General features: G+C 37.3%; 48 protein-coding genes and 2 rRNA genes (1 of these 50 cut by a window edge). 14 read left to right on the plus strand and 36 right to left on the minus strand.

Annotated features, from left to right (window positions below; translation table 11 throughout):
* The 11 genes from ACZ11_RS02860 to ACZ11_RS02910 form a co-directional block, all read right to left on the minus strand.
* Window positions 1–149, minus strand: the beginning of a protein-coding gene (locus ACZ11_RS02860; RefSeq protein WP_049663608.1) for a metallophosphoesterase. The gene continues 667 nt to the left of window position 1, outside the view; 149 of the gene's 816 nt are visible here — the first part of the coding sequence; the start codon lies at window positions 147–149; the stop codon falls past the left edge of the window.
* A gap of 671 nt (window positions 150–820) precedes the next feature.
* Complete coding sequence (locus ACZ11_RS02865) at window positions 821–1,543, minus strand: amino acid ABC transporter ATP-binding protein (RefSeq protein WP_049663610.1); 723 nt, start codon at window positions 1,541–1,543, stop codon at window positions 821–823.
* Window positions 1,536–2,195, minus strand: coding sequence for an amino acid ABC transporter permease (locus ACZ11_RS02870; RefSeq protein WP_049663611.1), 660 nt, complete (start codon window positions 2,193–2,195; stop codon window positions 1,536–1,538). Before ACZ11_RS02870 ends, ACZ11_RS02865 begins: the two co-directional genes overlap by 8 nt.
* Window positions 2,196–2,273: 78 nt before the next feature.
* On the minus strand, window positions 2,274–3,071 hold the full coding sequence (locus ACZ11_RS02875; RefSeq protein WP_049663613.1) for a transporter substrate-binding domain-containing protein: 798 nt from the start codon (window positions 3,069–3,071) through the stop codon (window positions 2,274–2,276).
* Window positions 3,072–3,438: 367 nt separating this feature from the next.
* Window positions 3,439–3,798 (minus strand): Na+/H+ antiporter subunit G, encoded by a 360-nt coding sequence (locus ACZ11_RS02880; RefSeq protein WP_049663614.1) that lies wholly within the window; start codon window positions 3,796–3,798, stop codon window positions 3,439–3,441.
* Window positions 3,776–4,060, minus strand: coding sequence for a Na(+)/H(+) antiporter subunit F1 (locus tag ACZ11_RS02885; RefSeq protein WP_049663615.1), 285 nt, complete (start codon window positions 4,058–4,060; stop codon window positions 3,776–3,778). The genes ACZ11_RS02880 and ACZ11_RS02885 overlap by 23 nt, the downstream gene beginning before the upstream one ends.
* Window positions 4,060–4,542, minus strand: a complete 483-nt coding sequence (locus tag ACZ11_RS02890; RefSeq protein WP_049663618.1) for a Na+/H+ antiporter subunit E — start codon at window positions 4,540–4,542, stop codon at window positions 4,060–4,062. The genes ACZ11_RS02885 and ACZ11_RS02890 overlap by 1 nt, the downstream gene beginning before the upstream one ends.
* On the minus strand, window positions 4,542–6,047 hold the full coding sequence (locus tag ACZ11_RS02895) for a Na+/H+ antiporter subunit D (protein ID WP_049663619.1): 1,506 nt from the start codon (window positions 6,045–6,047) through the stop codon (window positions 4,542–4,544). Before ACZ11_RS02895 ends, ACZ11_RS02890 begins: the two co-directional genes overlap by 1 nt.
* A complete protein-coding gene (locus ACZ11_RS02900) occupies window positions 6,040–6,378 on the minus strand; it encodes a Na(+)/H(+) antiporter subunit C (protein ID WP_049663620.1) in 339 nt (112 codons plus the stop codon). Before ACZ11_RS02900 ends, ACZ11_RS02895 begins: the two co-directional genes overlap by 8 nt.
* Window positions 6,379–6,381: 3 nt before the next feature.
* Window positions 6,382–6,804 carry a Na(+)/H(+) antiporter subunit B gene (locus ACZ11_RS02905; protein ID WP_049663623.1) on the minus strand — a complete coding sequence of 141 codons (423 nt, stop codon included), beginning with the start codon at window positions 6,802–6,804 and terminating at the stop codon, window positions 6,382–6,384.
* The gene (locus ACZ11_RS02910) at window positions 6,794–9,205 is read right to left on the minus strand and encodes a Na+/H+ antiporter subunit A (RefSeq protein ID WP_049663624.1); all 2,412 of its coding nucleotides are present in this window, start codon (window positions 9,203–9,205) and stop codon (window positions 6,794–6,796) included. The genes ACZ11_RS02905 and ACZ11_RS02910 overlap by 11 nt, the downstream gene beginning before the upstream one ends.
* A gap of 953 nt (window positions 9,206–10,158) precedes the next feature.
* On the opposite strand from ACZ11_RS02910, the gene ACZ11_RS02915 reads away from it, so the two are divergent.
* The gene (locus ACZ11_RS02915; RefSeq protein WP_049663626.1) at window positions 10,159–10,848 is read left to right on the plus strand and encodes an adenine nucleotide alpha hydrolase family protein; all 690 of its coding nucleotides are present in this window, start codon (window positions 10,159–10,161) and stop codon (window positions 10,846–10,848) included.
* A 38-nt stretch (window positions 10,849–10,886) separates the two neighbouring features.
* Here the strand turns inward: ACZ11_RS02915 and ACZ11_RS02920 are convergent, their stop codons facing one another.
* Window positions 10,887–12,092, minus strand: a complete 1,206-nt coding sequence (locus tag ACZ11_RS02920; protein WP_049663629.1) for an MFS transporter — start codon at window positions 12,090–12,092, stop codon at window positions 10,887–10,889.
* A 120-nt stretch (window positions 12,093–12,212) separates the two neighbouring features.
* Here ACZ11_RS02920 and ACZ11_RS02925 point away from each other — a divergent pair, with 120 nt between their 5' ends.
* The 3 genes from ACZ11_RS02925 to ACZ11_RS02935 all read left to right on the plus strand — a co-directional run bounded on the left by ACZ11_RS02925 (window position 12,213) and on the right by ACZ11_RS02935 (window position 14,773).
* Window positions 12,213–12,938 carry a DUF421 domain-containing protein gene (locus ACZ11_RS02925; protein WP_400910175.1) on the plus strand — a complete coding sequence of 242 codons (726 nt, stop codon included), beginning with the start codon at window positions 12,213–12,215 and terminating at the stop codon, window positions 12,936–12,938.
* Window positions 12,939–13,364: 426 nt separating this feature from the next.
* Window positions 13,365–14,129: a MerR family transcriptional regulator gene (locus tag ACZ11_RS02930; protein WP_049663630.1), complete on the plus strand. Its 765-nt coding sequence runs from the start codon at window positions 13,365–13,367 to the stop codon at window positions 14,127–14,129.
* Window positions 14,126–14,773 (plus strand): GAP family protein, encoded by a 648-nt coding sequence (locus tag ACZ11_RS02935; RefSeq protein ID WP_049663632.1) that lies wholly within the window; start codon window positions 14,126–14,128, stop codon window positions 14,771–14,773. The genes ACZ11_RS02930 and ACZ11_RS02935 overlap by 4 nt, the downstream gene beginning before the upstream one ends.
* Before the next feature lie 318 nt (window positions 14,774–15,091).
* Here ACZ11_RS02935 and ACZ11_RS02940 read toward each other — a convergent pair whose 3' ends face one another.
* From ACZ11_RS02940 to ACZ11_RS02960, 5 genes are all read right to left on the minus strand, one after another.
* The gene (locus ACZ11_RS02940) at window positions 15,092–15,874 is read right to left on the minus strand and encodes an ABC transporter permease (protein WP_049663633.1); all 783 of its coding nucleotides are present in this window, start codon (window positions 15,872–15,874) and stop codon (window positions 15,092–15,094) included.
* The gene (locus tag ACZ11_RS02945) at window positions 15,871–16,764 is read right to left on the minus strand and encodes an ABC transporter ATP-binding protein (protein WP_049663635.1); all 894 of its coding nucleotides are present in this window, start codon (window positions 16,762–16,764) and stop codon (window positions 15,871–15,873) included. Before ACZ11_RS02945 ends, ACZ11_RS02940 begins: the two co-directional genes overlap by 4 nt.
* Entirely contained in the window at window positions 16,761–16,964 is a 204-nt protein-coding gene (locus tag ACZ11_RS02950) for a PLDc N-terminal domain-containing protein (RefSeq protein WP_049663636.1), read from the minus strand. The genes ACZ11_RS02945 and ACZ11_RS02950 overlap by 4 nt, the downstream gene beginning before the upstream one ends.
* A gap of 238 nt (window positions 16,965–17,202) precedes the next feature.
* The gene (locus ACZ11_RS02955; RefSeq protein WP_049663638.1) at window positions 17,203–17,634 is read right to left on the minus strand and encodes a protein-tyrosine phosphatase family protein; all 432 of its coding nucleotides are present in this window, start codon (window positions 17,632–17,634) and stop codon (window positions 17,203–17,205) included.
* A gap of 20 nt (window positions 17,635–17,654) precedes the next feature.
* Window positions 17,655–18,602 carry a carbohydrate kinase family protein gene (locus tag ACZ11_RS02960; protein ID WP_049663639.1) on the minus strand — a complete coding sequence of 316 codons (948 nt, stop codon included), beginning with the start codon at window positions 18,600–18,602 and terminating at the stop codon, window positions 17,655–17,657.
* Between the two features lie 307 nt (window positions 18,603–18,909).
* On the opposite strand from ACZ11_RS02960, the gene ACZ11_RS02965 reads away from it, so the two are divergent.
* Window positions 18,910–19,473 carry a GNAT family N-acetyltransferase gene (locus ACZ11_RS02965; protein ID WP_049663642.1) on the plus strand — a complete coding sequence of 188 codons (564 nt, stop codon included), beginning with the start codon at window positions 18,910–18,912 and terminating at the stop codon, window positions 19,471–19,473.
* 17 nt (window positions 19,474–19,490) lie between these two features.
* Window positions 19,491–20,408, plus strand: a complete 918-nt coding sequence (locus ACZ11_RS02970; protein WP_049663643.1) for an EamA family transporter — start codon at window positions 19,491–19,493, stop codon at window positions 20,406–20,408.
* Window positions 20,409–20,620: 212 nt separating this feature from the next.
* Here ACZ11_RS02970 and ACZ11_RS02975 read toward each other — a convergent pair whose 3' ends face one another.
* The 4 genes from ACZ11_RS02975 to ACZ11_RS25510 form a co-directional block, all read right to left on the minus strand.
* Window positions 20,621–21,250: an ATP-binding cassette domain-containing protein gene (locus ACZ11_RS02975; RefSeq protein ID WP_049663645.1), complete on the minus strand. Its 630-nt coding sequence runs from the start codon at window positions 21,248–21,250 to the stop codon at window positions 20,621–20,623.
* A 7-nt stretch (window positions 21,251–21,257) separates the two neighbouring features.
* Window positions 21,258–23,426 (minus strand): DUF1430 domain-containing protein, encoded by a 2,169-nt coding sequence (locus tag ACZ11_RS02980; protein ID WP_049663646.1) that lies wholly within the window; start codon window positions 23,424–23,426, stop codon window positions 21,258–21,260.
* A 65-nt stretch (window positions 23,427–23,491) separates the two neighbouring features.
* A complete protein-coding gene (locus tag ACZ11_RS25505; RefSeq protein WP_134008715.1) occupies window positions 23,492–23,731 on the minus strand; it encodes a lactococcin 972 family bacteriocin in 240 nt (79 codons plus the stop codon).
* Window positions 23,706–23,894: a hypothetical protein gene (locus ACZ11_RS25510; protein WP_134008712.1), complete on the minus strand. Its 189-nt coding sequence runs from the start codon at window positions 23,892–23,894 to the stop codon at window positions 23,706–23,708. The genes ACZ11_RS25505 and ACZ11_RS25510 overlap by 26 nt, the downstream gene beginning before the upstream one ends.
* Window positions 23,895–24,518: 624 nt before the next feature.
* On the opposite strand from ACZ11_RS25510, the gene ACZ11_RS02990 reads away from it, so the two are divergent.
* From ACZ11_RS02990 to ACZ11_RS03010, 5 genes are all read left to right on the plus strand, one after another.
* Complete coding sequence (locus ACZ11_RS02990; protein ID WP_049663647.1) at window positions 24,519–25,622, plus strand: extracellular solute-binding protein; 1,104 nt, start codon at window positions 24,519–24,521, stop codon at window positions 25,620–25,622.
* A 122-nt stretch (window positions 25,623–25,744) separates the two neighbouring features.
* Entirely contained in the window at window positions 25,745–26,815 is a 1,071-nt protein-coding gene (locus tag ACZ11_RS02995) for an ABC transporter ATP-binding protein (RefSeq protein WP_049663649.1), read from the plus strand.
* 12 nt (window positions 26,816–26,827) lie between these two features.
* Window positions 26,828–28,549, plus strand: a complete 1,722-nt coding sequence (locus tag ACZ11_RS03000) for an ABC transporter permease (RefSeq protein ID WP_049663651.1) — start codon at window positions 26,828–26,830, stop codon at window positions 28,547–28,549.
* A gap of 27 nt (window positions 28,550–28,576) precedes the next feature.
* Window positions 28,577–30,091 carry an argininosuccinate lyase gene (argH, locus tag ACZ11_RS03005; RefSeq protein ID WP_049663653.1) on the plus strand — a complete coding sequence of 505 codons (1,515 nt, stop codon included), beginning with the start codon at window positions 28,577–28,579 and terminating at the stop codon, window positions 30,089–30,091.
* The gene (locus ACZ11_RS03010) at window positions 30,088–31,035 is read left to right on the plus strand and encodes an N-acetylglucosamine kinase (RefSeq protein WP_049663656.1); all 948 of its coding nucleotides are present in this window, start codon (window positions 30,088–30,090) and stop codon (window positions 31,033–31,035) included. The genes argH and ACZ11_RS03010 overlap by 4 nt, the downstream gene beginning before the upstream one ends.
* Before the next feature lie 285 nt (window positions 31,036–31,320).
* Here ACZ11_RS03010 and ACZ11_RS03015 read toward each other — a convergent pair whose 3' ends face one another.
* From ACZ11_RS03015 to ACZ11_RS03030, 4 genes are all read right to left on the minus strand, one after another.
* Window positions 31,321–32,616, minus strand: a complete 1,296-nt coding sequence (locus tag ACZ11_RS03015) for a transglutaminase domain-containing protein (protein WP_049663657.1) — start codon at window positions 32,614–32,616, stop codon at window positions 31,321–31,323.
* A gap of 114 nt (window positions 32,617–32,730) precedes the next feature.
* Window positions 32,731–33,888, minus strand: coding sequence for a transglutaminase domain-containing protein (locus ACZ11_RS03020; RefSeq protein WP_049663658.1), 1,158 nt, complete (start codon window positions 33,886–33,888; stop codon window positions 32,731–32,733).
* Window positions 33,889–34,136: 248 nt separating this feature from the next.
* Window positions 34,137–34,397: a metal-sensitive transcriptional regulator gene (locus ACZ11_RS03025; RefSeq protein WP_049663684.1), complete on the minus strand. Its 261-nt coding sequence runs from the start codon at window positions 34,395–34,397 to the stop codon at window positions 34,137–34,139.
* Window positions 34,398–34,568: 171 nt separating this feature from the next.
* Window positions 34,569–35,285, minus strand: a complete 717-nt coding sequence (locus ACZ11_RS03030; protein ID WP_236690763.1) for a glycosyltransferase family 2 protein — start codon at window positions 35,283–35,285, stop codon at window positions 34,569–34,571.
* 426 nt (window positions 35,286–35,711) lie between these two features.
* Between ACZ11_RS03030 and ACZ11_RS03035 the strand changes: the two genes are divergently transcribed.
* Window positions 35,712–37,649, plus strand: a complete 1,938-nt coding sequence (locus ACZ11_RS03035; protein WP_236690764.1) for a tetratricopeptide repeat protein — start codon at window positions 35,712–35,714, stop codon at window positions 37,647–37,649.
* A gap of 395 nt (window positions 37,650–38,044) precedes the next feature.
* Here the strand turns inward: ACZ11_RS03035 and ACZ11_RS03040 are convergent, their stop codons facing one another.
* The 6 genes from ACZ11_RS03040 to ACZ11_RS03065 all read right to left on the minus strand — a co-directional run bounded on the left by ACZ11_RS03040 (window position 38,045) and on the right by ACZ11_RS03065 (window position 43,152).
* A complete protein-coding gene (locus tag ACZ11_RS03040; RefSeq protein WP_049663660.1) occupies window positions 38,045–38,449 on the minus strand; it encodes a hypothetical protein in 405 nt (134 codons plus the stop codon).
* Between the two features lie 76 nt (window positions 38,450–38,525).
* Window positions 38,526–39,896 carry a sensor histidine kinase gene (locus ACZ11_RS03045; RefSeq protein ID WP_049663689.1) on the minus strand — a complete coding sequence of 457 codons (1,371 nt, stop codon included), beginning with the start codon at window positions 39,894–39,896 and terminating at the stop codon, window positions 38,526–38,528.
* Window positions 39,896–40,567 (minus strand): response regulator transcription factor, encoded by a 672-nt coding sequence (locus tag ACZ11_RS03050; protein ID WP_049663661.1) that lies wholly within the window; start codon window positions 40,565–40,567, stop codon window positions 39,896–39,898. Before ACZ11_RS03050 ends, ACZ11_RS03045 begins: the two co-directional genes overlap by 1 nt.
* Window positions 40,568–40,694: 127 nt before the next feature.
* Entirely contained in the window at window positions 40,695–41,792 is a 1,098-nt protein-coding gene (locus tag ACZ11_RS03055; RefSeq protein ID WP_049663663.1) for a DUF1648 domain-containing protein, read from the minus strand.
* Window positions 41,793–41,795: 3 nt separating this feature from the next.
* Entirely contained in the window at window positions 41,796–42,191 is a 396-nt protein-coding gene (locus tag ACZ11_RS03060) for a GntR family transcriptional regulator (RefSeq protein WP_049663665.1), read from the minus strand.
* Window positions 42,192–42,264: 73 nt separating this feature from the next.
* Window positions 42,265–43,152, minus strand: coding sequence for a LysR family transcriptional regulator (locus tag ACZ11_RS03065; protein ID WP_049663669.1), 888 nt, complete (start codon window positions 43,150–43,152; stop codon window positions 42,265–42,267).
* A 125-nt stretch (window positions 43,153–43,277) separates the two neighbouring features.
* Between ACZ11_RS03065 and ACZ11_RS03070 the strand changes: the two genes are divergently transcribed.
* On the plus strand, window positions 43,278–43,943 hold the full coding sequence (locus tag ACZ11_RS03070; RefSeq protein WP_049663672.1) for an O-methyltransferase: 666 nt from the start codon (window positions 43,278–43,280) through the stop codon (window positions 43,941–43,943).
* A 385-nt stretch (window positions 43,944–44,328) separates the two neighbouring features.
* Here the strand turns inward: ACZ11_RS03070 and aceB are convergent, their stop codons facing one another.
* Together aceB and aceA are read right to left on the minus strand one after the other, a co-directional pair.
* Window positions 44,329–45,927 (minus strand): malate synthase A, encoded by a 1,599-nt coding sequence (aceB, locus tag ACZ11_RS03075; protein WP_049663674.1) that lies wholly within the window; start codon window positions 45,925–45,927, stop codon window positions 44,329–44,331.
* A gap of 109 nt (window positions 45,928–46,036) precedes the next feature.
* Window positions 46,037–47,320, minus strand: a complete 1,284-nt coding sequence (gene aceA / locus ACZ11_RS03080; protein ID WP_049663677.1) for an isocitrate lyase — start codon at window positions 47,318–47,320, stop codon at window positions 46,037–46,039.
* A gap of 214 nt (window positions 47,321–47,534) precedes the next feature.
* Here aceA and ACZ11_RS03085 point away from each other — a divergent pair, with 214 nt between their 5' ends.
* Window positions 47,535–48,206, plus strand: coding sequence for a LytR/AlgR family response regulator transcription factor (locus ACZ11_RS03085; protein WP_049663678.1), 672 nt, complete (start codon window positions 47,535–47,537; stop codon window positions 48,204–48,206).
* Between the two features lie 3 nt (window positions 48,207–48,209).
* On the opposite strand, the gene ACZ11_RS25515 is transcribed toward ACZ11_RS03085, so the two are convergent.
* The 3 genes from ACZ11_RS25515 to ACZ11_RS26770 form a co-directional block, all read right to left on the minus strand.
* Window positions 48,210–48,395, minus strand: coding sequence for a hypothetical protein (locus tag ACZ11_RS25515; RefSeq protein ID WP_161804422.1), 186 nt, complete (start codon window positions 48,393–48,395; stop codon window positions 48,210–48,212).
* A gap of 103 nt (window positions 48,396–48,498) precedes the next feature.
* Window positions 48,499–48,614, minus strand: a 5S ribosomal RNA gene (rrf, locus tag ACZ11_RS03090).
* Window positions 48,615–48,800: 186 nt separating this feature from the next.
* A 23S ribosomal RNA gene (locus ACZ11_RS26770) occupies window positions 48,801–48,951 on the minus strand; the annotation flags it as partial.

Below are 48,951 nucleotides of genomic sequence, written 5' to 3' on the forward strand. Positions count from 1 at the left end.
GATATTTGTGTAATGCGTAGCCCATCAAAGCTGGCAGGCACTTTTTCTGACTCGAATTCATACTTGCTTACGACCAGCCAATGATTGTTTACGTACAAAAAAATGACTATAAAAACAAGAAAAAAAGCTACATATAATAATTTTTTCAATCGCAATCGCTCACCCTAGGCTACTTATTCATCAGATTAATTTCGCCTTGGCGTAATTGCGCCCGGATTTTGAATTGTGCCTAGGCCTGCACGAGGGCCGATACGATGTCGGTCATTTCGGTAATGCCACAGGACGTGGCGTTTTATCGATGCAGGTCAGTTAGCCGTTTTCGCAGGATGCGAAGGTTTTAGGCTAACATCCTCGTATTCATTCCTTTAAAAATCCGTGACATCCGCCGGAGGCTTTGGTGCCAACGTGATGTTGGTCACTAAGTCATTGCCACAGGACGTGGCGTTCTTAGACTGAGTTCCTCTATTTCAGTAGGTGTTGGGATACTCACTGAAAAGGAACAACATCCACATTCATCTCACCACCTTCAGAGGTGGGAGCTTCTACTGAATGAAGATAAAAAATCTGACCCTCCTATTATAAGCATAAAACAAAGTAATTGTAAGCACATACACATAAAATCATTAGACTGCTCCAAAAAGACTAACCCCAAATGTATTGTCAACTGACTGTCAAACCTTCTTGGTTTGTTGACATAAACACTGCGGGTTTCTGTAGTGGCACTCCATGTTCAACGTGTATGAATACCTCAATAAACGAACCAAAGTAAAAAAAACACATTTAGACATTCCTTTCAGAAAGTCTAAATGCGTTTTTTCGTTTATAATACTTTTTCTAAGAAATCCTTCGCGCGCTGTGTAGATGGTGATGTGAAAAACTGTTCTGGTGATGCATCCTCAATTAGCTTTCCGCCATCAAGGAATAGTATACGGTCAGCCACTTCACGTGCAAAGCCCATCTCATGCGTTACGATTAACATGGTCATCCCAGTATCAGCAAGATTTTTCATAACAGCTAATACCTCTTTTACCATTTCAGGGTCAAGAGCTGAAGTAGGCTCGTCAAATAAAATTACTTTTGGATCCATCGCAAGTGCTCGGGCAATGGCAACACGTTGCTTCTGCCCTCCCGATAGACGGTTTGGATATTCATTGCGCTTTTCAAATAGGCCTACCTTCGTTAATAAATCTTCAGCCTTTTTGATAGCAACTGCCTTGTCCATTCCTTTCACATTAATCGGTGCGTATGTTAAATTTTCAAGTACCGTTTTATGAGGGAAAAGATGAAAATGCTGAAATACCATACCGACTTCTTCACGGATCTTCATAATGTTTGTCCCTTTGTCCGTTAGAACGTCGCCAGCAATTGTAATCTTTCCGCTCGTTGGCTCTTCTAATAAATTTAAGCAGCGCAGAAATGTTGATTTACCAGATCCCGATGGTCCAATAATAGCAATTACTTCTTTTTCTTTAACTTCAGTTGAAATACCTTTTAGTACTTCATTATTTCCATATGATTTGTGTAAATCTTCAATTTTAATCACTTTTTCTCATTCCTTTCTCGATTCGTTTACCAAGGAACGTTAATACAAGCGTCATAATGTAGTAAATCACACCCGCAAATAGTAAAGGCTCAAGATAGCGATATGTTGAACCACCTACAATGTAAGCACGGCGCATAATATCAAGTGCACTAATAACTGTGACAACGGCTGTTTCTTTATTTAATGTAATAAACTCATTTACTAAAGATGGTAAAATGTTTTTTACGGCTTGTGGGATAATAATATCTTTCATCATTTTTGCATATGGAATACCTAGAGCCTGTGCCGCTTCCATCTGCCCTTTATCAACCGCATTAATACCAGCGCGAATGATTTCAGAAATATAAGCACCTGAGTTTAACCCGAATGCAATGATAGCCGTTGGAACTGGTTCAATTTGAATATCTAATAACTGTGGCACTGCATAGTAAATAATCATTAATTGTAGTACGAGCGGCGTACCACGGAAAATCGATGTATAAAAATCAGCAAACCAACGCAAAACTTTCACTTTACCAATTTTGCATAATGCTAGTAATATACCAATTATAAAACCAATGACTGATGCACCGAATGCAATTTGAAGTGTGACACCTATCCCTTTTAATATATAAGGCATAGAGGGAATGATAGCTGTAAAATCTAAATTCACAGCGCCCCCTCCTTTCTTGTTCTTTTTTAAGGAAATATAAGCGATAGCTCTATTTCGAGCTATCGCAGTTCAACTTGCTTATTTAACTTTTAGCCATTTTTCTTCTAGCTCTTGAATTTTACCTTCAGCAGCTAATTCTTTTAGAGCTTTGTTAATTTTATCTTTAAGATCGCTACCTTTTTGAACAGCGATTGCTTTAAAGTCTTCAGGTTGCTCTTTAACAGGGAACGCTTCTAGTTTATCGTTCGTATCAAGATAACCTTTTGCTACACCACTTTCTACAATCCCTGCATCTAAACGCTTAGACATCATGTCTTGAACAATTTCAGGAATTCGAGTACGCCCTTCAACGCTAGCATCTACTTCTTTTGCAATTTTATTACCTAAAGTTTCTTGGATAGAAGCATTTTGAACACCGATTTTTTTACCAGCTAAATCAGCCTCTTTTTTAATTCCACTATCCTTTTTCACGATAAACACTTGCTCTGTTTGATTATATTTATCAGAGAAATCTACAACTTGTTCACGTTCTTCATTAGGTGACATTCCAGAAATAACAACATCTACTTTACCTGCTTGTAGAGCTGGCACTAGACTATTGAAGTCGATATCTTGAACTTGCACTTCAGCCCCAATTTTTTCACCAACTAATTTAATTAAATCAATATCAAAACCAATAATATCTTCACTTTTTGCAGCATCAACATACTCAAATGGTGCATAATCAGATGAAGTACCTACTTTTAATACTTGCTTTTGTTCTGAGCCTTCGCCAGCATTTGAATTTTTATCGCTCGCCTTATCATCTTTTGCGCCACATGCTGCTAGTACACCAATTACTAGAACAAACATTAGCATGAAAAATTTATTCTTCATATTCATTGATCTCCTTTTATTTATGTTTTATTGTCTATAAAAATCTAGTTCTCGAAAAAATTAAATGGATATTTATTCACTTTAGAGAATAAAAAATCTATCTGCTAATAAGATATACTCTTTTGAAATAATAATCAAGCTAAATTGAAAATTTTTAGACAAAACAATATACACGGAATTTTCTGATAAATATATCTGTTCTAGTTTTCCTATAAAAACCTCATTACCATAACGTGAAGTACCTTTCTGTTCTGGCTGGGCGCTTCTCCTAGGGACGTACGATGAGCCGCGTCACTTGCGCTCCAGAGTCTCATCTGTGAGAGTTTTATTCAACAAAAGAGACCCCCTAAAAATGGAGGCCCTTATCTTATTTTTCATCTGCAAATAGCTTTTCCTTCAACTCGTCTTCCCCAGATCCTTCCGCTAATGGTACGCGAGAGCGATACGCTGCACGACATATTAAATGCCCTGCTACAGGAGCTGTTACAAAAACGAAGATAATTCCTAAAATTAAACGTACACTCACATATCCATCATGCACCCAAAAGTAAATAAATGCGCCTAATAGACATGTTAAGACCGACAAAGTCGAACTTTTCGTTGCAGCATGTGAGCGTGTATATACGTCAGGTAAACGAATCATCCCTAATGCACTAATAACACTTACAATGGAGCCAATCAATATAAGGATAACTGCCGCCCATTCAATCATTTGATTTACGTTCAACAATCACACCTCTTTCAATATATTTCGTAAATGCAATAGTGCCGATAAAAGCTAAAATACCCAATATTAAAATAGCTTCTAAATACGCTTTTGTTTTCAAAATAATTGAGACGATAGCGATTGCTGAAAGTAAATTAACACCTATTGTATCAAGTGCTATAGCACGGTCGGGCAACGAAGGACCTCGAATTACACGAAACAACGACAACGCAATCGATACACTAAATAACGCAAGAGCCAATAGTAAAATTTTTTCAGTCATTAACGTGTCACCTCCATGATTGCTTGTTCAAATTTCCCTATTGAACGAATGACAGCTTCTTTTGATTGTTCAATATCCATTGCATGAATATAAAACATATCTCCCTCTTCAGAAACTTCCATCACTACTGAACCCGGAGTAAGCGTGAGCAACAACGCCAGTGCTGTTATTTCCCAATCTCCTCTAAGCGCTGTTTTATACGTAAATATACCAGGCGTAATATTGAGCTTCGGCGTAGTAATTTGCCTTAATACGCTGTAACTCGATAATAATAGCTCCCAATTAAAGAGCCATAATAATTTAATGATTGAAAATACACGTCGTAAATAAAATTGCGTGCCATAAAAGCGATGCATAGCATATAAAATCCCTATTCCGACGATGAACCCCATTAAAAATGTTGAAAACTGTGGTATAACTTCATCCTGTAACAAGAGCCAAAGTGTTGCGATAAATAAATTTAGGATAAATTGCATCGCCATTATTTATTCACCTCACCTTGCCATGTTGTTCCATCCAGCACTGCATCAATATAGATTGATGGTGTGTAGAGCGTTTTTGCTGCATCTGTTACATACGGAGCCATCCATTCAGCTCCAATCCCTAAACCAATTGTACAAGCTGCCAACAATGTTAATGGCAAGACCATGCGCTTTGGTAACGGCTTTTCATCTTCTAGACTAATAATGGTTTCCCCAAAGAATGAAGAGAGGAATATTCGTAATAACGAATACAAAACAATTAAACTAGATAAAAATCCTAGTCCTAGTAGAACAAAATTTCCGCCCTCAATAGCTCCTTGTCCAATTAAAACCTTCCCTAAAAAGCCACTTAATGGTGGTATCCCAGCAAGGGAACACATGACAATAAAGAATAACCAGCCAAAAAGAGGGTAATTTCGAATAAGCCCACTCATTTTATCAATAGCCGTTTCGCCCGTAACATACATCATCATTCCAACTGCTAAAAACAGCATGGCCTTAGCCACCATATCATGCATCAAATAGTATGTTAGGCCCTGTAAAGCAGACTCCGTCCCGATCGCTAGACCAGCCACTATAAAGCCAACTCCAATAAGGACATTATAAGAGGCAATTGTTCTTACATCCCGCCCTGCTAGTGCCCCCATACATCCAGCAATAATCGTAAGTCCTGCCATAATCCCTAGTACCATATGAGTCACTTCAGTATTATTTGGGAAAAGTAATGTAAAGGTGCGGACGAGCGCATAAATTCCAACCTTTGTTAACAACGCTGCAAAAAGTGCGGCTATAGCTGTTGGAGGTGCACTGTACGAGCCTGGAAGCCAGAAGAATAATAATAGACCTGCCTTCAAGCTAAAGACAATTAAGAAAATAAGAGCCACAGTCGTTATTAGTGGGTCAACTCCCGCCTCCATAACACGGACAGAAATATGTGCCATATTCAACGTTCCAACGGTTCCATATAAAAATGCTAATGCCACTAGGAAAATCCAAGATGCAACAATATTAATAAGCACATATTTTAACGCCTCGCGCAGTTGAACTTTATCGCCACCTAAACTAATGAGTGCGTAAGAAGCAAGTAACATAACCTCAAAGCACACAAACAAGTTAAAAATATCCCCTGTTAGAAACGAGCCGTTAACTCCCGCTACCATAAGCAGGACAAATGGGTAAAAATACATCTTTTCAAAGCTCTTACCGATTGAAAAAATGGCATACAACAAACAAATGGCTGCGACAATATTCGCTACTAATACAAGGAGCATTGCGAATGAATCAGCAACAAATAAAATGCCGAATGGTGGCGCCCAGCCACTAAAATCAATACGCATCACACCTTGTTTTTGAATCTCTTGCAATAAAATGACACTAATAAGAACAACAAAGCTTAATGTCAATAAACTAATAATGCGCTGCAAAAAAACATTTTCACGTAAAAATACAAGTAAAATTGCCGTAATAACCGGCACAATTAATGGTAAAACAATCATATTACTCATCCGGCGTACCTCTCAATTCATCAAAATTCGCCGAACCGTTCGTTTTATAGGCTCGGTAACCGAGAACAAGCACGAACGCCGTTACTGCAAAGCTAATTACGATCGCAGTTAAAATTAATGCTTGCGGCAAAGCATCTGTATAAGGACCTTCTGATTCATCTAAGAGTGGTACATTCCCCTTTTTCAGTCCACCCATCGTTAAAATCAGTAAATGTGCCGCATGCGATAAGACCGCAGTTCCTAAAATCACACGTAATAACTGCTTCGAGAGGATTAAGTACGTCGCAACAGCTACTAATACACCAACTAAAACTAGTATTAAAGACTCCATTGGCTACTCATCCTCACTTATACTTAAAATAATTGTGACTACAACACCTACTACCGTTAAAGCCACACCAGCCTCGAAAATTGTTACCGTCGAAAAGCCCATTTTCCCGAATATCGGTACATTTATATAACTATGTGTTTGCGTTAAAAATGGAACATCAAAAAATAGTGAGCCGATTGCTGTGCCTGTCGCTAGTAATACGCCAAGCGCTGCGACTTTTTTAAAATCAAATGGCATCCCTTTATGCACTGTTTCAATGTCATACGCTAAATACAATAAAACAATGCCAGAAGCCAGCACGAGACCACCAATAAAACCTCCACCAGGAGCATGATGCCCTGCAAAGAATAGATAAATACCAAGGGTTAAAATAATGAATACGACCGTCTTTGTGATAGTACGTAAAATGACATCATTAATTTTCATGATCCGTTTTCTCCTTTCGTGGCTTTAGCTTCGTTAATGTATACACTCCTAAGCCAGCAATCAGAAGAACGACAACTTCTAGCATCGTATCAAATGCACGGAAATCGCCTAATATTGTGTTGACGATATTTGAACCACCCGCCAGTTCGTAGGAATCATTGAAGTAAGTAGCCACTGGCTCAAAGCGATCAAAATGGACAACCGCTAAACCTATTAATGTAACTGTGGCGCCAACGAAAATGGATATAATGATTTTAGACCATTGCGTTTTTTTGCGGGAGGCTTCAGGCATTAAATCAGGTAAATATTTAAAACATAGAAGGAATAGAGCAGTTGTCACAGATTCAACGACTAATTGGGTTAACGCTAAATCAGGCGCTCGGAAAATAACAAAGAAAAATGCGATTGAATAACCTAGTACGCCATTTAATAACATTGCTGTTACGCGTCCCTTAGCGAAAATCATCCATACTGCGGCGAACATCATTACAAACACTAAAATGAGCTCATAAGTCTCAATTGAGGAATCCTTCGCAAAATTAAAAGCAGTAGCATCCGACCAAATAAAATATCCTGCAATTAGCGCAACAAAAAATACATAGATATAGACAAAATAATGTGTTAAGTTACCTGTCATATAGCGATTAGTAAGCTTTGCAGAACTATTTTCACTAAACTCAATCATTCGATTGTAATACGTATTAAACGTGTATCTTTGCGGGAATATCCGATACAAAGGCTTCCAACTTTTTAACGTTTTAAATAAGATGATCCCAATAATAATTACACCAAGAGTCATTAACAATTCTGCATTAATGCCATGCCAAGCATAAATATGTGGTGTTAATTCACTAGTTGATGGGAATGTTGGATAAATACTTGCCATAGCAGGCTCTAAAATATAATGCCCTAGCGCATTTGGGAAGAAGAAAATCCCAACTACAAAGACGCATAAAATAATTGGCGAAAGTAGCATACCTAATGGAGCTTCATGCGGTTTTTTATCCAACTTATTTAGCTGTAGTTTTCCGAAAAACGTTCGACTGATCAAAATCATACAGTAAACAAATGTAAAGATACTTGCCACCCAGGCCACTATTGGAAAGAGCAGTCCTAAATCAGCAATTGAAAATGCCTCTACATTGCGAATAGCTAGTACCGCTGCGAAAAACATTTCTTTACTTAAGAAGCCATTAAACGGAGGCAAGCCGGCCATAGAAAACCCGCCAATGACTGCAATTGTGAAAGTTACTGGCATTAAGGCCATTAATCCCCCGAGACGGCGAATATCGCGTGTGCCCGCTTCATGATCGACAATGCCTACCATCATAAATAGTGCACCTTTAAACGTGGAGTGATTAATAAGATGAAACAACGCTGCAAAGCTTGCCTGCGTATAAAGAACAGTATCTGCAGCATAACCGTAATAATGCCCTACTGATCCTAGCCCAAATAAACTCATTATCAAACCAAGCTGACTAACCGTTGAAAAAGCCAGTAACGCCTTTAAATCGGTCTGACGCACAGCATTAAATGAACCCCAGAACAACGTTACAAGACCAATCACACTTACTAGCCAGAACCAAACAGCCTCTCCTCCAAATACTGGGGAAAAACGTGCAACTAAATATATACCGGCCTTTACCATCGTTGCCGAGTGTAAATAAGCACTGACAGGTGTTGGCGCCTCCATCGCATCTGGTAACCAAATATGGAAAGGAAACTGTGCAGATTTTGTAAATGCCCCAATTAGAATAAGGATTAACGCTGGGATAAACAGTGTATGGTCTCGTATAACCCCTACATTAGCAACGATTTCACGAATACTAAATGTACCCGAAGCTACATAGAGCATTAAAAAGCCTGCTAACATTGATAGGCCACCAAAAACAGTAATTGTCATAGCTTTTCTTGCGCCGGCACGAGATGATTTTCGATGATGCCAAAATGCAATTAACAGGAATGAAGATACACTTGTTAGTTCCCAAAATGTGTATAATACCATTAAATTATCTGAAAAGACGACGCCAAGCATAGCGCCCATGAATAGTAATAAATAGCAGTAAAAATGGTGAAGAGATTCTTTCGTTGATAAATAAAAAATAGAATATAAAATGACTAAACTACCTACACCCGTAATCAGCAAGCCAAAAATCATACTGAGTCCGTCGAGATACGTTGTAAAATTTATATTAAAAGAGGGAATCCACTCATATGTATGAATAAACGTTTTACCCTCGGCAATTTGAGGAATATAGCGCGCGAGTAAAAGAAACAAGATGAATGGAACGGATAAAACAAACCAGCCAAGATGTGCAACACGCCTTAGTCGCCTATAAAGTAGTGGAATAAGCGCAGCACAAACAATTGGTAAAAGTATCGCAAAGAGAACTGTAACCAAGTGAAAACCTCCTACTAACAATTTCGTTCAGCAACCGCTGTTTGATATGGTACGAAAAACTGTGTATATGAGAAAGTAACCGATAATAAAGTATTCCCAAATCTACTGAAGTTACTACTGTTTTATACTTTGCTTCACGCACAAAAATCTATAACAATTGCTGGAGAGCGTTTAACTTCTTTTAACAAATGTTTTATGTAGCGAAAGCATAGCGGCAGCTACAAATGTTTAATGTAACGTAAGTGAAACGGCAGTTACAAATGTTTATGTACCGAAAGCATAGCGACAGGTACATAAGTCTCCTACCTCTATAGGGGTAAGAAAAATAAAGCTAACTAACATATTAGAAATTCTCTTAAAATTTGATTCATGTAATAAAGTGTGTGAGTACTCCTTGGATTGGGAAGTAAGTAGTATGTATTGAAGTGTCATCTATGATTTAAATGATAAAAATCTAGTTCATTCAACATTCAGCACATATTTTATGCAGGGAGGAGCTTTTGGTGATAGCACTGCATAAAACCAGGGGAACTTTTCAGGCTATGAGCTTACATATTCCAAGAAGCCTGAATAACCAATAGCGTATTGCCTTAAAGCTTTTAGAAAATGGCATGACTTTTGAAGAAATAGTATGTACACACTATTCACATCACTACGACGTACCAAGTCACTTGACTATCTATATTAACTAACTGCATAATAGTGTGGCATATAGAAGCAATTGGTTTAAATGCACGAAATGCATAAATCAAATAACTGTAAAGCATAAAGATAACCCTGTTTCCTCAAGGTTTTCCCAATATGTTATCATTAACTTTTATACATTTTTAGTATACAATATAAATGAGCATAATGCACTGTATCAGTATCGATTTTAGCTGTTTTAGGATATTTTTTTCAAAATCTACAGTAAAAATGACAAAATAAAGTCAAGATAAGAGGTGTTAAATTTTATGAAGCATGTAAAAGGGCGTTTAGACGAAAGTATATTAGTTTGTGTCTACTATGGGCTTAACGGTGAACGATTAATACGACGTGGTCATAAAATGGCTACAATGTTAGATTGTCCACTATATATTCTTTCTGTTGATTCGCAACCCCTTGATGCATTTGATGCAGAGAAATCTAGCTACATTGAGCAATGGAAAAAGTTATCTGATGAGCTTGAAATTGAAAAATTCATATTACAAGATAATGAAAAGCGCCCCATACAAAAGGTTATTGCAGAAGTGGCAAAAAACTACGGAATTTCTCAAATCATCGTAGGTCAGAGTGCACAGAGTCGCTGGGAAGAAATTACAAAGGGTTCCTTCCTAAACGTTTTATTAAAAGAAGTTCCTTTCGTTGATTTTCACATCGTAGCTGTCCAACGTCCAACTGACGACGACGATGCTAACGATACATACGAAAAAGGTGTACGTGCTTATTTAATCCAAGAACACGAAGATTTTAAAGTAGCATTTACATGTCCTAAATATGTATCAATTGAAGGTATATTTTTCAAAGAGATTGGCACTGACTTTGATAATGGTATTTTTAAATTCACTTACAATGATAAAATGCATGAAGTTCACATATCAGAGGGCTATGTACTTGATAAAGACAAACTTCCGGCTGAATTTTTATCGCCATTACGTCAATAATAAAACGCGTTCCCCTAACTGGAGAACGCGTTTTTATTTTACACCGCAGAAGCCGGTTTATCCTTAGGTAAGAAAAATGCTACTAGTAATAATAATGGTAGTAAAGATACGACCATCATCGTAAAATCAATACCCCTATGATCTATTAATACACCAATTACCATCGCACCGATTGCACCCATTCCGAAAGCAAAACCAGTTGTTAAACCAGCCATTGTACCAATTTTTGTCGGAACAAGCTCCTGTGCATAGACAACTGTCACCGAGAAACTAATCATGATGAGTGTGCCGATAATCACTAAAAATATCATCGCTGCCCATAATGGTACATACGGCAACGCTAAACAAAATGGCATCGGTACAACAACGGACAGTAAAATAACGTTTTTTCTACCAATTCGATCTGATAATGAACCTCCGAAAAATGTACCAACTACTCCAAATGCCATAAAGGTGAAAATTAATATTTGTCCAAGACGAAGGCTAACATCATAATGATCCATCAAATAAAACACATAAAAACTTGTAATATTAGTTGTATAAAATGATCTCGCAAAAATAATAGTAAATAGTAACGTCAGCGCAATGCCTACTTGTTTCTTTGTTAATGGCGGCAAGTTAGAAACTAATACTCGTTTTTTCTTTGCCAAACGTTCTTGTTCCAACTGCTTTCTATACCACGCTGCAATTTTGCTCAATATAACAATACCTATTGCTGCCACTACTAAGACAATCGCAGCACCACGTTGACCAAGCAAATCAAAAATATAAGCACTAATTAGTGGTGCGAGTGCTTGCCCAGAGTTACCTCCAACTTGATAAACCGATTGTGCAAGTCCTCTTTTCGAGCCCGCTGCCATAAATGAAACACGTGATCCCTCAGGATGGAAAATAGCTGAGCCAAACCCTAAAAATAATACTGCAATAATAATTATCCAATATTGTGATGTGAACGCTATAATGGCAATGCCTATGAATGAACTTACCATACCAATCGGTAGAGCGTATGGCATCGGCTTTTTATCGCTAGCAAAACCAACAATAGGCTGCAAAGCAGAAGCAAACATATTTAATGCGAACGAAATAAGACCAATTTGTGTAAAAGTTAGCCCTAAATCGCTCTTCAATATCGGGAACATCGCTGGAATAACAGCTTGCATCGTATCATTGATAAGATGGGCAACAGCTATTGCAATCATAATTGGATAGACCGGATTGTTAAGATTCCCTACTTGCTTATTCATGCCGCCACCTCACTTTCTAATTTTTGTAAACTTTCATTTATAAGAGATCGTCGCATACTATTGACCTTTTTGCACAAGCTATTCATTGAAAATAGCAGTTTTAAGGGAGTTGATTTATGTATGAATATAGACGAATTTTTTAAAGCTGATTTTTGGGAAATGATACTTAGGGCAACCCTTTCCTTCTTTGCGTTACTCATCGTAACCCGATTACTAGGGAAAAAACAGCTTGGACAACTTACATTCTTCCACTATACAACAGGTATCACATTTGGGTCTATTGCGTCAGAAATAGCAGCACAGGCTGAGACACCTTTTTTAGATGGACTTATCGCTCTCATTTGGTGGAGTATCTTAACATATATCATGACCATCATTACCATTAAATCCAAAAAAGCGCGTGTAATTGTTGATGACAAGCCAACAATCCTAATTCAAAATGGCATTATTTTAGAATCTGCCTTAAGGAAAAATCGTTTGCATATGGATGAATTAGCGATGATGCTAAGGGAACAAGCTGTATTCTCTGTACAAGATGTACAATATGCTCTACTTGAAACTACGGGTAAACTAAGTGTGCTACCAAAGCCTGCTGAACAACCAGCTACAAAACAAGATGTAAAGGCCGATGTTACACCACCAACCTATATACCAACAGAAGTAGCTTCAGATGGGAAGGTTATTTATGAAAACTTAGTTGAACTTGAATTAACTGAAGATTGGCTTATGAAAAAGCTGAAAAAGCAAAACGTCCAATCCGTAGAAGATGTTTATTTTGCTCAAGTTCAAGGAAACGGTTCCTTATATGTAAGCTTAAAGGATAAAGCAAGACGATCAAGCTCTTAACAGCTTGTCTCGTCTTGCTTTATCTATTTTTACAATATCTGAAGGTGTAACGATGCCGATTAATTATTGATGTGGTTTGCCATACTCCGTTATTAATAAAGATCCTTATATTTTCTGAGTTATTTGATAAATACTGAGTTATAGCTACATTATATTCCTAAGTTATGGATATTCCAAGAACACCTAAATAATTTTCTTCTCTAAGCCCCCCTTTATTCCTATGATATTTATTTTTATCGTTCATCACCATAACGTGAGGTTGATTTCCGCTCCTACTAGGGGCGTCCGATGAGCCATCTCCCCACCACTCCAATCTTATATACATAGATAGGTTTAACCAAAATAAAAAATCTTCTCTAAAATACTTGAAAGTTACGTAACGTCATTTTGTACAATATTGGTAACAGTCAAAAAGGGGGATTTGAATTGTTTGTCATTCATGAAGTTTCAAAACAAACAGGGATTTCAGTTCGGACGCTACGTTATTACGAAGAAATTGGTTTATTATTCCCAAGTGCTAAAACAGAAGGTGGACACAGGTTGTATGGTGAGGAAGAGCTGAAAACGCTACAACAAATCGTGTTTTTAAAAACATTAGGTTTCCGATTAAAAGACATTCAAACATTGCTAAATGAATCTTTGGATTGGGTGGAAAGTTTAGATCATCAGCTTGCCTTTGTTCAAGAAGAACAAAACAAATTACAACAGATGGAGAGCGCAATACTTGGATTACAAAATGCTTTCGCTATCGAGGGAAGTTTAAATGAATCACTTATTCAAAAGATCATTAAACTTTCTAATCAATCCAATGAGAAGAAGCAGGCACTTCGAAAACAAATCTTTACTGATGCTGACCTGAAGCTAATAAAAAAACTCCCGAATTTAAATCGCAATGATCCACATTCTTTAGAGTGGCTTGGCCTATTAGGTCAATTAAAGCAATTGAGGGGAAATTATGATGCAGGATCAGATCCAGTGCAACGCATTATTAAACGAATGATGGAAAAAGCAGCAGAGGAATACAAAGGTAACGAGTCATTTTTAGAAAAGATGTGGGAAATACGGAAATCCTCTTTACAGTCTGAACAAATTGGATTGTATCCATTAGAGGAAGATTTCATATATTTTATTGAGCAGGCTTTTACAATTTATGAAATTAAAAATAGCCAAGAAGGCGATCTCCAACAATGAGTATAGAGACATTATCGGTAATTGGTGTCTTAGCTATATTAGATATGTTGAGTCCAGCTATAATCGGTGTGACTGTATATGTATTGCTTGTGGCAAAAAAGCATCAATGTCGACTGCTATTAGCATATTTAACGACAGTAGCTTTATTTTATTTTTGTACTGGCATATTCTTAATGCTTGGCCTAGATGTTGTTTTTGATCCAATTGTAAATGCATTAAATAGCCACTCTGCTAGATCAGCAATGACAATTGTAGGTGCGATATTATTTGTCGGGAGTTGGTTAGTACCCAAGAAAAAGACTTCAGGATCTCCTAAGCCGAAATCGTTTAGCATAGGAGCAATGATTGCTTTAGGATTTACGACTTCCCTTTTAGAAGTGGCAATGGCTTTACCCTATTTCGCCACAATAGGTATTTTAACGAGCAATCATTTAGCCTTTTATGAATGGTTGCCCATCATAGTCGGATATAATCTAATAATGATCACGCCAGCAATCCTATTACTCGGATTACACATACTGTTCAAACGCTTTATGAATAAGCCCTTAAGAAAAATACAAGCGCTTTTTAATAAAAGCACCAGTTCAGCTCTTTCATGGGTAATGTTTTTCGTCGGTCTCATTTTTCTGATGAATGGTGTATGATTTAAGGGATAATACGGCAAAAATCCGCTATAGTTTTTAATTGGTAGGGCACGCTGATTTTCGTTCTCTTTCTCGTACCCTACCATAAAAACTTTCGCAGATTTTCACCTTAATACTTCCACCTGGCATAATTTCGTCCGGAGTTTTTATGCCAGCGGATGTTTTTTGTGCGAAAGCGTAGTGCTAACGCAGCAGCAGCAGATGTTATTTGTAGCTTTCGCTTCAGAAGACATTTGTAACTGCCGTTTCACTTACGTTACATAAAACACTTGTAACTGCCGTTTCACTTACGTTACATAAAACACTTGCTGAAAGAAGTTAAATTTTAGTCGTTGGTGCATTTTTCTTCATTGTCAAAATTCCTATAATCACACAAATTATCGAAATAACTAAAGTAATAGCTAGACTCCACCAATAATCCGACATTTCCATTGTGCCCCTCATTAATTGAACGCCATATAAAGGTAATTTCCACGGTGATATTGTCCAAAATGTTCCCACTAAAGAATCCAATATTTGCCCAATAAATATAACAGCGAATGCACATGTTGTTGCTACCACTGTTTTAAAAGTCGAGCTCATCATCAATGTCACTGCTATCACAAAGAGTAGCCAAGAAAAATATGTGAAGAAACATGCCACAAGTGGCCCTATCTCAAATGTCCCATAAAGCACGACTGTATAGTATATGCTCGCAGCAAAGCCAGCTAAAATACTAATGAAGCCAACAGTACTCATGACGATAAATTTACTCATAAAATGAGCGCTAAACGATATAGGACGGACATACAATAAAGTAGCCATTCCACTTGCTCTTTCTTTACTAATGGCTCCTACGAAAGTAGCCATTAATACGAGTAAGCATATCGTTTGAAATTGCCCAATGGAACCTTGCAATAGGTCCACTGGCATTAATTCTGGCATCAACATTTCGAAGCCTTCTGGTACGTTACCAACAGCATTTAAAATATCCTTCATATAGTAGTTTGTCAGTGGATCGCTCATACCGAGCAAAGCAAATACAAGAGGTATCCATAAAAACTTCCAACTTCGCCAAGCTTCTCTGAATTCCTTTTGCAAAAGTACATTAAATCCTCTCATATTTTTCTCGCCACCTTCATGAAAATCTCTTCAAGTGATGCTGTTTGTCGCTCCACTTTTCGTATTTTATTAGGGCAACTGCTTAAATGTTGAAGCAGCTCCTGCATACTCGGTTTTTCATCAATAATTTCTATATATACATTACTGCCCTTAATTTCTCCAATAAGTTCAGATTGACTAGCAAAAAGTTGTGCCTCTTTTTCAGTGCCAAACTCTACAACATAATTTGGTTCATCGAAACGTTGTCGAACTTCACGTAATGTCCCCTGTTCTACTAGCTTTCCATCACGTAAAAACAATAATTGATCTGTCATCTCTTCGGCATCATTTAAAATATGAGTCGAATATAATATAGTTGTTTCTTGCTGTAAGCCCTTTAATAAATCAAGAACTTCCCTACGACCTACTGGATCCAACGCAGACACAGGTTCATCTAGTAAGAGTAACTTAGGCTTATGCACAATTGCTTGGGAAATACCTAGTCGTTGCCTCATGCCACCAGAAAAAGTAGAAATTTTCTTATTTAAATCATTACCTAGACCTACAAACTCAAGTGTTTTTTGTGCTTCAACTTTTGCTTTTTTTGTCGGCACACCATTTAACTTTGCCGCCATTTCAGTAAACTCTAACGCACTTAACCAAGGATGGAATTGCGGATATTGTGGCAAGAAACCAATATTGGCTCTTAAATCACCATCCAGCATTTTTACACTTCCAGAGGTTGGTTTTAATAAACCTGTCAGCATCGATAATGTCGTTGTTTTACCAGCGCCATTAGGTCCAATTAATGCTGTCGATGTATTTTTTTCTAACGTGAACTCTATTCCATCCACAACTACTCTCTCTGCAAATTGCTTTGTAAGTCCTGTTACCTGAAGTAATATTGTCATGATTGTTTTCTCCCAACTATAAAGTACGCAATCGACCCAAGATAACTAGTAAAAATGATAAGAAACACCCATAAAATTTTAGGCCCATTTGTGGCATGGATTTTACGTAAATCAACTAGAGCAACAATCATTAAAATAAATTGAACCACAATTAGTGGTGCTATGACTGCCCACGGAACTTTCGCTAACTCCTCCATCAGATCACCTCATCACTGTTATATTATTACTATAACAAAAACTGTTCTATTATGTATAGCATAATTTTACATATATTGAGAAAATGTTATTTTTGATAATGGTTTTGAGGACTATTTAAAATAACGTTGGATTATTCAAAGCTATGAAAGGTTTTTGATTCAAAGAGCAAAAAAGGATATTTCACTAACTAAAAAAGAAGATGTACCAAAGTTGAAAAAAACTTTTGGTACATCTTCTCATTTATTTGTATAGCTTCTGCAAAGCATCTGCCATTTTTGGACGAATTGTTACTTGTGGACGGGCGTTCTTTACAGCCTCTTCCGCTTCCTCAAGAGAATTGGCCTGGCCGAGCTCCATTAATACAGCAGTGGCTGCCACTCCTGCGCGACCTCCCCCACTTCCGCAATGGAAGTACACTTTTTGCCCATTCTCATAGGCTGAAACAATTTCTTTCGCAACCTTATGAATAGATGGTGCAACTTCTATATCCTCATCAGCAATTGGCATATGCTTGTACACATATGAAGCCGCTTCTTGCTCCTCATTAGATAAGCCATTTACTCGAACATCAATCACGATATCAACTGTTTCTTGTTCAAAAGCTAAATCTGCATCTTTCGCACCGCCAAAGAATAATCGATCCTTTACTAATACATCGTAATTTTTCTCCATTGTATGCACGCTCCAAACGACTATTTAAGTAAATGCTTAATATCATCATAGTATGGAAGAGCTGTTAATGCCCCTGCTTTAGTGGCTGCCAAAGCACCTAGCTTATTGCCAAAGCTTACACAACGAGCAAGTTCCTCTTCCGTTGTAGGTAAACCATTGTAATGAACATCGCGTAATACACCAGCCATAAATGCATCTCCGGCACCTGTAGTATCTACCGGCACAACCTTTTCTGTCGGTACATGGATAACTTCACCATTTAATACCGCATATGTGCCGTTCTCTCCTACTGTTACTAAGATAATAGGCACTAAATAACTATTTAATTGCTCAATGCCCTCTTCCAAGCTAGTTGTTTCTGTCAGGAAAAATAATTCTTCATCAGTGACCTTTAAAATATCTACGTGCTCAAAAAATGACGTGATAGTTTCACGGCAAAACTGCTCACTGCTCCAACGTAGAGGACGAATATTCGCATCCATTGCGATAATCGCCCCTTTTTCCTTTGCCATCTCTACAGCAGCACGTGTTGTCTCAAGGGCTGTAGGGTGGAACATTGTACCTGAACATACAGTTAAAGCGGATGCATGTTTAAAAGCCGCTTCATTTAATTGTGTTGCTTCAACTTGTAAATCTGGCGTCTCATCGACATAATCCTTAAAAATTCGCTCACATGCTTCTGTTAAATGTACATAGACACCGCTAACACGCTTCGCAGGGTTAAATACTGCATAATCCAGGCTTACGCCTTCTTGTGCAAGGCCATCTCGAACAAACTGAGAGCCTTCGTCATCTCCTGTGATCGTAATTAATGCAGATGGAGCACCGATACGGCTAATTCCCGCAGCAACATTTACCGTTGCGCCACCCATATATTTAGTAAAAGATGTGTTTGTTACATCATCAGCGATATAGTCAATAAAAGCATCTCCATAAACTAAAATATAATCCTTATCTTCCTTTATCATTGTTGTCCTCCCGAAACTCTAGTCCTTATAGATTAACACGAAATCTGATATCGTATAAAGTTTTAAACTTTCGGAATAATAATCAAGGATGCCTTGGCATAATTGCGTCTGGAATCGGCTTTGTGCTTGCACAAGAACTCCTTTCCGATTCCGTGACATCCGCCGGAGGCTTTAACTTCTTTAAGCGGGTGTTTAGCACCCGCTTAAAGAAGTTAAAGATGCCATCAGAATATCACCATTAACTCAAAAACTTGAGTCATCCTCTATCTTTGTTATACTTGCCTATAGAAAGGTAGGGATTTTGACAATGAGTATCACAATTCGACAAGCGCAACCGCAGGATGCCCATGCCGTAGTACCACTCATCATTGATGCGATTGGTGATATTGCCAACCGTTTAACAGGTGAACAATCAGCGAAAGCCGTTGAACAAGAACTTACTGTACTATTCAAGCGTGAGGACAATCGACATTCCTATTTAAATACTTTTGTTGCTGTTGAGAATGAGCAAGTATTAGGAATTCTTGTTTACTATAATGGTGTCGAAGCCATTCATATGGATGCAAATCTCGTAAAATGGCTTGAAGAGAAAAATGCACCATCCATCATCATCGATAAAGAAGCTCATGAAGATGAATATTATATTGATACTATTTGTGTAGCACCAGAAGCTCGGGGTAAAGGAATAGGAACATTATTACTGCAATTTGCCATAGAGGAAACACAAAAACGAAGCTATACAAAATTATCATTAAATGTTGAAACACAAAAAGAGGACGCTCGTCGCCTTTATGAACGCATGGGCTTTGTCATTACAGAGCCATGGTCCATAATCGATGAACCATTTCATCATATGGTGAAGCAATTTTAGGAAGTGAAATAAAAAACATGAAAAAGAATTTAATTTATCCTCTATTGATTGTCATTGCTTCTAGTAGCTACGGTGTACTATCGACAATTGTCAAAGTCGCTATGCAGCATGGCTTTACAACAGGAGAGGCAGTATCGAGTCAATATATTATAGGCTTTATGCTTGTTGCAACTATTTTTATAATGACACAAAGACAATTACCGAAGCTTTCTAAAAAGGGACTGCTAATTTTAGTGTGCGCCGGGATACTTACCGGTACTACAGGGATTGTATACGGGGAATCATTAAAGTATCTTCCCGCATCTCTTGCAGTAGTCATGCTCTTCCAATTCACGTGGATAGGCTTATTAATAGATTGCGCACTTCATAAACGCTTACCAAGTCGGACTGAAATGATTTCTATCATCGTATTATTTGCTGGAACTATTTTAGCGGCTGGTGTACTAAATGTAGATTTAAGCGGTATCGCTATTCAAGGCTGGCTTCTAGGTTTTGCTGCTGCCTTTACTTTTGCTTGCTTTATCCAATTTAACTCTCGCCACGTGGAAGGTATTACAACTACATCACGCGTGTTGATTGTTTCCTTTGTCGCCCTTATCATTATTAGTATTTTCCTAAACCCTGAAGTTCTTTGGAACGGTAAATTATTTGCCGGTGGTTTATGGAAATTCGGACTAGCATTAGGACTCTTCGGTATTATTTTGCCGATCTATTTATTCTCTATAGCTGTCCCGAAAGTGGGAGGAGCTCTTGCCTCTATTTTAAGTGCTATGGAGTTACCCGTTGCCGTAACCGTTTCAGTTATTGTTCTACATGAACCATTAACTTCTTTACAAATAGCGGGTATTATTTTGGTTATTGTCGGTATGATGCTACCGACAATACTTTCGCAACGACGACAAAAGGGAAAATCTTTAGATCCTATCAGTAAGTAAATACTTTAATCTAAATTAGAAAGGGAGATGTATCACATTTTGATACATCTCCCTTATTTCTTTTTTAAATTTTATAAACCAAGCGCTGGATTACCAGCTCTTTTTTATATTGATTCCTACCACATTTACAAATTATTTTTTCTCTATAAAACATTATATTTACAAGCAAATTTACTACACAATTGATTACAGATTACTATGATTTTTATCATCTAAACTCCTCGCTCTATACTAATTATTCTATCTGACCGTTTAGCTACTTCCTTATCATGAGTTACACAAATAATAGTTTTTCCTGAATCTTTTAAGTGCTTAAATAAATTTAAAATAACTTCTTTATTTAAATCATCAAGATTTCCTGTTGGTTCATCTGCTAATATTATTTCGCAAGGTTTTAGCATCACTCTTGCTATAGCAATCCTCTGTTGTTCACCACCACTTAACTGGTGAACTTTCTTTTCTAAATATGTAGCATCCAGGCCGACTTTTTCTAAATTATTTACCATTATTTCATTACTAAAATTGTTACTATATGCCTTTGAAATTAGTAAGTTATCTTTAACTGTTTCATTATTCATTAACACATAATTTTGAAATATATATCCGAATTTATACCTTCGCAAATACATAGTATCTTTACTATTTGGATTTAAATGACCGTCTATAGAAACAGTACCTTTTTCAGGCTTATCTAATAGGCCAATCATATTTAAAACTGTCGTTTTACCTGCACCACTTTCACCTATAATAGATACAAATTCCCCTTTATTAATGCTCAGTGAAAAATTTGCAAGTATAGTTTTCCCCGAAAAACTTTTACTTATATTTTTGAGTTCAATCATTAGATACTCAATCCCCTTTTACTACTTTGTTTGTATTTTTCTCGTTCGAAAACTTGACAAATATATTTAAAAATTGAAGTTCTAAAAATAAAATTCCTAAAAGCAGTAATGTAACATTAGTACTTTTGAAGAAATAAAACACCAATGCAGCTGCGAAAATATTAGAGAGACTAGCTATAAGAATAATAGTTTTATTTCGTTTCCAATAAGAATAACCGAACAAATATTTAAGGGTTAATTGATAAAGATATGCATTATAGTAAGACCAAATATATGCAATAAAAAGTATAAATGAAAATATAATAACAATAGTTAAACCAATTAGTTGTTGAAACAATTCCCACTTGAGTTCAATTATTTCATCACTTGCTTCGTCATAAACAGATACTACGTTATTTATTTCTTTGACGTTTGCTTCTTTTAAAGATGAAGAAATATTTTCATAGGCATTTCCATTCGAATTATCTAAGAAAAATAATGAATGTGTCGCATACGCACCTATAGTAGAAGTATCTAAGCTATCAGTGTATAACATAGCGATAGGGTCTATAACTCTATTTTTTTGGTTTCCTCTATAATTACTATATGTAAAATATTCTTGTCCTTTTTTAGTATAGATTATATTAATTTTCAAATCGTCTATTGTCTTTTCAATTAATGGTTGATCGAGTTCTTTATTATACATATTGACAATTTCAACGCTTTGGAAATAAAACCATTCTCTATACGAATTCGCAATATGCTCTTCGATAACCTTTAAATGTTCAGGTACTAATACATTCAAGATGTTTTTATCCTTATTCAACTGCTTAATAATCGGCACACCTTTACTACTTTGAATCGAGTTAACTTTGAGATAATTTTCATCTATAATAATGCGTCTTCCATGAGGGGTATAAATATCATTCGTATTTTTAATACCTGACATATAGCTATATATAGGCTTTCCATCTTTATAATCAATAACACTAAATTTTTCGGCTTCTATGAGAAAGGCCTGATTGATTTTTTCATAAAAGAGACTTAATCTATCATTTAAATCTCTATCTAGTTTTAAATCATCCGAAATATTATTATTTAGCACACCCACTTGAATACGAAATACATTTTCGGTGTCATCCCAGTAACTTAAACTATTCAATTTATTGGTTAAATTATTATATTTCATAAAAGAAAAACTAATCATACTAAAAAGAACAATAGATACTAACGTCTTTAAAATAATCGACATCCACTGAATTTTTCGAAATGGTAAAGCGCCTTTAACACTATGATGATACTTATTAAATTTAAAAATTAGTAAAATACCTAGTAATGTAACAAATAGAAGAATCATTAAAATTGAAATATTCACTAATATGAACAGTGGGAAAAAATCTTTTAAAAAGTACACTTGTTTAAAAATTAAGGAAATTATAATTATTCCCATCGAGAATAATGTGAATATAATGAATAAGAACCTTAAAAAGGGACTGAAAAAAGAACATACAATTTTCGCTTTCGAGTACCCCCATAGATAATACAACAGTAAAGTTTTCCTTTTTTGGATTAAAAAATAAAACATTCCTATTATATAAATAACAAAAGAAAAAATAACAATTATTAATAAAGAAATATTTGTTAATACTAAACTACTTATATTTTCTTGTTTGGTTAGTACCTTACCGAATGGGGAGAATTCTTTAGTAAAAGAATGGAGGATTTCTTTATCTAAACTACTCAAATAAAACTCATTTTTAAATCCTACATTTTTTATTTGTTTAAAGTCATATATATGAAATTCCCAATTAGATAATGGAAAATAAAAAATACCTGATTGGTTTATTTCATCTTCTTCCAAGTGATTAGCGATAAAATGCTTTCCAATCGGAAATTCTCCTGATTTTAAGTTTATATACGAATCTTTTAAAACGTTCGTAGAGTATATATTTAAAGAATTGTCGCTTACAAAATTATATTGAGAAATATTAACTTTATTTTTCTTTGAAAATTCAACTAAATGTTCAGTAAATTCATTTTCGTTGAAGTTTATTTTGGCATAACTATAATCAATCATAACAATTTGATTTCTTTTATATAAAAAATCAACTACTTTATAATTCGAAAATAACGAATAACTGAATAAATTTGATGTGATTATCACGATAGTTAAAAATAGATATATTATTTTTTTCATAAATATATCCTTTCAATAAACACAAAGTATAGGAAAACTCCCTACACTTTGTGTTTGTTTAATATTTATTTAACATTCCAATTTGCTGTATTACCCCAAAGTGAAGATTTAACCCATATAGCTGCTAAGTCACCTGCTGCTTCCCAATCACTCTGACGATTGGTACTCCAATTACCTGCGCTTGATCTATGAACTTTTGAGGGATGGTTGTATTCTGAGGTATGACGATCCAATCCCCAGATTACGTTAAATGTACCGCCACCAGCTGATACAGCTGCTCTAGCGAAAATTATTTTTAGTATCATCAATTAGGAAAGACCCAGTTTCTTCTTGGACTATTAATGCATCTAAGTCAATACCGCCCTCATTTGTAGGTAATTCTTCTGCTGAAGCTCCTTTTGCTGATAAACTTAAACATGCACAAACTGCTAATCCTGCTAAAATCCCATGAAACGATTTTTTAATCATTATAAAAACTCCTTTCCATAGTATTCAGAACATACATAAAAATCAAATTTTGGGATATCCTTGTTTCAAATCGTAGCATGCATCTTGAAATTACCAAAATCAACTTTTGTTCACTTTCGTACATATTTTGATAATCTATTTTCAAAAACTCCTAGAATTGAAACCCTCCGCTACTTTAAAGAGTTTTCGAATCTGATTTATTTCTATTTACTTAGTTATGTTGAAGAAAGCAACAGGTGTTTTATGTACGAAAGCTCAGCGGCAGGATGCTGAGCCAAAGGCGTTATCACACGGCGTGATTCGTTAAGCCCTCCATTCCCCTTCTACTCTTGCTCATAAATTTAATATTATTGATGTCCTTGTTTTAAACCGTAGCATGCAATTCAAAACTACCAAAATCAACTTTTGTTCACTTTTGAACAAAAGTTGATAATCTATATTGAAAAGCTTTAATTCTCGCTACTTTAAAGGGTTTTCAACTTTAGTGAAGCACCATTGCTATCTAGTATTTTGTTAGCTATGATGAAGCTAATTATAATTTTTTAATTATTCTAACATTAATGCTAGGTTTAAAGATTATACTGTTAGTATGTAAGTTTTTCACTATTAGAGAGGGGGAAGATTATGCAGAAAACACGTATCTTCGGTTTTTTACTTGTGCTGATGGTTATTGTATTAGCTGCTTGTAGTAGCGATGACAAGGCTTCTACAAAGGATGCAAAAGATAGCGAGAAAACGTCTAATTCTGAAAAGACTGATGCGGCAGCTACACCATCTGGAAAGCTTGTTATTTATACAGGGCGCGATGAAGAGATGGTGCAAAAGGTAATCGATCAGTTTAATGAAAAGTACCCGGACATTGAAGTGGAATTTTTAACGATGGGCGCACAGCAAATTTTAGAACGCCTACGTGGTGAAAAAGCAAATCCTCAAGCTGATTTTTGGTGGGGCGGTACGCAATCTGCACTAACTGTTGGTGCCAATGAAGATTTACTTCAAGCTTGGAAGCCTAGCTTTAACGACTCCATTGATCCGGCTTATAAAGATGCGGACGGTCGTTGGTTTGGTGAAATGTTACTGCCAGAGGTCATTATGATTAACAGTGATGTATTAACGAAAGAAACAGGTCCACAAGATTGGGATGATTTATTAGATCCAAAGTGGAAGGATAAAATTTTAATTCGTGGTGTTTTAGCATCTGGAACGATGCGTACTATTTATTCATCTATGATTTTACGTCAAGGTGCTGATTCACCTGATAAGGGCTACGATTGGTTATTAAAATTAGATGCTAACACGAAGGAATATACACAAGATCCAAATGCACTTTATTTAAAGATGACACGACAAGAAGGCAGTGTTTCTTTATGGAATTTGCAAGATATTTTATTAAAGAAATATACGACTGATTATCCGTTTGATTATATTTATCCGAAAAGTGGTGCACCGATTTTAGTTGATGGTGTTGCTGTTGTCAACAATGCCAAAAACTTAGAAAATGCAAAGCTCTTCGTAGAGTTCTTATTCGAAAAAGGAATGGTAACTCAACTAGCAAACGATTACTATCAAATTCCTACTCGCTCAGATATCGATAAAGCTACAATGCCTGAATGGTATAAAGAATTAGATTTAAAAACGTTTGATATCGATTGGCAACTCATGACTGAGAAAGAAGCTGAATGGATGGAGCATTGGGATAACAATATTAAAGGACGCGGCAAAAAGTGACCGATTATTAAAGAGTTAACGCGTAAAACATCTACGAATATTTTTCATGTTTATAAGCCTCGAGTATATTTTTGCTCGAGGCTTCATGTAACTAATTTTCTAAAGAGAAAGGAGCATTTCAGTTGAAAAGTGTCAAAATAGAAAATGTCTCTAAGAAATTCGGTCAAATTCATGGCGTAAAGGATTTAGATCTTCACATTAAAGCTGGTGAATTTTTTACTTTCCTCGGTCCAAGCGGTTGTGGGAAAACGACAACACTAAGGATGATAGCTGGCTTTTATTTCCCAACGGGGGGGAAAATTCTTTTTGATGATTTTGATGTGACAAGGCTTCAACCTAATAAACGGAACATCGGTATGGTGTTTCAAAATTATGCTCTCTTTCCACATATGACGGTAGATGAAAATATCGCATTTGGATTACAAGTACGGAAATTCTCGAAGGCGGAGATCAAACAAAAGGTTGACCGTATTAGAGGGCTTGTTCATTTATCGCAATATGGGAATCGAAAAATTAATGAACTATCTGGTGGGCAGCAGCAACGGGTTGCATTGGCAAGAGCACTTGTGATAGAGCCTGATATTTTATTGTTAGACGAGCCATTGTCTAATTTAGATGCTAAATTACGCGAAGAAACGCGCGTTGAAATAAAACGTATTCAATCTGAGCTCGGTGTTACAACCATCTATGTTACGCATGATCAAATGGAAGCTATGTCCATGTCAGATCGGATAATGGTCATGGAAAATGGGAACGTCAGACAAATCGGTACTCCGCAAGAGATTTATAATCGGCCTTCAAACCGCTTCGTAGCAGATTTTATTGGTGAGACAAACTTAATCGAGGCGACAATTGAAGCTGTTAATGATAACGATGTACAAGTTAAAACAGCGAGTGGACTTGTTCTCACTGGGCGAAAGCAACAAAGCTCCCCCACTTTAACGCATATGATTGGAGACAAAGTGTTTATTTCTATTCGTCCTGAATCTATTAATCAAGGTACTGGTGAAAACACAGTAACAGGTAAAATCACTTTTGTTGAATTTACAGGAATTAGTGTGAACTACATTGTGGAATGTCTAGATTTTTCACTAAAAGTAATGATTATCAATATGAACGGTCAACTTAAAAAAATTGGTGAAGACATCACCTTAAATATAGCCCAAGATTCACTGTATTTTTTAGGAGAATAGGAGGGTACCAACATGGAAAAAACACACCTCAATCCTTCTGAAGGAAATGCATGGACACGACTAACTAGATCAAATTGGTTTGTTTATATTTTAGTTGCACCTTTATTTTTAGTGTTGTTTGCCTATGTAGTGTACCCGTTCTATCAAACTTTTACTGAAAGCTTTTCAGGTGATGCTGCGCTATCTAATTATAAAAACTTTTTTAATTTAGCTAGCCCAGCAAATATAGAAGCATTGTGGACTAGTATTTATATATCCGTTATCAGTGTTATTTGCTGTGCAATTGTCGGTGTAACTATGGCATTTCTATTGGAACGCTATGATTTCCCTGGCAGACGGATACTCTCTGTTTTAGTATTGGTACCCATGGCTCTTCCACCGTTAGTAGGTGTGCTGTCCTTTACATTTTTGTATGGAGATAGTGGTATTTTCCCACGTGCGTTTCAGCACCTATTCGGTTTAGAGCAAGTTCCTTTTTCATTAAAGGGCATATGGGGGGTTATCGTAGTACATACATTCACTATGTACACTTACTTCTACTTAACCGCCTCAGCAGCTATAAAAGGTCTTGATCCAGCTTTAGAAGAAGCCGCAACTAGCTTAGGTGCCGGGCGTGTTCGAGTATGGACAAAGGTGATTTTGCCCATGTTAACACCCTCGATAGTTGCCTCATCCTTACTCGTATTTATGATTTCTATGGCATCCTACACTGCACCTTTAATGTTCGGCGTCGAACGCACAATGACGATGCAAATCTATTTATCACGTACGAACGGGAATTTAGATATGGCAGCGACACAATCTATGATTTTATCCTTTGTGTCCATTACCTTTTTAATTATTATGCGTTGGTATCAAAACCGCCGAAACTACCAAAATCTCAGCAAAGGTATTAGTGTTCATCGATCTGAAGTGTCTTCAAGAGGCATGAAAGTCATGGCGACTATTGCGTCTTTCATAGGCACATTAATTTTAATTTTGCCGATTTTGGTGCTTATATTAATTTCATTCTCCGTTGATGGCGCATGGAAAACACAAATTCTACCAACAGACTATACATTGGATCATTATCACGCTCTTTTTACAGATGAACGGACGTGGCGACCGATTTGGAATTCTGTTCGAATGGGGATTGTTGCCACAATCGGCAATATCATTTTCGGTGTTGCGGCAGCCTATGCTATGGTACGTTTAAATTTTAAAGGTAAAACATTACTCGATATTTTAATCATGGTTCCTTGGGCATTGCCGGGTACGGTTGTAGCTGTTAATTTGATTGCAGCATTTAGTACGGAAAATATATTCTCCTTTAATCAGGTTCTGATCGGGACGTTCTGGATTTTGCCGTTAGCTTATTTTATTAGACATTTACCTCTTGTTTTCCGCTCGACATCGGCATCACTTGTGCAATTAGATCAATCTATCGAAGAAGCATCGCGAAGTTTAGGTGCAACATGGTGGTATTCATTTAGACGTATTGTCCTACCACTTACATTTACAGGCATTTTGGCGGGTACGTTACTAGCTCTTGTTCAAAGCTTTGGCGAATTCGTAGCGTCTATTCTTCTTTACAGTACGTCAACAATCCCATTATCAGTGGCGATATTCCAAAAATTGTATTCTTTTAAATTTGGGACTGCTTGTGCATATGGTGTCTTACAAATTTGTTTAATTTTAATTGTACTTATTATTTCCGAGAAGTTATCTAAAGGCAGTGCTGGTTCGGCCATATAACTGCCAATCTACTAGGAGGCAATTTATATGTTTGAAGATTTCCGCAACAAAACCCAGCAAGAAGATGGGATGAACTTCCCTTCTAATATTTATCGTAAAATTGTCTTACAGCCGGCTTACGATGAAGCCAAGAAAAACTTTTTAACAATTATTTTGCAAATCAATATTGCACACTTAAAAATGTTAGAAGAACAGGGACTAGTAAAAAAGGAAGAGGCTAAAGACATTGGTATTGCTCTAAAAAAACTGGACTTGAACTATTTTCGTATAGAAGATTACAGCCCGCGATATGAGGATTTGTTTTTCCGCATCGAAAATAAATTAATAGAGCTTGCTGGAGACGTTGCTGGGAATCTTCACATTGGTAGAAGTCGTAATGATATGGGGATTGCCATCTATCGCATGACTTTAAGAAAAAAATTATTATTGCTTATGCGAGAATTACTGACATTACGTGATGATTTAATCGCAGCTGCTGAAGAGCACGTAGATACGATTATGATTGGCTATACACATACGCAGCAGGCACAGCCAACAACCTTTGCGCATTATTTGAAAGCTGTCATCGATCAACTTGAACGAGATTTTGAACGTTTACAGCATGTCTATAAAACGGTGAATCGCAGTAGTATGGGGGCAGCGGCATTAACGACAACAGGCTTTAATATTAATCGAGAGCGTATGCGTGAATTATTGGCATTCGATGATATTATCGAAAATGCGTGGGATGCTGTTGCTGGTGCAGATTATATTGCAGAGGCAGCGAGTATCGTTCAGCTTGCTGCACTCAATCTTGGCCGCACATCTCAAGATTTTTTACTATGGGCTACACAGGAGTTCAATGCCTTTACGCTGGCTAGCCCATACGTGCAAGTTAGCTCTATCATGCCACAAAAGCGCAATCCTGTTTCGATAGAGCATACACGTTCATTGCTATCAGCGGTTGTTGGTGATGCTAGTACAGTATTACAAATGGTACATAATACACCTTTTGGAGATATCGTAGACACAGAAGATGATATGCAACCATATTTATGGCGCGCCATCGACCGTTTAATAGGTATTTACAAGCTATTTGGTTCGCTTGTTGTCACGATGGATGTGAACAAGAAAAAACTAAGAAATCGAGCAGAAAACAGCTTTGCCAATGTTACAGAGCTAGCCGATACGTTAGTGCGCTCTGAAGGGATTTCCTTCCGCCAAGCACATAGTATTGTTAGTAAATGTATTAGAGTATTGCTCTCTCACGGTGAGGAATCTCTAGCAAGCCTTACATGGGGGCTCGCCAATACACAATCTAAATTAATTACTGGTAAACCATTAAAAATTTCCGAAGAAGATTTTTACAACACATTAAAACCCGAGACTTTCGTTAGTGTCCGTACATTACTTGGTGGTCCATCGCCCGTAACGATGAAAGAATCTCTTGAACGCTCCAAGGCAAATTCTCATAACCTTAATGAGTGGGTTCGTTTGAAGGAGTCTATGATTGTTGAGGCAGAAAAACAATTAACAGTAATTCTAGAGGAATGGAATCAATGATGGAATGGCTACTTATTATTGACGGTGGTGCTACAAAAACGGCATGTGCGCTCGTACATGCCGAGTCTGGTGAAATAAAATATACAAAATCAACAAGTGGCTCGAATTATCAAGCAATAGGTGCTACATCTGCTACAGAAATATTGCAAGCGTTATTAGCAAATGTGCAGGCGTTTTTGCAACAGCAAGATGACTCAAATATTGCTGTTGCTACCTTTGCAATGGCTGGGATTGATTCTCCCAAAGATCATGAAGCCGTATCTGCGATCATTCATAATGCCGTATCTGCAATACAGTTAAAAATAGAGACGCTTATTATAGAAAATGATGCACAAGCTACTTTACTTGGTGTTACTGCTGGACAGGCAGGCGCACTACTCATTGCTGGAACAGGGGCCATTGCGTACGCATTCGATGGTACACAAATAGTACGTTCGGGTGGTTGGGGGCATCGTGCAGGAGATGAAGGCAGTGGCTATTGGTTAGGGCAAGAGACTATACGCGCCATTTTCCGCATGGAAGATGGGCGTGGTGAGCAGACCATATTAAAAAATGCTGTCTATAATTATTTACAGATCCAAGATGTTACAGAGCTAGCTTCATGGTTGTTCCGTCCATCCTACACGAATGCGCAGCTTGCAAAAATGGGTGCATTTTTGGCAGAGGCCGTGACCAAAAAGGATTCATGCGCCATTCATATATCAATGCGTGCTGCTCATGAATTAGTATCCCTTGCATGCGCCGTGTTGAAAAAAATTGACTATCAAGGTGAAGCATTTAGCCTTTATTGTAATGGTGGTGTCATTAAGCATAATCCATTAATATTTAAAACTTTTTCACAGGAAATGAAATCAAGGTATCCGCAAATTGAAGTTTCTCTATGTCAGCATCAACCTATCCATTATCTTATGGAACGAACAAAAATGGCCTATGACAGTTTGTAATGTCATAGGCCTTTCATGTTGTTGAAAAACTATTATGTTCAATGAAATTAAAGTATTTATAATATTTGAGTAACACGCCAGAAGATACACCAATGTGAAGTGGTTGATTGGAGTGGAGACTGAGCGACTCCTCGGGGATCAGCAATAGAAGAACGAAGGCGTTATCACATCCTGTTGCCCCAAGGAAAGCGCCCAGTCGGAACGGAAATCACCCCCTCGTTTTACAGAAGAGTCATTCTTTATTTAACTGTAATGTCATAGGCTCTTTATTTTTGGCTAATAACGTTAAAGTGCCATTTTTTTAAGCTCATTCGTCGTGAAATATAAATAGCTGTCCTGCACGAATAAATCCTTCGTTTCTTCCCTATTTAATACTTTTTCTCCGCTTCCATCCGGGCGAATCTTCGTTAAATACGCTCCGTGTGAATAATTACTAAAATATAGCCAGCCATCTGCATAAACGATGTACTGTGTACGTGATTTAGAGATGCGTTCCGATCTACCTGTTTGTAAATCAAGCACGTATAACTTATTATCATCAGCAACATTACTATAAAATATTTGTTGCCCTACTTGTGTAGCGAAATCTACATTGTGAAAGTAGTTATACATTGTGCTCGTTGCTTTTGGGTAATCTCCAGCAATCCACGTATGATCCTTTGCCATCGTTCGATCATCTACTAAAAAGTATTGATAGCGCACCGCCCCTTTACGATCAGGCACCGGGTCATTCCATGTAGTATCAAGGTGATACCATTGACCATCCAGCTTTACTAAATTCCAAGCATGTCCTTCCTTTCCGACATAGCCTACTACATACTTTGTTTCTATACCTAACTTTTGTAACATCGAATGGGCCAACAACGCATAGCCCTGACAAACGCCGCCATGTTCTGCAAGCACTGTATAAGCACTATGTGGGCTTGAATTCGTTTGATCCGTATAGGCTGTATTGGCAACAATATAATCATTGACAGCCCTAACCTTCTCTACATCACTTAATGATTTCTTATTGATAGAGGCTACAATTTCTTGCACATTCATTTCAACGAATGCTGCCTGCTCAGGCGTCATTAAATAACTTTGCTCTCCAAAGATTTTGGCTGTTTTTCTTCCATATTCAAAACGAATTGAATGCTTACTAATATGCCCATATACATAATCATCTCGTTTTATAGCATTTTCATAGGCTTCTTCCACTAACTGTTCAATTCGTTGTGTATCGCCTTTATATTGAATCTCAAAAGTAGGTGAAAAACTACTATAGTACGCATACATCGCATCAGCCATTTCCTTTGCATTTGTTACAACTAACTTTGCTTCAGGTTTTTTGGCTGCAGGGGCTGTAACGGCTACCCCTTCTTCAGGCTTGTCTTCTATAGGTGTGGCCGTTTCAATGGAGGCATCCTCTGAAAGTTTAGCAGTAACATCTATGATTTTGTCCTTTGTTGAAAGAAGCATCGTTTCTATTTCATCATTATTTGCCCAAGTTATCACTTGTTGTACAACTGCTTTACCAGCCGTATAAATGGGGTCAATAAAAATAATAAGAATTACGATAATGGCTAATTTTTTCCACAAAATCCTCACCTCCAACCGTTTTCCTGTTTTCATTATATACAAAAAAAGCACAAAGAACTCACTTGGAAGTCCTTTTGTGCTTTCATTTTATCAATAGATACGAATATTTGAAGTTTATTTTATTTTAAGCTTCTGTTCTTTGCCATTAACATTATAAACTAAATAGCTATCATTAATTCTTAAATCAGAAACTACTTGCTTCGCGAGCACCTCAGTTTTTAATGTTTTAAGATTTAATTTTGTTAAGTAGCCACTGTTGCTATAATCACTGAAATATAAAAAGTCATCCGCTCCTGTAATATACAAGGCACGTTTATCAATGACCTTTGTTTTCTTACCACTTGCTAAATCAAGCGTATACAATTTATCCTTATCTGCTGTATTACTAAAGTACAGTGTATTATTAACCTGATATGCAAAATGAACATTTTGCATATAGCTATATTTTGTACTTGTTGCAGCAGGATAATCTGAAGCTATCCATTCATGATCTTTCTTAAGCTGTGCATCTGTTACTAAGAAATAATCATACGAAGAAGCGCCGAAACGATTTGGTAATGGATCGTTCCATGTTGTATCTAAATGATACCATTTACCATCAACCTTCACTAAATTCCATGCATGTGCCTCGTTACCATTAACATTGCCTACAACATATTTCACATCGAATCCAGCTTGTTCCAACATTTTATAGGCTATTAACGCGTAGCCCTGACATACAGCTTGTCCTTCCATTAACAATGCATAAGCACTATGGGGACTTGCCTTTGTTTTAGTACCATATGTAGTATTTGACACAATATAATCATTAATTGATTTTACTTTTTCGAAATCTGTTTTCATTGAAGGCTTAATAATCGTTTTTAATATTTGATCAACCTTTTTTTGTACGGTTACTTCTTGCGTTTGATTTGTCAAATATTTTACTTTAAATGTCACATTGCCTGTTGAGTCTGCAGAAATAGTGGTACTTTCCATATGACCACTCGGATAGACTGCTTGTTCCTGTGCTTTTTCAAAGGACTCCATAAAATTCTTTTTAAAATCAGTCATTGGTCCACTATATGTAATTTTAATTTCGGGAGCGAAATTATTTAATTGCTTTACGATTTCTGTTGTGAATTGATCCCAAGTTGTTACTTTAGTATTAGCTACTACATTATAAGCAATCACCGGGGAAGTACTTACTGAACGAGTGTCTGCATTTTGAGCATAGGCTGCTGTTGGGCTTAACATCAGTAATGCTGCCCCGCTTATCAACCATTTCTTCACAATAAATCACCTTCTCGATTGTTATATTCTTATAATTAGGATAACAGAGAAAGGAACTATAAATCTATCGGACAAGTTCACTAACCGTGACTATTAACTATACAGTTAACACACAGCATATAGGTATAAAATCCCTTAAATAAAACATAAGTATAGAAATAAACTATATTTTTGTAAAAAAATAAAAACCCACTTGTCTTTAAGTGAGTTTTCTATAAATTAATGGGCTTATATAGGTCAGGCTGCTGTTAACGACTTTTTACTACTAAATTTACTGCTTCTTGAATAGCTTCATTCATTTTCTCGTCATCACCTTCAGCATTTTGTACGCATTCTAAAAGATTCGTACTAACTATGACACCAACTGTACGATCTACTGCTGAGCGTACTGCCGATAATTGAGTAATGACTGCCTTACAGTCCTTTTCTTCTTCCATCATTTTTAATATTCCACGTAGCTGACCTTCCATCCGTTTTACACGATTTTTCACTTGATCTGAATATTCCATCATCATTGCTCCTTCTTTCCATACTCGCTACGTTCTTGAGTTATTATTATTCTTTATCCTAGCACATTATTTCAAAAATCAATTATGCCTCGGCATATTTGTCCGGAATCGGCCTTGCGCATGCAAAGAACTCCTTTCTGAATCCGTGACATAAATATAAATAAGTTAAACTTATTCGTTATTCTTCCTTGGGTTTAAATAATTCATAAGCATTTTAGCAATAATTGACCCTGCATTTGTTATTTCATCATACTGTATAACTGTATTTTTCTTTATTCGTAGCTGACCTATCTCTACTTCAAAAATTGGACACTTTCTTTTAAGTGCAGCAACTAACATATTTGTGTCGTAGTCATATCGTTCACCATTTACATTTATTAGCCACGGTAGCTCCTTTATAGAAATAAACCGTAAACCGGTTTGTGTATCCATTAATTTTCTATGATAAAGGATTTCAAAGAACAAACTTGTTGCTCGGTTACCCCAATATGATAAAAACGTGCTGTCCGAAGAATGAAAGTTACGTACTCCTAGCAAAATTCCTTCAGAAAATACCTTTGTCATTGTTAAAACTAGCTTTACATCTTGTAAAGTATGTTGTCTATGAGCACCTACTGTAATAACACCTTGAAACATGCCTCTTTGCTCCATTACATAGGCAAAGGCTGTTTTTAGTGCGCCTCCCTTACCAATATTATTGCCATGCTCTAGCACTAGACAGCAGTCAATCTTTTTCAACTCCTCAAAAACATCTGCATATTTTTGATCGCTGCCATCATTGACAATAATAATTCGGCTAATGGTGGTGGCTAATAATTGATGGACATAGGTTATAAGTGACTGTTGTGGATTATAGGCTGGTATAATTGCTGCAATATTTTTCATCATTTCTATCCCCCGGATAACATGAAACTTTGGCATATGCACTTTTTAGTAATTGTTACTTCGAACATCAACGAATCTTCTTATAACAAATAGTATCATGTATCGAGGACAATTCAACAATAACGGTATTTTCCCGATATATGAAAAAAGAGGATATCATCGTAGCGTATGGTTGATTTCCGTTCCGACAGGGCGCTTTCTTAGGGGCGTCAGATGAGCCGCTTGGGGCAACCCGAAAGCGAAGCGGCAGCGACACGATGTTGGTACGAAGGCGTTATCACAGGTTCTGATGGTTTTAGCCTTCGCTCCCCTATTCGCTAATCTCCAAGGAATCGCCCAGTCTTCACTTCAATCAACTAATATACATGGTATACGTTTTAACAAATTAAATATCCATTTTTCAGTAGTGAGCATACTAAGAAGAATTTTATGAAAGAGGTGAGTGCTATCGTCATACAATATGAAATTCTCCAAGATCAATGTACGAAATTAAAAGCTTTATGCTTGGTTAAATTGGCTAAAAATTTACAGGATGCTAGCTCGCTCGCCATTCCAAAGCCAGCTCTATCTCTTCAAAAATCACTCCTAGTACTAGAGGAAATTTTATATGAGCTTTATAAGCTAGAAATGAATTCAGAGCCGAAGCTAAAAAATATTCGATCATTACTCAATAATCGTAGCTTTGTTGCAAAAATTCATCCACGTCGCATTTATTTATTAATGAATCTTGTAAGCAAAATGACTTCTAGTAATAGAAGTGAAGTTGTGGAGGCAAAGGCAGCAAAAATTGTTCTAGATTATATAAGTGATATTGTAGAATGGTTTATCGATCGCTATGACCGTACCTTAAGGGCAAAATTAATGCGCAAAGGTTCCAGCTTTGAAGATATAACTTCGGCTTTTGAAATAATTACGCTGCTTCAAGATGACCAATCAACCGAGGCATATAAAAGTGCTGCAGACTGGTTTGAGCTTGCCGCAAAACAAGGGAATGCAAGTGCTCAATATAATTTAGGCGCTCTTTATAATCAAGGGCGTGGTGTTAAGAAAGACTATGCAGTCGCAAAAATGTGGTATGAACGCGCCGCTGAACAAAAGGATGCAAACGCGCTTTATAGCTTAGGCGTGCTTTATCATTTAGGTCATGGTGTTGTACAAAATTATGAGGAAGCCGCTCAATATTATCAAGCTGCTGCAAATTTAGAAAACGCAGATGCACAGTACAATCTAGGAGTCCTATACAATCAAGGACTCGGTATGCCTCTAAACTTTGCCGAGGCAGCAAAATGGTACATGTTAGCAGCCAATCAAGGGAATACAAGTGCTCAAAATAATCTTGGATTCCTTTACCATAATGGAACTGGTGTCGAGCAAAGCTATGAGGAAGCTATAGCCTATTTTGAAATGGCAGCATTAGCAGGTGATGCAAGTGCTCAATATAATCTTGGCTATATGTACCTTAAAGGTCGTGGCATCTCGCAAAATTTGGAAGAAGCTGTGAGATGGTTCCATCTAGCTGCACTTCAAGACCATACAAATGCAGAATTTCAATTGGCCATGCTATATAACACTGGTCAAGGTATTCCTCAAGATCACCTAGAGGCTATAAAATGGTTTAAGCTCGCAGCACATAAAGGACACTTGAATGCCCAATATTGTCTTGGCGTACTCTATGTCAAAGAAAACGATATAACTTTAGCTGAAAAATGGTTGCAGTTAGCTGCTAACAATGGACATATAAGTGCAGGTTTTGAGCTTGGACGTATTTATGTATACCATCTCCAGCAACTAGAGAAGGCTCTCCCTTACTTCAAAGCAGCTGCTGAAAAGGGCTATGCTGATGCTCAATACGAGCTCGGATTATTATACGAAGCTGAATTGAATTATGATAAAGCAGTAAAATGGTGGAGAGCCGCTACTGATCAGTCCCATATTCAGTCTGAATACCAATTAGGATTATTATATGAGCATGGATTGGGGATCGAGCAGGACTTAGAAGAGGCACGACGCTGCTATCGACTAGCAGCCATCCAAGGACATTCAGGTGCTCAATATCAGCTCGGTAATTTATTTGATAAGGGCAAAGGTGTCGAACAGGATTATACTGAGGCTGCAAAATGGATTGAACAAGCTGCCGCTAAGGGACATGCCAAAGCACAATATCAATTAGCTCAAATGCACAGTCAAGGACAAGGGGTACCGAAGGATTTTGCGAAGGCTGCCCAACTGTATCGACTGGCAGCCAATCAAGGGCACCAAAAAGCGCAATTCCAGCTTGGTATGCTTTACAAAAAAGGACACGGTGTTGCACAGGATTATACTGAGGCAACAAAATGGCTTAAGAAATCACTTGAAAATATGAAATAAAGGGATTATAAGCATAGAGTGGGGTTAGGCGCTTTCTTTGAGACGTTCGTTGAGCCACTTCACCCAAGGGGCTCGTTCCACTCAACTTATCCACATGACATACGTTTTAACAGAATGTCGCCCACCTTTTTAGTTTTATTGACCAACTTTCATGTTTTATCGACCAACTTTTAATTTTTATCACCCAACTTCTGAATTTTATCGACATTCACCTTGCAAAGAGTAAAAAAAGATTCACACACAAAACTGTGTGTCAGCCTCCACTCCAATCAACTTATATGTATGACATATGTTTTAACAAAAGTCATCCCTAACTTGTAGTAATGACCGAATAAAGCTGTTCTTCCTAAAAAATACCGTGTCACCTCCTAACAACGGCAGTGACACGGTATTTTCTAGTTTTTCATTTCTTCTTTTTGGTTTACCATAAATGTTACAGCGATGAATAAAGCAAAGCTAATTAATAGCGTTGTTCCACCAATGATAAAGAAAACCGTTGTAAATGTTCTGCTAAAACTAAATGGATTTAGATTGTAGAACCACATGCCTAGTGTTAAGCCAAAAACACCGAGAATAGCTGTCCAACCATGTGCTGTCACTAATTTTTGCGATTTCACTTTAAAGGCCCGATAGAAAATACCCCATGCAAACATACTTAACCAACCTACGAGTAAAATATGTGCATGTATCGGTCTATATTCATAACTACCTGAGCCAGACATATGTGAGCCTAGATATGTACCAAATAAGGCAAAAATTGCAGCAAGACGAATAAGGCGTATACTCCATTTTTGTTCCAAACGATAACCCCCCCTAAGCTTTTTCAACTTAGTTAGCAGTTTATCTCGCGAACATGAACTTTACATGAACTCCTCATTACAGTTTTGGTAAGTGGACACGCACTTTTGTACCTGAATTCATAACACTTTCCATATGAACCGTTCCTCCGTGTAACTCAGAAATTTGCTTCACGATGGCTAGTCCAAGACCAGTTCCTTGCTTTGTTCTGGAAGTATCTACTCTATAAAAGCGATCAAATACCTTTTGTAGTTCTTCGGCAGTCATTCCTATGCCACTATCCTCAATAAGCACTTCAACTGAAGTTGAGGATTCTTGCAAGTGAATATGAATCTCTCCACCATCGACATTATATTTAATGGCATTCGTCAATAAATTATCCCAAACATTTTGTAATAGCCCAGCATCACCATCATATGTTACTGGTTCAATTTGATACGATAATTGTACATTTGCTTCTTCAAGCTGCCAGCGGTATTTCCTTACGGTTTCCTTTAATTGCTCATCTAAACGATAAGATTCACGCTTTAACAACCTTGTAGATTGATCTAGTGACGTTAGTAAAAGTAATTGCTTAGTTAATGTCGACATACGCTTCGTTTCTAGCTCAATAATCGTTGTATATTCTTGCCTTTCCTTGTCGGTCAGCAAGGGATTCTTTAATAAATCTACATAGCCTTGAATATTTAACAATGGCGACTGAAAATCATGGGATACATTACTTATAAACTCTTTACGTATTCGATCATTTTCCTGTAATTTTTCAGTCATGACATTAAAGCTAACCGCTAATTGTCCAATTTCATCTGCTCGATCTATTTCAAGCAGCGTATCGAATTTTTCATATGCAAGCTGATGTGTTGCCTCTGTTAGTTGTGTAATAGGGCGAATTAGAGCCTTAGCGAAAAGTAGCATTGCCAATAGACTAAGTACTGTCATCGTAAGCATAAGTCCACCAAGTATCGTATGCACTTCAGAGAACAACAAGCGAATATCCGGTCTAATGAACAGTGCATACTGCTTATTTTCATAAGTAAACGGCACACCTATCGTATTAATTAACTCATTCGCAAAAAAGCCTGTCACAAAAGTCTCTTTTGGAAAATCACGCATACCATGATAAATTTCCCCGTTTAAAACATGCTTGACTGTATTGGACGGTAGAGTTTTATCACGATACTTACCTCCGAAGAAATGCCCTTCGTTACCGTTGGTTGCATAAATTTGATAACCTATTTCACCAAGAGTCGTTAAATAATTATCTAAATCGTCAGGCTTTGACGACTCAATGTATTTCGCAATATCCTGTGCAATCTTCACATTTTTAGCATCATTTTTTTCCTTCACAACTTGATGATAATAAGTATTTGTCGCTAAAAAGCCGATACACAAGCTACCAATCATAACGAGCATCGTCGTCACAACAAATTTGCTATATAACGTTTTCATCATGCAATAACCTCAAGCTTATAGCCGACGCCACGCACCGTTGTAATCTCAACACCTGGTTCATAACGATGCAGACGCTCACGAATCCGCTTCACATGCGTATTTAAAGTCTGCTCATCTCCATCGTAGTCATAGCCCCACACTTGCTCCATAATAAAACTACGTGTAAACACCTGATTCGGACGGGATGCTAGTAATGCCAATAGTTCAAATTCCTTTAAAGGCAGAACGAGTGTCTCTTCCCCAATGACAACCTCAAAGCTTCGACGATCAATAACGAGCCTACCCACCTTGATGGTTACCTGATTTTTCTTATCGAGTCTACGCAATATTGCGGCTATGCGAAACAGCAATTCTTTAGGTTCAAAAGGCTTCACAACATAGTCGTCTGAGCCTGCCAAAAACCCTCGTTCCTTGTCCTCAAGCTCGCCTTTTGCTGTTAATAACAATACTGGAATATCGTAATCCTGGCTCAATGTCTCTGTTAATGTATAACCATCCATTCCCGGCATCATAACATCAACAACAGCCAAATCAGGCAAGTTTCCTTCAAGTAATTTAAGGGCCTGTTGTCCGTTCTCCGCCTGTATTACCTGATAGCCCTCTCTTGTCAGATAAATATTCACTAGTTGTAAAATATGTACATCATCATCTACAACGAGAATTTTCATTCAGGTCTACCTCCATCCAACTTGTTTACTTTTAACAAAAAATCCGCTCCATTCCGCGGACGTCAAGTTATCAGAAAGGATTCCGGACGTAATGCCGGGGTATTATTGATAACTCCATTTTTTCATATTATAACGAAAAGAAAGAAATAAATAGCAATATAAGTAACGGCAAACCAATTACGATATAGCCTCGTGGATTTGCAAAGTTCATCGTCCAGCCTACCCCAAAGCGTTTCTCTACAAAAACGGAAGGATCTTGACGATTCACATAAATTAATCCGCCCTTCCAATAGCGATCCTCATCAACATCCATTACTTCTGAAACGACATTGTCTCCATAGTTCACCCTCAGCTTACGTTTTTTCCATGCGTAGACAAGGGCTGAGCCCAGAACAAGCAATAAAAACAAAATAAATACCGGTAATAGCCATTTTCCTGTAGTCATTGAAGGATGGATATTGCTTAGCTGTAATACTGTAAATAATATAGTAAAACCATAGCTTAATAACATAATGCTCCAGCTCATATACTTTCGACTTTTTAGCTGATCTTCCAATGATTCTTCTTTACGATTAACAGCCAACTTGATTGCTGAACGTTTTATAGAATCTACAGTTCCCCACATCATACATTGCACCATCAGCATAACAAGCGGCAGTGAAACCGCCGTAAAATATGTTTTGCTTCTCCAAGAATCCGCTTCACCGCTAGGTCCCCAATGTACCGTAATGTGATCTGGGATTTGGTCATAATGGCGGAACGTAAAGATAATTAGAAACACCGTAACACCAAATGGGATTACATAAAATGGCCAAGGGAGCATTTCATCACGACTACGAGCCGTTAAGTCGACTGCACGAACTTGTTTTATATTTAGGCCCCATTGCTCTTCCTTTTTAAGTTTTAAAACCTTTTGATGGTTTTTCCAATATAATGTCATACTGACTGCAAGCATTGCAAATAAGCATCCTAGCAGTAAAATACTTTGCATGAACTCAGATTGTGCAAAGTAATAATAGCAAACAATCATCATCATTAATAACATGACACCCGATATTCCAACGAATTGAGCATACTGCTTTTTCATATTACGTAATGCGGGATGTTTTACATTTTGTTCAGGTACAGTAACGCCAAAAATAATTGTCTCACGTACTATATATGGCACAAAAACTTGTAGAGCTAATGTTATGAAGTAGACAGTTGAAAAAACGCCAAGTAGCATTTACTACACCCCTTCTGCAGGTATTTGCAAATCAGAAAATACCTTTTTTATCATGTGCTCGATTTGTTCAGCTGTTGCGCCGAGCACCATTCCTTCTACCACAACAGGCTTTAAGTTTTTTTCAATTTGTTGTAATTGTTCAGTAGTTAACGCTCGCTCCTCTGCTGAACGAATAATAGCACCTGATTTGGCTCTAATTGTAATGATCCCCTTTTCCTCTAGCTCATGATAGCTTTTATTAACCGTGTGCATATTTACGCCTAGATCAGCTGCTAAATTACGTACAGACGGCAAGGTATCTCCTGGCTTCATTTCCCCTCTTGCAATCCCTTCCATAATTTTTCGAGTTACCTGTTCATAGATTGGTACATCAGACTGTGGTTCTATTTGAATAAACATTACTATCATCTCCATAATTGTTATACAGATAATATAACAAATAATCATTCTTTATGCATAATGAAAGGGACAATTATAAAGAGTTCTTAACAGTTTCAATAAACTTTTGCACAAGTACACTATGCTTTTCATTCTTTCTAGTACAAATTGCAATTTTATGATTAATATGAACATCCTTTACATAAACCCTCGCCAATTGCCTACTATCAACATACTCTCGAACTGCTAGTGACGAAATAAAATTTGCGCCATAGCCGGTCATAACTGAACGGATCGTTTCATTTATTCCATTAAATTGTAGTGCGATTTTAGGTGGCTTGACTTGATACGTTTGACATAAAGAAAAAAGATGCTCTCTCATTGAACTTCCTTCTTCACGCATAATAAAAGGCTCTTTCATCATGTCAGCAAGTGAAATGTACTGATTTGCATAAGGATGATCAGGTGCGACTACAAACCATAATTCATCCTCAAAAAGCTCCTCCCACTCTACTTCTTCCGGTCTTTCTAAAATACCACCACCATAAATAGCAATATCAGCTTTATACTGTATTAATTGCTCAAAGGCATCTTTGGTGTTAGTAGTCGTAATAACTAAATTTACGTCTTCATTTGCCCCTTTAAAGGTAGCTGCCCACTTAGGAATTAGAAAATTAGCTGGTAAGTATGTTGCAACTATATGTATTGTTCCTGCTTTAGCAAGACGATAATCTTCAATGAATGAATTAATATGTTCTTCAAGCGTAACAAGATTTTTTGCTTTTTCTGCTAAAACCTCCCCAAATTCAGTTAATACCACGCCCCGCCCTTGTTGCTTAAATAATTGAATCCCAATCTCATGCTCAAATTTTTTTATTTGGCTTGAAACTGCTGGCTGACTAATACGAAGTAATTCTGCCGCTTTCGTGAAACTACCTGTAGTAGCAACTTGATAAAACAATTTTAATCCATGAATATTCACGATTTCACCCCACACCTATAATCTTTAGTTATGAATTAATAATAATAATATATTTTTATTATGATTCATCCTATCATACACTTTACATGCAAGCTTGCAAAAAAATACGAAACGGGGACTGTTTAATGACCAATTTAAATATTTGGAACAATGTAGATGAGTACTTTATGGAAAAACTAATACCGGCAGACACAGAACTTGAAGCAGTATTACAAGCTAATAAAGCAGCTGGTATTCCGGAGATTGATGTATCGCCTACTCAAGGCAAACTATTGTATTTACTAGCTAAAATAAAAGAGGCAAAAAACATCTTAGAAGTTGGAACACTTGGTGGCTATAGTAGTATTTGGATGGCACGTGCCCTTCCTAACGAGGGTAAAGTTTACACTCTAGAAATTGATCCCGAGTATGCATCAGTAGCCAAAGAAAATATTAAAAGAGCTGGCTGTGAACATAAAGTTGAAATTATAGTCGGAAAGGCATTAGATACATTACCTATTTTGAAAAAAGCAGGGCAATTGTTCGATTTAATTTTTATTGATGCAGATAAGCCCAATAATCCACACTATTTAAAGTGGGCATTAGAATTAGCTAAACCAGGAACAATAATCATCGCTGATAATGTAGTGCGTGAAGGCGCTGTAATTGATGAAATAAATGTAGATGAAAGGGTACAAGGTGTGCGACGATTTATGGATTTATTGCAAGAAGAATCTCAACTTGAATCTACAGCTATACAAACAGTTGGCAATAAAGGCTATGATGGCTTTGTGCTCGCCGTAGTTAAATAATTGAAAAAGGAGATGTCTCAAAGACATCTCCTTTCAACAATAGCTATTTCGTAACTATTGCAAATGCATCATGAATTTCATCAACTACCGGTGTCGGTCAAAGAACATTTTTTAGAAGATAAAAAAATGCCTTACAAGCTCCCCATCTAAGCTCGTAAGACATCATTACCCCTTTTAAATCTCTCTACTTTTATTAATAGACCCCTTTTTTGTAACCGTGTTCATTTTTTAGTAAGGAACGGGGGAACAGACCCCGCCCGTTACAATAGTGGAATAAGGTGGACTCCATTCGAGTTTAGTCCACATCAATTTAGGAAAGTTGGATATGTTCGTTTAGTAGATTCGTATCTCAAATCAATTTCTTTCAGCGATTGCTGAAAGGGAGTTAAGCTAATTTTTCGTAACCTGGAAGCGTCAAAAATTCCGCAAATTCATCTTGTTCAATTAAAGATTTAAACAGCTCTGCAGCTTCTTCATAGCGACCACCGTTATAGGCTTGTTCCCCAACAGCCTCTTTAATTTTCACAAGCTCTTCCTCCAAGATAGATAGTACAAAGGCCAATGTAATGCCCCGGCCATCATCCAAGATACCTTTTGGATGACGAATCCATTGCCATACTTGTGTACGAGAGATTTCTGCAGTTGCAGCATCCTCCATTAAATTGTTAATTGGCGCAGCTCCGTTGCCTCGTAGCCAAGAAGCAATGTACTGAACCCCTACACTACAGTTAATACGAAGACCCTCTAGTGTAATTGTCCCCTCGGGAACAGCTACTAAATCTTCCGCCGTAACATTTACATCCTCACGCTTTTTATGGATTTGGTTTGGTGTCGTCATAATCGCGTCAAACTGTTCCATAGCTGTTGCAACCATACCAGGATGCGCTACCCAAGTACCATCGTGGCCATCTGTTGCCTCGCGATGTTTATCTTCTGCAACCTTTGCAAACGCTACAGCATTCGCGTCGTCATCCCCTTTAACAGGGATTTGTGCAGCCATACCGCCCATCGCAGGAGCATTACGTTTATGACATGTTTGAATACATAAAGACGTATATGCCTTCATGAATGGTACAGTCATTGTTACTTGCCCACGGTCCGGTAAAATTACTTCAGGTTGATTGCGCAGACGTTTGATATAGCTGAAAATGTAATCCCAGCGTCCACAATTCAGACCAGCTGAATGTTCACGTAATTCATATAAAATTTCATCCATTTCAAATGCAGCTAAAATTGTTTCGATTAAGACAGTAGCCTTAATTGTCCCTTGTGGAATTCCAATATAGTCTTGTGCAAACACAAAGACATCATTCCATAAGTGTGCCTCCAAATGGCTTTCAAGCTTCGGTAGGTAGAAATAAGGCCCCGTACCTTGTGCCAATGCATTTTTAGCATTATGGAATAAATACAGACCGAAATCAAAGAAACTACCAGAGATCGGCTCGCCATCCACTAGTACATGCTTTTCAAGTAAATGTAGACCACGTGGACGAACTAATAACACAGCTGTGTTTTCGTTTAACTTATACGTTTTACCATTAGATGCTTGTGTAAACTCAATTGTTTTATTAATAGCATCACGCATATTAATTTGACCGCCAATCATGTTTTCCCATGTCGGAGCAGATGCATCCTCAAAGCAAGCCATAAACATTTTTGCGCCAGAGTTTAATGCATTAATAACCATTTTACGGTCAACAGGTCCTGTAATTTCTACACGACGGTCATGCAAATCTGCTGGAAGTGGTGCAATTGTCCAATCTCCCTCACGGATCTGCTTTGTTTCTGGTAAGAAGTCGAGTTTCTCACCTGCATCAAGGCGCTTTTGACGTTCTTGGCGAGCCTCTAATAGCTCTTTTCGACGAGCATCAAATTTTTCGTGCAGGGCAAGAACAAACTCAAGGGCTTCTGGTGTTAAAATTTCTTTTGTTTGCTCATTTTGTTCCCCAACAATTTTAAGCTTACCTGTTATTGCTTGTTCCATCAGTTGTTTCCCCCACCTTTGCGATTTTAAGTAGTCATCCCCCGCTTTAGGAGGAGCGAAGGAGACTAATCTATGATTATGAATTTAGGAATACGCGTATTTATGAAACTTAAACGAATTGTTCTGTCTCTGTAGAACCAGCCATAGCTGTTGTAGAAGAAGTACCGCCAGAGATAGTTTGAGATACTTCATCAAAGTAGCCAGTACCTACTTCACGTTGGTGACGTGTAGCTGTGTAGCCTTTTGATTCTGATGCAAACTCAGCTTGTTGTAGCTTAGAGTATGCAGCCATACCATTATCTTTATAATCATGTGCAAGCTCAAACATAGAGTGGTTTAATGCGTGGAAACCAGCTAATGTTACGAATTGGAATTTATATCCCAATTTACCTAACTCGCGTTGATATTCTGCGATTTCTTCTTCTGATAGATTCGCTTTCCAGTTGAAAGAAGGTGAGCAGTTGTATGCTAGTAATTTTCCTGGGAATTCAGCATGAATAGCTGCCGCAAATTCACGAGCCTCCTCAAGAGATGGTTTAGAAGTTTCACACCAAATTAAATCTGCATATGGCGCGTAAGCTAAACCACGAGCAATCGCTTGTTTAATGCCTGGTTTTGTACGGAAGAAGCCTTCTGGAGTACGTTCACCAGTAATAAACTCAGCATCACGTGGATCGATATCAGATGTTACCATATCAGCAGCATCAGCATCTGTACGAGCGATTAAAATTGTATCAACACCCATTACGTCTGTTGCAAGACGAGCAGCAACTAGGTTACGAACAGCATTTTGTGTTGGAAGTAACACTTTACCACCTAAGTGACCACACTTTTTCTCAGAAGCTAATTGGTCTTCTAAGTGAACACCAGCAGCTCCAGCTTCAATCATTCCTTTTACAAGCTCAAATACGTTTAGAGGACCACCGAAGCCAGCCTCAGCATCTGCTACGATTGGAGCGAACCAATCAAATTGATCTACACGTCCTTCAGCGTGATCGATTTGGTCTGCACGTTGTAAAGCTTGGTTAATACGCTTAACTACTGCTGGAACAGAGTTTGCTGGATATAAGGATTGGTCAGGGTACATTTGACCAGAAAGGTTAGCATCAGCAGCAACTTGCCAGCCTGATAAGTAGATTGCTTTTAATCCCGCTTTTACCTGTTGTACAGCTTGATTACCAGTCAATGCACCTAATGCATTAATGAACGGTTCTTCGTGTAAAGATTTCCATAGTCTAGCCGCACCTTTAGTTGCTAAAGTTTGTTCAAGTACAACAGAGCCCTGTAGCTTAACAACCTCTTCAGCTGAATATGTGCGTTCAATACCAGCCCAACGAGGGTTCTCTGCCCATTGTTTTTCTAATGCTTGGATTTTTTCTTGACGTGTTGACATATTGAAATTCCACCTTCCCCTTTGTATACAATATACTCTGTTAAAAAACTTTTAATTTGCTGTTCCATAACAGGTTTATTTGTTATAAATTAATATATAACAGCACATCTGGATTTTCATTATTTTTAGATAAAATACCAAATTTTAATGATGAAACCGCTTTTTTTGGCGACGAAATTTGGTAAACTGTTTACAAACAAGGGGGATATTCACAATGAATAATGAGTTTAATTCTTTGCCAAAAGATATTTCACTACAGTTTATTTCAATGTTAAAAGACTGGGTTCCAGCCAATTCATCCATTGTAATTGCTGCTGAAAACTCCTATATCTATTTTCATTCTGGACATCAAAACATTAACTTGGAAATAGGTCAACAAGTACAGTCTGGTAGCATTGCCGAACAAGTACTACGCACGAGGAAACGAACAGATGCCGTATTAGATAATTCTTTATTCGAAACGCCGTATTATGGGATAGGTTATCCTATAAACATATTAGATGTGCCAGCAGCACTTGTGGTAGTATTACCTTCAACCTTTACTGAGAAGAAATTGGAGCCCTTTCAATTTTTAACTGGCAAGCAAGAAGAGGAATGGAATCCTGTTGCTATTGAAAAGATCTCTTATATTGAAAGCCTGCAGAAAAAAACGTGGTTTTATGTGGAGGGGGAACAATTTAAAACAAGTATTACTCTTAAAGAACTTCAAATGCGTCTACCGTCATCTTTTATTCGCATTCATAGGTCTTATATTGTTAATATTCATTTCATAAAAAAAATGTCTCGTGATCTTGCTTCTAATTTTATTGTCACTCTAAAAGATGGCAGCGAACTACCTGTTAGCCAATCTTATTTAAATAATCTTCGTAACGCTCTTGAATTTTAGATTTTACCTTGGCGTAATTGTTGTTGTTACTGCCGCTTCGCTTTCGCACAGAAAACATTTGTTACTGCCGCTTCGCTTTCGCACAGAAAACATTTGTTGCTGTCGCTTCGCTTTCGCACAGAAAACATTTGTTGCTGTCGCTTCGCTTTCGCACAGAAAACATTTGTTGCTGTCGCTTCGCTTTCGCACAGAAAACATTGCTGACTGAAGCTAAAAGGCTGTCCTATACATTTGTTGTATAAGACAGCCTAAAAATAAAAAAGCCTGAGAAAAAATTCTCAGACTTTAGATTGCCTAGCGACGTCCTACTCTCACAGGGGGAAGCCCCCAACTACCATCGGCGCTAAAGAGCTTAACTTCCGTGTTCGGTATGGGAACGGGTGTGACCTCTTTGCCATCATCACTAGACTATTGTCGGCTTCCAATATACATCGTATTTCTTCGTCAGCTTCTGTCGTTCAGTCAGTCACGTACTTGAGTACGCTCCTTCCCTCTCTTCATCGCTTCCTCGAACTACTTGTATCTTGAAACCCTTAGTTGAAAGAATTGTTCTTTCAAAACTGGATAAACGGTGCATTGAATATTTCAAATGTTTTGGTTAAGTCCTCGATCGATTAGTATTCGTCAGCTCCATGTGTCACCACACTTCCACCTCGAACCTATCTACCTCATCGTCTTTGAGGGATCTTACTTACTNATTTCAAATGTTTTGGTTAAGTCCTCGATCGATTAGTATTCGTCAGCT

The organism is Lysinibacillus xylanilyticus (assembly GCF_001183605.1).
Lineage (GTDB): Bacteria > Bacillota > Bacilli > Bacillales_A > Planococcaceae > Lysinibacillus > Lysinibacillus xylanilyticus.

Excerpts from the sequence above, each read along its gene's own strand:
- ACZ11_RS03060 (WP_049663665.1), bottom strand. The coding sequence starts at position 42,191 with ATGTTTATTCAAATAGAACCACAGTCTGATGTACCAATCTATGAACAG.
- ACZ11_RS03070 (WP_049663672.1), top strand. The coding sequence starts at position 43,278 with ATGACCAATTTAAATATTTGGAACAATGTAGATGAGTACTTTATGGAA.
- ACZ11_RS03025 (WP_049663684.1), bottom strand. The coding sequence starts at position 34,397 with ATGGAATATTCAGATCAAGTGAAAAATCGTGTAAAACGGATGGAAGGT.
- ACZ11_RS02900 (WP_049663620.1), bottom strand. The coding sequence starts at position 6,378 with ATGGAGTCTTTAATACTAGTTTTAGTTGGTGTATTAGTAGCTGTTGCG.
- ACZ11_RS02935 (WP_049663632.1), top strand. The coding sequence starts at position 14,126 with ATGAGTATAGAGACATTATCGGTAATTGGTGTCTTAGCTATATTAGAT.
- ACZ11_RS03045 (WP_049663689.1), bottom strand. The coding sequence starts at position 39,896 with ATGAAAACGTTATATAGCAAATTTGTTGTGACGACGATGCTCGTTATG.
- ACZ11_RS03035 (WP_236690764.1), top strand. The coding sequence starts at position 35,712 with ATGAAAGAGGTGAGTGCTATCGTCATACAATATGAAATTCTCCAAGAT.
- ACZ11_RS02990 (WP_049663647.1), top strand. The coding sequence starts at position 24,519 with ATGCAGAAAACACGTATCTTCGGTTTTTTACTTGTGCTGATGGTTATT.
- ACZ11_RS02905 (WP_049663623.1), bottom strand. The coding sequence starts at position 6,804 with ATGAAAATTAATGATGTCATTTTACGTACTATCACAAAGACGGTCGTA.
- ACZ11_RS02940 (WP_049663633.1), bottom strand. The coding sequence starts at position 15,874 with ATGAGAGGATTTAATGTACTTTTGCAAAAGGAATTCAGAGAAGCTTGG.
- argH (WP_049663653.1), top strand. The coding sequence starts at position 28,577 with ATGTTTGAAGATTTCCGCAACAAAACCCAGCAAGAAGATGGGATGAAC.
- ACZ11_RS25510 (WP_134008712.1), bottom strand. The coding sequence starts at position 23,894 with ATGATTAAAAAATCGTTTCATGGGATTTTAGCAGGATTAGCAGTTTGT.
- ACZ11_RS03085 (WP_049663678.1), top strand. The coding sequence starts at position 47,535 with ATGAATAATGAGTTTAATTCTTTGCCAAAAGATATTTCACTACAGTTT.
- ACZ11_RS02925 (WP_400910175.1), top strand. The coding sequence starts at position 12,213 with ATGAATATAGACGAATTTTTTAAAGCTGATTTTTGGGAAATGATACTT.
- ACZ11_RS02915 (WP_049663626.1), top strand. The coding sequence starts at position 10,159 with ATGAAGCATGTAAAAGGGCGTTTAGACGAAAGTATATTAGTTTGTGTC.
- ACZ11_RS03055 (WP_049663663.1), bottom strand. The coding sequence starts at position 41,792 with ATGCTACTTGGCGTTTTTTCAACTGTCTACTTCATAACATTAGCTCTA.
- ACZ11_RS02875 (WP_049663613.1), bottom strand. The coding sequence starts at position 3,071 with ATGAAGAATAAATTTTTCATGCTAATGTTTGTTCTAGTAATTGGTGTA.
- aceB (WP_049663674.1), bottom strand. The coding sequence starts at position 45,927 with ATGGAACAAGCAATAACAGGTAAGCTTAAAATTGTTGGGGAACAAAAT.
- ACZ11_RS02970 (WP_049663643.1), top strand. The coding sequence starts at position 19,491 with ATGAAAAAGAATTTAATTTATCCTCTATTGATTGTCATTGCTTCTAGT.
- ACZ11_RS02975 (WP_049663645.1), bottom strand. The coding sequence starts at position 21,250 with ATGATTGAACTCAAAAATATAAGTAAAAGTTTTTCGGGGAAAACTATA.
- ACZ11_RS02980 (WP_049663646.1), bottom strand. The coding sequence starts at position 23,426 with ATGAAAAAAATAATATATCTATTTTTAACTATCGTGATAATCACATCA.
- ACZ11_RS25505 (WP_134008715.1), bottom strand. The coding sequence starts at position 23,731 with ATGATACTAAAAATAATTTTCGCTAGAGCAGCTGTATCAGCTGGTGGC.
- ACZ11_RS03010 (WP_049663656.1), top strand. The coding sequence starts at position 30,088 with ATGATGGAATGGCTACTTATTATTGACGGTGGTGCTACAAAAACGGCA.
- ACZ11_RS02965 (WP_049663642.1), top strand. The coding sequence starts at position 18,910 with ATGAGTATCACAATTCGACAAGCGCAACCGCAGGATGCCCATGCCGTA.
- ACZ11_RS02895 (WP_049663619.1), bottom strand. The coding sequence starts at position 6,047 with ATGAGTAATATGATTGTTTTACCATTAATTGTGCCGGTTATTACGGCA.
- aceA (WP_049663677.1), bottom strand. The coding sequence starts at position 47,320 with ATGTCAACACGTCAAGAAAAAATCCAAGCATTAGAAAAACAATGGGCA.
- ACZ11_RS02920 (WP_049663629.1), bottom strand. The coding sequence starts at position 12,092 with ATGAATAAGCAAGTAGGGAATCTTAACAATCCGGTCTATCCAATTATG.
- ACZ11_RS03050 (WP_049663661.1), bottom strand. The coding sequence starts at position 40,567 with ATGAAAATTCTCGTTGTAGATGATGATGTACATATTTTACAACTAGTG.
- ACZ11_RS03030 (WP_236690763.1), bottom strand. The coding sequence starts at position 35,285 with ATGATGAAAAATATTGCAGCAATTATACCAGCCTATAATCCACAACAG.
- ACZ11_RS02960 (WP_049663639.1), bottom strand. The coding sequence starts at position 18,602 with ATGATAAAGGAAGATAAGGATTATATTTTAGTTTATGGAGATGCTTTT.
- ACZ11_RS02945 (WP_049663635.1), bottom strand. The coding sequence starts at position 16,764 with ATGACAATATTACTTCAGGTAACAGGACTTACAAAGCAATTTGCAGAG.
- ACZ11_RS03000 (WP_049663651.1), top strand. The coding sequence starts at position 26,828 with ATGGAAAAAACACACCTCAATCCTTCTGAAGGAAATGCATGGACACGA.
- ACZ11_RS02885 (WP_049663615.1), bottom strand. The coding sequence starts at position 4,060 with ATGACTGAAAAAATTTTACTATTGGCTCTTGCGTTATTTAGTGTATCG.
- ACZ11_RS02890 (WP_049663618.1), bottom strand. The coding sequence starts at position 4,542 with ATGGCGATGCAATTTATCCTAAATTTATTTATCGCAACACTTTGGCTC.
- ACZ11_RS02955 (WP_049663638.1), bottom strand. The coding sequence starts at position 17,634 with ATGGAGAAAAATTACGATGTATTAGTAAAGGATCGATTATTCTTTGGC.